The sequence below is a fragment of the Micromonospora luteifusca genome, assembly GCF_016907275.1.
In the GTDB taxonomy this organism is placed as follows: Bacteria; Actinomycetota; Actinomycetes; order Mycobacteriales; family Micromonosporaceae; genus Micromonospora; species Micromonospora luteifusca.
Window position 1 is genome coordinate 6465056 of record NZ_JAFBBP010000001.1, and the last position, 55448, is coordinate 6520503.

The following is a 55448-nucleotide window of genomic DNA, read 5'->3' on the forward strand; positions in this document are numbered from 1 at the left end:
CCGAGGCCAAGATGGTGGAGTTCCTCAAGGTCGCCCGTGGCATGCCGCACAAGCCGCTGGTGATCGCCCACCACGCGTCCCGCTCGGCGCCCGGCCTCGGCGTCTACGGCCAGGACACTCCGCGCGAGTTCCGCAACGGCAACAACGCGGCGCCGGACGTCTACATCGGCTTCGAGGGTGCCCCCGGCCACCAGGCCGGTCCGCTCAACGGTGGCGCGCGGGGTGGGTACGGCAACCACCCCACCTACGGCGGGTTCGACCAGATGACCGCTCGGGTCGGCGGGTTGTGGGATTCGCTGCTCGGCGAGGGCCGGCGCTGGTGGATCACCGCGACCTCGGACTCGCACGTGCACTGGACCCGCGGTGGCTCCGACTTCTGGCCGGGCGAGTACAGCAAGACGTACGTGCACGCCCGCCAGGACTACGGCGACATCATGGACGGCCTGCGCAACGGTCGGATCTTCGTCACCACCGGTGACCTGATCCGCAACCTCGACGTGACCGCCAAGTCCCAGGGCAAGACCGCCGAGGTGGGCGAGACCATCACCGTCAGCCGGCGTAGCCGCACCGATGTCGAGATCGAGATCAAGTTCCGTCCCCTGGGCGGCGTGAACGGCAACGGTGACCGGCCCGAGGTCCGCCGGGTCGACCTGATCGTCGGCCAGATCACCGGCCCGAGCGCCAACCTGGACGCCGACACCAACCCCACCACCAAGGTGGTTGCCCGGTTCGGCCCGCGTGACTGGCGTCGGCAGGGCGAGGACTACGTCATCCGGCACACCCTGCGCAATGTCGAGGCCGACACCTACGCGCGGGTGCGGGGCACCAGCACCGACGAGGCCGAGCCGCTCGCCGACGGGCTGGAGAGCCCGTGGGACGACCTGTGGTTCTACTCGAACCCGGTGTTCGTACACGTGGGCTGACCACCGCGGTAGCGGTACAGCGGGTCCGTCCGGCATCACTCGACGCGCGGCGTCGGGCGGAGCCGGGCGGGCCCGCGTCGCGTTTGCCCCGTGGTTGCGGCCGTCCCCGGGGTCAGTCGGTGCTGCTGCGCCGGCTGCGGCCTCGCGGGGTGGCGGTGCGCCCGCCCCGGACGGCCGCGGCGCTGGTCCGGCTCGCAGCGGGCGCCGTCGGTGCCGTTGCCGGCTGCACCTGTGCCACCACCTCGCAGAGGTCACGCAGTGGGTCCGCGGCCTGGGCCGAGCAGGCGACCCGCTGGAGCAGTGCCCGCAGCGTCGCCGACTCGGCTGGCGCGAGCGCCCCCAACAGGTGTGACTCGACCCGCCGCAGCGCCAGGCGCCGTTGCTCCCAGGAGGCGCGGCCGACGTCGGTGACGTCGACCAACCGGTTGCGTCGGTCGGCCGGGTCCGCCCGGCGGGCGACGAACCCGGGCCGTTCCAGGTCGTCGATCAGGTACGTGAGGACGGTGCGGTCGATGCCGAGCTCCTCGGCGATCGCGCCCTGGTTTCGGGCCGGCCCGTTGATCGCCGCGGTGAGCACCTGGTAGCCGCGAGGGCCACCGGGGAAGTCGGTGAGCGCGTGCTCGGCCGCCCGGACGTAGCCACGAAAGACGATCCCGAGCATCCAGCCCAGGTCGTCGTCGAGCGGATCGGGCCGGTCCGGCCGTCGGGTGGCATCCGTCATCCCCCAACAATAGCGCAGTGACGCAGACCTTGTTGGCAGAAGATGTTCTGTATGGCATAAGGTTTAGGTCATGACGCATCGCCCGACGCGTCGCGTGAAACGGGAGGCTCGCAGATGAGCGACTACGGCCATGACCTGGTCTTCGGATCGTTCGTCACCCCCAGCGGTGGCGATCCGGGCCGCACCGTCGGCGTCGCCGTCCTCGCCGAGCAGGTCGGGCTGGACCTGGTCACCTTCCAGGACCACCCCTACCAGCCAGCCTTCCTCGACACCTGGACGCTGCTGAGCTTCGTCGCGGCCCGGACCAGCCGCGTGCACGTGGCGGCGAACGTGACGAACCTGCCCCTACGCCCGCCGGCGGTGCTCGCCCGCAGCGTCGCCAGCCTGGACCTGCTCAGCGGCGGCCGGGTCAGCCTCGGCCTCGGCGCGGGAGCGTTCTGGGAGGCCATCGAGGCGATGGGCGGCCGACGGTTGACTCCCGGGCAGGGCGTACGAGCACTGGAGGAGGCCATCGAGGTCATCCGGCAGCTCTGGGACGCCGAGGCGCGCGGCGGAGTACGTGTCGACGGCGAGTTCTATCGGGTGCTGGGTGCCAAGCGTGGGCCGGCTCCGGCACACGCGGTGCCGATCTGGCTGGGCGCGTACAAGCCCCGGATGCTCCAGCTCACCGGTCGCCGGGCCGATGGCTGGCTGCCCTCGCTGGGCTACCTTCAGCCCGGTGACCTGGCCAAGGGCAACGCGATCATCGACGACGCCGCGCAGCAGGCCGGCCGAGCCCCGCAGGACGTGCGTCGGCTCCTCAACATCGCCGGCACGTTCTCGGCCAGAGGGCGGGGCGAGCTCAACGGGCCGGCCGAGCAGTGGGTGCAGGAGCTGGCCGAGCTGGCGCTGGGCGAGGGCGTCAGCACCTTCATCCTCGCCAGCGACGACCCTGACGACCTGCGCCGGTTCGCCGGCGAGGTGGCCCCCGCGGTGCGCGAGCTGGTCACGGCCGAGCGCGACCGCAGCGCGGAGCCGGAGCGTACGCCGGAGCCGGAGCGTACGCCGGAGCCGGAGCTGGCACCGCAGCCGACGGCCGCGCCCCCGGTGCGGCCGAGCCGCGCAACCGTCACCGGCGGTGCCTTCGCTGTGGTGCCCACCCCCGACGATGGCGTGCGGCGCAGCGACCAGCAGGTCTGGGACGAGTCGACCCGACCCACCGGTCCCGCGCCCGATCCGAACCGCACCTACACCCCACACGAGCAGGCCACCGGTGCGCACCTGGTGCAGATCCACGACGGCCTGCGCGGCGAGCTGGCCCAGATTCACGATCTGATCGAGCAGGTGGCGGCCGGCGAGATCGACGCGGGTGCGGCACGGTCCCACATCAACACGATGACGATGCGGCAGAACCGGTGGACGCTGGGCGTCTACTGCGAGTCGTACTGCCGCATCGTCACCACCCACCACACGATCGAGGACCAGTCGTTCTTCCCCCGGCTGCGGGCGCGTGACCCCCGGCTCGGTCCGGTCGTCGACCGGCTCGAGCAGGAACACCACGTCATCCACGACGTACTGGAGGGTGTCGACCGGGCCCTGGTCGCATACGTCGGATCCCCGGACGGCCTCGCCGAGTTGCGGGCGGCGGTGGACCTGCTGACCGACGCCCTGCTGTCGCACCTCAGCTACGAGGAGCGTGAGCTGGTCGAGCCGTTGGCCCGGCTGGGCATCGCCTGATCGTCGCGGTGCCCGGCGCGGTTCGGGGTTGCCCATACCAACGTGAGAGACTACTTTCGAAACATGTCTCTCAAGAATCCGTACGGGGATTTCGAGATCACCGAGCCGCAGGCGCTGCGGGCGCTGGCCCACCCGGTGCGGCTGGCCATCCTCGACCGCCTCCAGCGGCACGGCCCGGCCACCGCCACCGGGCTCTCGCCGCACGTCGGCGCCACGCCCTCGGTGGTCAGTTGGCACCTGCGGCACCTCGCGACGTTCGGCCTGGTCGCCGACGCGGAGGGCACCACCAGCAAGCGCGAACGCTGGTGGCAGGCAGCCGCCCGGGGCTTTCGCTTCACGCTGCCCGACGACGCCGAGGGGCAGGCCGCGGCGCGTCAGCTGCGCGGCGAGATGTTCGCCCGGACCGCCGAGGCGCCACAGCAGTGGCTCCTGCACGACGAGCCCCGGCTGGACGACGAGTGGCGCGGGCTGGCCGGGGTGGCCGACACCCGATTCGTGGCCACCCCGGAGGAACTGCGGCAGCTGGAGGCCGCGATCGAGGAGTTGCTCGCCCCCTACGTGCGGCGCAAGGAGGACGACGCCTCGCCGGCCGGCGCCCAACTCGTCCGGATGCTGCGCTACCTCCTGCCCGAGCCCGGCGACGACGATCCGGCCGCGTCGTGACCGCCACCGGCACCATCGCGCCCCCGCCGGCCCTGCACCGCGACCGGCGGTTCCGCACCTTCTGGCTCAGCGAGACGATCTCCCAGTTCGGTGATCGGATCAGCGAACTGGCCCTGCCGCTGATCGCCGTCACCCTGCTCGCCGCGACGCCCGTGCAGGTCAGCGTCCTCACCGCGTTGATCTGGCTGCCCAACCTGCTGGGCCTGTTCCTGGGTGCCTGGGTGGACCAACGCACCCACAAGCGACGACTCCTGATCATCGCGGACCTGGTCCGCGCCGCAGTGCTGCTCAGCGTGCCGGTGGCCTACCTGTTCGACGCGATCACCCTCAGCCAGCTCTACCTGGTGGCACTGCTCACCGGCGTCGGAGCGGTGCTGTTCGCCATGGCGCGTCAGGCGTTCTTCGTCGCCCTGGTGCCGCGATCGGCGTACGTGGACGCGACCAGCAAGCTCAGCATGAGCCGGTCACTGTCCTTCATCGCCGGTCCAGCCGTCGGCGGTGGGCTGGTCCAGGCGCTCAGCGCGCCGGTCGCGATGGTCGTCGACGCGGTGTCCTTCCTCGGCTCCGCGCTGCTCCTCAGCCGCATCCCGGTAACCGAGCCGCCGCCACCGCCGCGTCGGACGTCCACTCTCGGCCTCGTTCGCGAAGGGCTCGCGCTGGTGCTGCGGCACCCGGTGCTGCGGGCCGCGCTCGGCTGCACCAGCACGGTCAACTTCTTCACCTTCATCATCAGTGCGCTGCTGGTGCTCTACGCCAGCCGCGAGCTCGACCTGTCGGCCGGCGCGATCGGCGTCGCCTTCGGCTTCGGAGCACTCGGCGGGCTCGCCGGCGCGGCGCTCGCCCCACGGATCTCGCGCGCCATCGGGCTGGGCCGTACCGCCATGATCGGCGTGGTGCTCTTTCCCGCGCCGCTGGCGCTGACCGCGCTGGTGTCCGGACCCACATGGACGAAGGTGGCCATGCTGGCGGCCATCGAGCTGGTCTCCAGCGTGGGGGTGATGCTGATGGACGTGAACCTGAACGCCCTCCTCACCGCCGTGACACCTGACGACGCGCGAGGACGCCGGGCAGGCGCCTACAGCGCCGTCAACTACGGCATCCGACCGCTTGGCGCGCTGGTCGGTGGTGCGTTGGGCACCACCATCGGGCTGCGGCCCACCCTGGTCGTCGCCGGCCTGGGCGGCGTGCTCGCCGTGTTCTGGTTGCTCATGTCGCCGGTGCGCCACATCAGGACCCTCGACGAACCGGTCTCCTGACCCGCGCGGGCGCTCACCTGAATGAGCGACATACCTCAAAGTCATGAATATGCCACCGAGGTATGTCGCTCAGGACCGATCCAGTCGGCAACCGAGCGGAGCAGGCAGTCACCGAGCCGAACCGACTGCCACGCTCGGCCCGGATGGCATCCGATGCCCCGTCGAACCGGGCGCGCTGTCGAACCGGGGGCACCGACGCCCACCCGGCAACGCTCAGGCGGCTTCGGCCAAGAGCAACCGGGCCAGCTCGGTGGGCTGAGAGAACATCGGCCAGTGGCCGGTCGCCATCGTGACCAGCCGCCAGCGGTCGCTGGTCAGCAGCTTGGCCACGGTGTCGTTGGGCTCAGGCCCGTCGAGCAGGCACTTGATGTACGTCGCCGGGAGGTCACCCAGTGCGCCGGTCAACACGGCCGGCTCGGTCAGCGTGGCAGCCGGATGCCCAGTGGAGCCCTCGACGAGCCGTGTCACCTGCTCCTCGGTGAGCCCCTGACCGTCGAACTCGGCCGCACCGAGCGGCGGCCAGTAACCGTCGTCGGTAATCAGCGCCTCGAACGCCGCCTGACCCTGCCACCAACCCGACGCGAACGACTCGCCGTCGACCGGCACCTCCGAGTCGACGAATACCACCCTGGTCAAGCGGTCGCCGATCCGCTCGGCGGCCTGACCCACCGGGATGCCCGAATAGCTGTGCCCGACCAGCACCACGTCGCGCAGGTCCCGGCGCTCGATCTCGTCGACAATGTCCTGCACGTGGGTCTGCTGCCCAGCCGGCACGCCCCGTTTGTCGGCGAGGCCGGAGAGGGTCAGTGGGTGAGTGCCGTGGCCGGCAGCCCGAAGTGGCGACACCACGTCGGCCCATGCCCACGACCCGAGCCATGCCCCCGCCACCAACACGTAATCAGCCATGGCCGGAGCCTAACGCCGACCTGCGACAGGTCGGCGGGTCACGACCAGGTGCGGGCCTCGGCGGCGAACACCTCCGGTGGACTCTCCACCGGTAGCACGCAGAGCAGGTGACCACCGGGTGCCCGCAGGATCCGGCATTCGAGCCACTGCGACACCTCGGTGGCGCCCAGGGCCAGCAGACGCGCGGTCTCGGCTGGCACGTCGTCGGTTTCGATGTCCAGGTGGAAGCGCGGTGCGTCGTCGACCGCCTGAACCGCGGTGACCAGCCCCGGCAGCGCCTCATGCAGGCCGATGAACTGCGGTTCAGCCGGAACGGGCCGGGTGCTGACGCCGAGCGCCGCCGACCAGAACTCCGCCGCCCGGGCGGCCTCCGCCTCGGGAGTGTCGATCAGCAACGCGTACACGCGGCTTCTGTGCATGCACGGCAGAATATCGAGGATGCGGGGCCAGCGCTCAACCGATGGGCGGGGGTGGAGGGCCGACCAGGGCGGCGAGCCGCTTCGGGGCAAGCACGCAGTAGCTCTCGGTGAGCAGCTCGCCAGCCTCCTCCCAGTCGGTGTCCCCGTCCAGGATCATGCCCATCACGTTCGGGCCCCAATCCGGTTTGTAGAAGGGGTGCCCCGTGGCGAGGATGCCGGCGATCTCGTCGAGTGGCGACCGGAAGGTCAGCAGGCAGGCGGGCTGGTCGAGTGCGGCGGCCCGTGCGTGCACCGGCTGGCGATCGGGGTCGACGGTGTAAACGTGGGCGATGGTCCGCTTGCGGATCCGCCAGCGGGTGCCCACCCAGGCGGCCTCCTCGTAGGTCTCCGGCAGCCCGAGGCAGATCGGCCGCAACCGGTCGAGGATCTCGGGTGGAACGTCTCCGGGTGCGCTCACGGGCAGCGACGTTAGCCGGCGGGTGTGACAAGTTCCGCTCGTCCAAAGCGCCCCACGCCGGTGGTGCCCGCCGTGTCGATCCGCCAGGATGGGCCGTGGCGACCCTGGGCCGTCGTCCTGGCCCGACCACCCCCGTGCCCGCTGAGGAGTGCCGTGCCGTCCACCCTGCTCTCCCGCCGCGACCTCGACTTCCTGCTGCACGACTGGCTGCGGGTGTCTGAACTCGTCGAGCGTCCCCGCTACGCCGAGCACTCCCGGGAGACCTTCGACGACGCCCTGGACCTCGCCGAACGGGTGGCCACCGAGCAGTTCGCCCCACACAACCGCGCCGCCGACCTCGCCGAGCCCACCTTCGACGGGCAGCGGGTGCGGCTGATCCCGCAGGTCCGCGCCGCGCTGGACAGCTTCGCCGAGACGGGCCTGCTCACCGCTGGGCTGGACGCCTCAGTCGGCGGCCTGCAACTGCCGCACGCCGTCGCGGCGGCCTGCTTCACCTGGTTCCAGGCGGCCAACGTGGCCACCTCTGCGTACCCGTTCCTCACCCTGGGCAACGCCAACCTGCTGCTGGCGCACGGCAGCGCCGAGCAGGTGGACACCTATGTCCGGCCCATGCTGGACGGCCGGTTCTTCGGCACCATGTGCCTGTCCGAGCCGCACGCCGGCAGCTCGCTGGCCGACATCACCACCCGCGCTGAGCCCCAGGCGGACGGCACGTACCGGCTCTTCGGCACCAAGATGTGGATCTCCGGTGGCGACCACGAACTGGCCGAGAACATCGTCCACCTCGTACTGGCACGGATCCCCGGTGCGCCGCTCGGGGTGAAGGGCATCTCGTTGTTCATCGTGCCCAAGGTGCTGGTCGGCGCGGACGGGTCGCTCGGCGACCGCAACGACGTGGTGTTGGCCGGGCTCAACCACAAGATGGGTTTCCGGGGCACCACCAACACCCTGCTCAGCTTCGGCGACGGCGGGCACACCCCGGACGGCCGCGCCGGTGCGGTCGGCCACCTGGTCGGTGAGCCGCATCAGGGTCTGGCGCAGATGTTCCACATGATGAACGAGGCCCGGATCGGGGTCGGGGCGGGCGCCACCGCACTCGGTTACACCGGCTACCTCAAGAGCCTGGCGTACGCCAGGGAACGGCCGCAGGGCCGGCCGGTCGGTGCGAAGGACCCGGCGGCCGCGCAGGTGCCGATCATCGACCACCCCGACGTACGACGGATGCTGCTGGCACAGAAGAGCTACGTGGAGGGGGCGCTGGCGCTGGTGCTCTACTGCGCGCGGCTGCTCGACGAGCAGAGGACCGCCCCGGCCGAGGCGGACCGCGAGCGCGCGCACCTGCTGCTGGACGTGCTCACCCCGATCACCAAGAGCTGGCCGTCGCAGTGGTGCCTCACCGCCAACGACCTGGCGATCCAGGTGCTCGGGGGTGCCGGCTACACCCGCGATCACGACGTGGAGCAGCACTACCGGGACAACCGGCTCAACCCGATCCACGAGGGCACCCACGGAATCCAGGCTCTGGATCTGCTGGGGCGCAAGATGACCATGCAGGGCGGCGCTGGCCTTGCCCTGCTGACCGCGACGATCGGGGACACCGTCGAGCGGGCCCGGCAGGCCGGGGGAGAGGCGGCCGGTCTGGCGGACCGGCTGGCCGACGCGGTGGCCCGGGTAACGGAGGTCACCCGTCGACTGTGGGCCGGCGGTGACCCGGTGCTCGCGCTGGCCAACGCCAGCGCATACCTGGAGGCCGTCGGGCACGTGGTGATCGCGTGGATGTGGCTGGAGCAGGTGTTGGCCCTGCTGCCGGAGGGGGTCGGCGACGCGTTCCACGCCGGCAAGCGCCAGGCCGCCCGTTACTTCTTCCTGGTCGAGTTGCCACGTACCGGTCCGCAGTTCGACCTGCTGGAGAGCCGGGACCGGACGAGCCTCGACATGCGCCCGGACTGGTTCTGACCGGGCCGGCGGTCATCGTCGGCGGCTCTGGTGCTGCATCGCCTGCCGCCCCTTGACCACACCCAGGATGATCACGATCACCAGCGCGATCAGACCGATGATGATCAGCCAGCGGACCGCCTCGAGAATCAACCCGAGCAGGATCAGCACGCCGGCGACCACGCCGACGACCCAGAGCAGCGCACGCATGTCGACCTCCCGTAACCGGCCGCGCCTGGTGCGGCCGGCCCGGGTACACCTTCCCCGTCCGGCCGACACCATGCCGATTGATCGACTCGGGTTCCCTGCTGCCGGGCTGTCCGGGCGCGGGGATGCCCCGACGTCCTGACTCCCGAGTCGATCAAGGGCGAGGTCAGCCGCCGGCGCGCGCCACGTAGACGGTGTTGGCGGACTCGCCGCCGGTCAGCGGGTTGGCGAACGGCACGACGTGCGCCCGCACGCTCGCGAACACCTCGGTGAGCGCCGCGGTGAACTCGGCGTCCGGCGGGTCGTCCGACCAGAGCGCGAAGACCCCCTCCGGGCGGAGCAGGGCGGCCAGCCGGCGCAGCCCGGCCGGCGGGTAGAACGCCGCATGGCTGGGGTGCAGGACGTTGCGTGGGGAATGGTCGACGTCGAGCAGCACCGCGTCGAACCGCCGCCCGGGCACCTCGACGTCGAAGCCGACGTCACCGGCCACCGCCGCGAAGAAGTCGGCCTGCACGAACCGGGTCCGCGGGTCCTCCGCGAGGCCCGCCGCGAACGGCAGCAGTCCCTGCCGGTGCCAGTCGATCACGTCCTCGATGGCCTCCACCACCAGCAGTGAACGCACCCGGGGGTCGCCCAGTGCCGCGCAGGCGGTGTATCCCAGCCCGAGACCGCCGACCACCACGTCGAGCGAGTCACCGGGCACCTCGGCGAGACCGAGCCGGGCCAGCTCGATCTCCGCGACCGGGAAGAGGCTGGACATCAGGTACTCGTCGTCGAGCTTGACCTCGTACACCTCGACCTGGAGTGCCGGGTCCCGGCGTCGGCGCAGGCTGATCGCGCCGATCGGGGTCTCCCGCCAGGCCAGTTCCTCGAAACGCGCGCCCACGGGTGGCCCTCTCGCAGTCGGATTCGTCCCCGGATGGTACCGGTTGCCCCGTGCCGGCCACGCAGGGTCTACGGGACATCGACGCAACGCATATCCTGTGGCCGGCCGATCCGTCGGGAGGGACCTCATGCCGTCGCGGCAGGACCAGCTGCACTCCTACCAGTTCAGCGTCCAGCGGGCGGTCGCCGCCCTGGTCATGCGGGAGACCGACCCCGCACAGTCGCCGTTTCGGCGGCTGGCCGGCGCGGGTCTGGCCAGCGTCCTCGTCGCGGCCATCGGGCTCGGTGGCTCGGCGCTCTACGGCCTGTTCGCCGGTGGTGGCAAAGGGTGGCGCGATCAGGGCGCGGTGATCGTGGAGAAGGAGTCCGGCGCCCGGTTCGTCTATCGCGAGCAGAAGCTGCACCCGGTGCTCAACTACGCCTCGGCGCTGCTCATCGTCGGCGCGGACCGGTCGAAGACCGTGCTGGTGTCCCGGCGCACGATCGACGGCGTGCCGCGCGGGCTACCGCTGGGCATCGCCGACGCGCCTGACTCGCTTCCCGCCGCCGGCCGGCTGGCCACCGCGGCCTGGACCGTCTGCTCAACGGTCCCCGCAGGCGAGGCACCCCGCTCCGCGCTGCTGATCGGCACCGAGCCCGACGGTGGTCGACTGCTGGGCGACGAGGCGTTGCTGCTGCGGCACCCCGACGGCGGGCTGCATCTGGTCTGGCACCAGCGGCGCTATCTCGTCCGCGATCCGAGCAGGGTGTTGGCGGCGCTCGCCACCACCCGGGCACAGGCGGTGCCGGTGGCGCCCGCCCTGCTCAACTCGCTGCCCACCGGGACCGACCTCGCCCCGCTCGACCTACCCCGACTGGGTCAGCCCGCCACCCAGGTGCCGGGTGCCATGATCGGCACGGTCTATCTGGTCAGCAACTCCGGCGGCGGCCGGCAGTACGCGGTGGCCCTCGACGCCGGGTTGGCCGGCATCACCGAGCTGCAGGCGGGGTTGTTGCTGGCCCGCACCGGGCAGGGTGAGCCGCTGCCGATGACCTTGGGTCAGTTCGCCGCCCTGCCCACGGTGCCCGACCTCGCTCCGACCGGCCCGAACGCCCCACCGACCACCCCACCCCGGCTCGCGGCCGGCGGCGAGGGCGCGCTCTGCACCCGGGTCGCCGACGACGGTGGGGTGGGGGAGGTGCGCTGGGGCGTACCGCTGCGGGACCTGGCGGCCGCGCCACGGACCGTGCCGACCGGCGGCGCGGTGCTGGCCGATCATGTGGTGGTCGAGCCGGGTCGCGGCGCGGTGGTCGAGGCCGCCGCGGCGCCCGGCGCGACCGGCGGCGCGGTCTCCGTGGTCACCGACCTGGGCCGGCGGTACGTGCTGGCCGACCGGGAGGTCCTCGCGATGCTCGGCTACCGCGACGTGCGCCCGTTGCGACTGCCGGCCGGCCTGGTCAGCCTGGTGCCGGCCGGCGCCACCCTGGACCCGGCCGCAGCCCGGGCCGTTGCCGCCCCCAGCTGAGCGTGACGCCTGCCCGACCGGCGTCAGTCGGCCGGGCGGCGCAGGATGCTGACCGCGAACGGGGCGTCGTCGCGCCACGGGCGCAGGTCCCAGGTGGCGAAGCGCTGCTCCACTCGCAACCCGGCGGCCACCGCGTCGGCGTCGAACGCGGTCAGCGGGTAACCACGTTCGGTGCCGAAGCCCACGGCCAGCACGCCGTCGGGCCGCAGGTGCGCGGCGACCCGGCGCAGCACCTCCGGTTCGGTGCCGACGGCGACGAAGGCGAGGACGTTGCCGGCCAGCACCGCCGCGTCGAACGGCTCCGCCTCACCCAGCGCCGGTAGGTCCAGTTCGGCGAGGTCGGCGACCAGCCACGTCGGACCGGGATAGTCGGCGCGGGCGGCAGCCACCAGCGCGGGATCGGCGTCCACCCCGACCACGGTGTGCCCACGCTGGGCCAGCGCGGCACCAACGCGGCCGGTGCCGCTGCCGGCGTCGAGAATTCGGGAGCCGGGCGCGACCAGAGCGTCCACCAGTCGGGCCTCGCCGCCCAGGTCCGCGCCCTCGGCCGCGAGCTTCCGAAACCGGTCGATATACCACTGCGAGTGCTCGGGACCGGTGTCGGTCACCCAGCGGGTCGGGTTGGCCATGTGGCCACCGTAACCGGACCGCCGAGGGCGCGGCCGCAGACCTGGGGGAGACGCTCATCCCTTCTCCGCGCCGCTGGTCAGACCCTCGGTGAGCAGGCGCTCACTCGCGAAGAAGAGGATCACGATGGGCAGGGTGAGGACGACCGATCCGGCCATCAGCACCGTCTTGGGCACCTCCACCCCGTCGGCGAGCAGGGACAGCCCCAACGACACCGTCCACCGGTCGGGTTTGTCGACCAGGAACAGCAGGGCGAAGAGGAACTCGTTCCAGGCGATCATGAAGTCGTAGAGCGCGACCGCCATGATCGACGGCATGGCGAGGGGCAGGCTGACCCGCCGGATGATGCCGAGCCGCCCGGCGCCGTCGATGGCGGCGGACTCTTCCAGACTCACCGGGATGGTCTCGAAGTAGTTCCTCAGCATGTAGACCGACACCGGCAGGGTCTGCGAGATGTAGACCAGCACCAGGCCGAACAACGAACCGCGCAACTCGGCGAGGCTGAACACCACGAACAGCGGGATCGCGATGACGATCGACGGGAACAGGTAGACCGCCAGGAAGAGGAAGTCGACCTGCCGCCGCCCGAAGAACCGCAGGCGGGCCACCGCGTACGCGCCGGGGATCGCCACCGCCAGAGTGAGCACGGTCGCCGCGACCGCGACCACCCCACTGTTACGGATGAAGGTGAGGAACCCCTGGCCACCGTCGTCGGTGGCCTTGAGGACCTCGGCGTACGTGGCCACGGTCAGCTCACCGAAGCCGACCACCAGCGAGCCGGGGTCGAGCAGCAGCCGCTCGATGGGGCGTACCGAGAGCACCAGCATGTAGTAGAAGGGGAAGACGGTGACCACCAGGAAGGCGGCGATCACCAGGCGGCGCAGCCAACGCAGGCTCACCGTCTCGACGAGGTCCCGGTCCATCAACCCACCCTCCGTCCGAAGAAGCGCAGGTAGATCAACACGAACACGATGAGCACCACGGCCAGTACGACGGCCTGCGCGGAGGCCGCGCCGATGTCGGTACGGGCGGTGAGGAACTCGTACACCCGCACGCTCACCACCTCGGTGCCGGCCGCACCACCGGTGAGCAGGTAGACGTCGTCGAACTTGTTGAACGTCATGATGAAGCGCAGCACGCCCAGCAACGCGATCACCGGCAGCAGTTGCGGCAGCAGGATGTGCCGGAAGCGTTGGGTGGGGGTGGCGCCGTCGACCCGGGCGGCCTCCTCCAACTCCCCGGGCACGGCCTGGAGCCGGGCCAGCAGAAACAGGAACGCGAACGGGAAGTACCGCCATGCCTCGAACACGATCACCGTGGTCAGGGCGGTCGACTCCTGGGACAGGAACGGCACCGGGGCGTCCCAGCCGAGCAGCCGTTGACCCCACGCGTTGACGATGCCGAGCTGGGGGTCGAGCATCACCTGCCAGACGAACGTCACCGCGACCACCGGCGCCACGTACGGCAGCAGCATGGACGCCCGGACGAGGGTGCGGCCCCGGAACGGCCGGCGCACCACCAGGGCGGCCACCAGACCGAGCAGGATCGACCCGACGGTGCCGCCGACGCTGTAGACCAGTGTGACCCACAGCGTGTCGGCGAAGCCGGGGGTGTGCAGCACCCGGTCGATGTTGTCCATGGTGAAATCGCCGAACAGGCCGGTCTTTCGCAGCGTGGCGAGCCGGACCCGTTGGAAGGCCAGCACCACGGTCCACACGATCGGAATGCCGATGACGGCGATGGTGACGAGCAGGGTTGGTGCGACCAGCGCGAGCCCGGCGCGGGACTCACGGCGGCGCAGGGTCAGCGGGCCGCGTCGGCGGGCCCGCGCCGGCCGCTCCCCGGTGGGGGAGCGGCCGGTCTCGGGCGCGGTGGTGGTCAATTGACGCCCGCCTTGATGGCCTCGACGTCCTTCTTGGCCCGTCCGGCGGCTGCCGCGGCGTCGGACTTGCCGGAGTAGACGTCGGTCAACGCCTTGGGCACCGGTAGTTCGCCGAGCATGGCGCCAACCAGATTGCCCTGCCCCTGGGTGAGCCCCCAGCGCCCGAAGGTGTCCGGGCTGCGGCGCAGGGTAGCGAGCACCTCGTCGCCGTACACCTCGGCCAGTGGCTTCTTCACGTCCACCCCGGCCTGGCTGGTGTTCCACGCGGTGAGGAACTTCTCCGGCTCGCCGGCGGTGCCCTTGCGCACCGGGAAGCGGCCCTCCGGGGACATTCCGAACCAGCGGGGGTAGCCGTCGCCGAGCATGTACTCCACGAACGACTTCGCCGGGTCGGCCGCCGCGCCGTCCAGCACGGCCCACGAGCTGATCTCGCCGTACTGCGCCGGTTCGGTGCCGTTCGGGCCCTTGATGGCGGTGACGAACCCGCTGTTCTTCGCGAGGAACGTGGGATCGGCCTGGCACTGCGGGCAGGTCGGCTTGGCGTCGTTACGCAGCCCGGCCAGCTCGTCGAGGATGAATGGCGACCAGATCACCATGGCCGCCTTGCCGGCGAAGTAGGTGGCCCGGGTGGTGTCCACGTCCTGAGCGCCCTTCACCGAGCTGGTGCGGATCAGGTCACCGTAGAAGCGGAACGCCTCGACGCACTGGGGTGAATCCAGTGTCACCTTTCCGGAGTCGTCGGTGAGTTGGCAGCCGTTGGCCAGTGCCAGGTGCTCGAAGGTCTGCTGGGTGAACACGTCGCTGGGGGCGGTCGCCGCGGTGATCCCGGCGACGCCGCCGGTGTTCAGTTTCGCCGCCGCGGCAGTGATCCGCTCGTACGTGTCGGGGGCGGCCAGTCCGGCGGCGGCGAACAGATCCTTGCGGTAGACCAGCAGCTGCCCCCACCCGTCGCTGGGCACGGAGAGTTGCTTGCCGTCGTCGGAGGTGAGCTCCAGCGCCCGGGGAGAGAACGTCTGCTTGCCCAGCTTGTCGACGACCTCCGCGTTCGCCGAGGCGTGCAGCAGCTCGTTGCCGGCGAGCGTACGGATGCCGGCCAGCGAGACCGACCCGACCACGTCGGGCAGGTCGCCGGCGGCGGCGTTGGCGGCGATCAGGGAGGGGAACTGGTCCTCGTTGACGGTGACGAGGTCGACCTGGATCCCGGTCTGGGCGGTGAAGTCGGCGATGATCGCCTTGGTGGCGGTGACCCGGTCGGCGACGTCCTCCAGGCTCCAGACGGTGATCTTCTTGCTGTTGCTGTCCGGTTCGTCGTCTCCGCAGGCGAGCAGGGTGGACGCTGTCAGTGCCAGGATCAGGGTGGTGGCGAGTATCCGCCTCGGAGGTGCTGACATCGGTGGCACTCCTCTCGAAGGGTACATGCCGGATTCAACACCTTCGATTGATCAATAACAAGACATATTGCGATTTTGTGTCTATCCTGGAGCCCAGTGCTACCGGGATGTGACACATGGGCAACTGGGTTGTCTCCCTCGCCGGGCCTCGACGGATCAGCCTCGAGCCCTGCCCGCCGGATCCGCTCGGCCCCGGCCAGGTCCGGGTCCGCACCTGCTACTCGGGAATCTCCGCCGGCACCGAGCTGACCCTCTACCGGGGCAGCAATCCCCGGCTCAGCAAAGACTGGGACGACACCGCCCGGATGTTCGTCCCCCGGCAGACCCCGGTGCCCTACCCGCTGATCGGCTTCGGCTATGAGGAGGTCGGCGAGATCGTCGAGGTGGCGCCGGAGGTCACCGACCGGCAGCCGGGGCAGCTCGTCTGGGGCATCTGGGGGCACCGGGCCGAGGCCGTGCTCGCCGCCGACGCGGTCCGTCCACTCCCCACCGGGCTGGACCCCCTCGCCGCGGTCTTCGCCCGACCCGGCGCCATCGCCCTGACCGCCGTGCTCGCCGGAGACCTGCACCTCGGCGACTGGGTCGGTATCTTCGGGCAGGGCGTCATCGGGTTGCTCGCCACCCGACTCGCCGTGCTCTCCGGGGCCCGGGTGGTGGCCGTCGACCGGATGCCCGACCGGTTGGCGCACGCCGCCCGCTACGGCGCCCGTACCACTGTGGACGCCGGTGTCGAGTCCGCCGCCGTCGTGCTGCGCCGGGCCACCGGTGGTCGGGGCGCAGACGTCTGCCTGGAGTTGTCCGGCGCGTACCCGGCACTGCACGAGGCGATCCGATCCACCGCACACGCCGGCAGGGTCGTGGCCGCCGGTTTCTACCAGGGCCAGGCCGACGCGCTCGGCCTCGGCGAGGAGTTCCACCACAACCGCATCCAGATGGTGGCCGCGCAGGTCTCCGGGCCCACCCCCGCGCCGAGCATGGCCGGCCGGTGGACCGGAGACCGGGTGGCGCAGACCTTCATGGATCTGGTGGCTGAGCACAGCCTCGACCCGTTGCCTTTGGTCAGCCACATCGTCGACGCCAGCGCGGTCGCCGACGCCCTCGCGCTGCTCGACAGCGGCGCCGGTGACGTCCTCCAAGTGGTGTTGAGGTTCTAGATGACCACCATCGCGCTGGCCTGCCAGGAACAACTCCTGCCGGGCACCGACCTGATCCAGAAGTACGCCCTCGCGGCCGCCCTCGGCTACCAGGGCATCGAACTGCGCGGCCGAGGCGACCTGGCCTTCGCCCGCCGCCTGCCCGAGCTGCGCCGGGCCCGCGCCGCCGGGGTGGTGATGCCCACCGTCTGCGTCGAAATGGACCACTTCATCGGCGACTTCGACCCCGCCCGGTCCGCCGATGCCGTCCGCAACCTTCGCTCGCAGCTCTCGGTGATCGCCGAGCTGGGCGGCGTCGGGGTGATGACCCCTGCCGCCTGGGGAATGTTCTCCCGACGGCTACCGCCGTTCGAGCCGCCGCGCCCGCCGGCCGGCGACCGGCAGGTCCTCCTCGACGCCCTCGGCGACCTAGCCGAACACGCCAGGGCCGAGGGGGTCACCATCTTCCTGGAACCCCTCAACCGGTACGAGGACCACATGGTCAACCGCCTCGACGAGGCGGTGGCGCTCTGCGCCGCGCTCGGACTGCCCTCGGTCCGGGTGGTCGCTGACACCTTCCACATGAACATCGAGGAGGACGACATGCACCGCGCGCTGCACGCCGCCGCGCCGTACCTCGGGCACGTGCAGGTCAGCGACTCCAACCGGTTCCAACCCGGCGCCGGGCACCTGGACTGGCCCGCGCTGGTGCGTACCCTGCTGGACCTGCACTACCAGGGCTGGCTGGCCCTGGAGTGCCGGCTGCGCGGCGACCCGGTGCGTGCGCTGCAGCAGGCCGCCACGGTGTTGCGACACGCGCTGCCCCGCAAGGCCGCCGCGTGACCGCCGGTGGGGTGACCGCCGACGCCGACCCGGCTCGCACCGGTGGGCCGAGCGACGTGGCCGGGCTGCGCCGGCTCGCGGTCGACACGCTGGATGCCAACTGGGAGCACGACCACACCGTGCCGTCGCGCACGCTCTACCCGCACCAGTGGAGCTGGGACTCGGCGTTCATCGCGATCGGGCTGGCCCAGATCCGCCCCGAACGAGCGTGGCGGGAGCTGGCGAGCCTCTTCCGGGCGCAGTGGGCTGACGGACGGGTGCCGCACATCGTGTTCAACCCGGCGCTGCGCGTCGGCGCGTACTTCCCGGGGCCGGAGATGTGGCGCTCGGCGGACGCCGAGGGCGCTCCGACGGTCGCCACCTCCGGGCTGGTCCAGCCCCCGGTGCACGCGCTCGCCGCGTGGTTGGCGTACCGGCGGTCACCCGGCCAGGCCGGCCTGGCCGCGTTGCGTCGGCTCTATCCCGCCCTGGTTGCCCAGCAGCGCTACCTGGCCGACCGGCGGGACGTCGCGGCCGACGGGTTGGTCTGCATCGTGCATCCGTGGGAGTCCGGGTTGGACAACAGCCCCGCCTGGGACGAGCCGATGGCCGCGGTCGGAGCCGAGGCGGCCGTGATGCGCGCGTACCGTCGGCATGACACCACGCACGCCGATGCCGCGCACCGCCCCACGGACCTGGACTACGCGCGCTACCTGGCGATCGTCGCCGCCTACTCCGACCACGGCTACTCCGACCGCGACCTCGTCAACAGTCATCCGTTCCTGGTCGAGTGCCCGCTGTTCAACGCGGCGTTCGGGGCCGCCGAGCACGCCCTCGCCGAGATCGCCGCGCTCGTCGGCACCGACCCCGGGCCGCACCGGGTCCGCGCGGCCCGGGTCACCGAGGCACTCCTACGACGGCTGTACGACCCGAGCACCGGCACGTTCCAGCCCCGCGACCTGCGCACCGACCGGCTGGTCGGCGCCCGTACCGTGCTGGGGTTGACGCCGTTGATCCTGCCCGACCTGCCGGCGCGGCACGCCGCCGCGCTGGTCGTCGAGGCCCGGTCCGCGCGGTTCGGGGTGGCTCGGGGTATGGACCGGCCGTTGCCCACCTACGACCGCACCGCGCCCGACTTCGAGCCATTGCGCTACTGGCGCGGGCCGAGTTGGCTGAACATCGGCTGGCTGGTCCGGCGCGGGCTGCTCGCGCACGGGCACCCGGAGCTGGCCGCCGGGCTGCGCCGCTCGATGATCGGCTTGGTCGCCGGGGCAGGCTGCCACGAGTACTTCCACCCGGACACCGGCGCCGGGCTGGGCTCGCCGGCGTTCAGCTGGACCGCGGCGCTGCTGCTCGACCTGCTGGCGGAGTGAGCCTGCGCTCCGCGGGCATCGGGTGGTAGCGTGCCGCTCCCGGAGGCCAGAAGGAGCATCGTGCGCGAGATCGACAAGGTGGCCTGGATCCTCATCGAGGACGGGCGGGTGCTCAGCACCCGATCCTCGGGCAAGGACGTCTGGTACCTGCCGGGAGGCAAGCGCGAGCCGGGTGAGACCGACCTGGAGACCCTGCACCGGGAGATCGACGAGGAGTTGAGCGTCGAGGTGGACGTGCGCGGCGCGGAGCACCTGGGCACGTTCACCGCGCAGGCGCACGGGCACGCGTCCAGCGTCACCGTCCGCATGACCTGCTACCGGGCCGGATATCAGGGGCAGTTGCGCCCGGCCAGCGAGATCGCCGAGATGGCCTGGCTCGGGTACGCCGACCGGCACCGCACCTCCCCGGTCGACCAGCTCATCTTCGACCACCTGCGGTCGGTGGACCTGCTGCGCTGACCGCTCAACCGGTGGCGGCCGTGGTGCCGACGGTGGATCCCTGCGCTGGTGGGGCAGTTTGTCGGCGCCGGCCGCGGGTAACCGGCCGGGCGTGACCGACAGCGCGGGCGGCGACGGATTCCCGCACTTCATCGACGCGGTGTCCCGGCGGTCCGGCCTCCCGACCGAGCAGGCCGCCGCCCTTGCCCGCGCCGTCCTGCAGACGATGGCCGAACGCGTGACCGGCGGCCCACCAGATGCGCTGACCGGGCACCTTCCGAACAACGTGGGCGGCTACCTGACCGGCCCGACCTCGGATCCGGCCGGGGCGCCGTATGTGAGCGGTGGCCCGGAGCCCGGCGTGGGCGGGCTGGACAGTGGCGTGGGTCTGGAGGTCGGTGGCGCTGCTGAGCCCGGACCGCCGGCGGATGCCGGTCCGGCGGAGTTCCTACACCGGGTGGGACAGCGCGCCGGGGTGGATCCGGCGACCGCCCGGGCCGGTACCGGCGCCGTCTTCGCCACCTTGCGGGAGGCGATGACCGTCCGAGAGTTCCGGGAGATGGTGGCGCGACTACCGCGCGACGACGACGGCGGCGGCGGGGCTGCGTTCTGACTCGGCGCCGCACCGGCCTGATCAGCGGTCGGAAGCGTCGGCCTCGGGCAGGTCCTCGGGCTCGGCGACCCAGGCGGAGAAGACCGGCACCCCGTGCCACGGCCCGGTGGTGCGGTCGGCCCGGGTGTCGGTGGCGACGGCCACCACGGCGTACGGGTGGCCGAAGCGCAGCTCCGCGGTGCGGGCCACACCCTCTGGCGGCAGGCTGACCACCCCGAACATTCCGGTCACCGCCGCCGCCTCGAAGCCGTAACGGCCGTACCGGGCCATCGCCGCCTGCCGCGCCTCGAAGCCCAGCACCGGCTGGGACAGCGCCTTCGCCACCGCCACCGTGGCCGCCGGAAAGCCGAGCGCCGGAGCGGTCAGGTCGTGCTCGCTGCGGGCCGACCAGCAGGGGAGTATCGCGTGGTGCCGCTCCTCGCGGCCGTCGCGGGCCCGGGTCCGGACCCGCTCCTCGCTCAGTGTCCACAGCGGAGTTTCGCCGAGCGGCAGGTCGAACAGGGAGCGGCTGCCGGCCGGTTGCGCGCCGTCGGCCGCGCCGACACTGAGGTCGTACGCGACGTCCAGCACTTCGGCCGGCGGCACCTGCGGCGCGGCGGCCACCGAGAGGACCACCAGGCCCGCGCCGTCGTCGGCCTGGGCTGGCGCCGCATGCACGATCACGTCACCGACCCGCGTGTCGGACACGATGGCGCATCGGTGGCCGTGGCTCGGGCTGCGCAGCGCCCGGCGTAGGCCGTGCGCCCAGACGCTGCCGGCGCCGAACGCGCGGGCGTCGGCGACGTCGAACGGGGTCGCCCAGGAGATCTGGGTGGCCAGCGCGCTGGCCAGGGCGAAGACCACCTCCGGGCTGACCTTCAGGGGAAACGTGTCGATCAGGCCGCGGGTGTGCTCACGCGCCCAGGCGTCCAACCCGGCCTGATCGGGAAGCACACCGACGTCGGTCGTCGTCGGCAGCGCGGCTCGCCACCCGGTCGAACCGTCGCCGCCCTGGCCCGGCCGCCGGTGCCAGAGCGCGGTGGCAGACGCGACCAGCGGATGCGGCGCGTCCAGTAGCGTTCGGGCAACCTCGGCCGCGGTGGCCAGGTCGGTGCCCAGCGCGTGAGCCAGATCCTCGGCGGCCGGATCGGAGTCGGCCGCGGCGGCGCAGACGGCGAGCAGCAGCCAGGCGCCGAGCGGGGAGGCGACGTGGTGCCGGTCGCCGATCGTGGCGTGCAGCCGTGCGGCGTACGCGGAGAGCGGCCCGTGCAGATCGGTCGTCATGCCCCTACTCTGCCCGCCGGCCCGGCTCACGACCACAGCTCGAAGGGCTCGTCGATCTCCTCGCCGGCGAGGAAGGCGGTGATCAGCTGGGGGAGCTGCCCGGGGTAGAACCGTTCCGGGCTCGCGATCACCTCCGGCAGCGGCCACCAGCGGAAGGCGAAGTAGTCCTCCAACTCGTAGTCGAGCCGGTGCGCCTCGTCCACGTCGGGTCCCTCCCCGGCGAGCCGCACGCTGACGACGACCTCGTCCTGGACGTGCCGCACCTGGCGGTGCGGGAAGCTGGCCCGCCTGCGCCAGGTCGGTGCGCCCACCTGGTCGGCGGTGACCAGGATGCCGGTCTCCTCGTGTAGCTCCCGCACCGCCGTGTCGCAATAGGTCTCCCCGGCATCCATGCCACCGCCGGGCAGCTCCCACCAGGTGCCCAGCCGGGGATGGTCGGGGTCGCGGGTGTGGAACAGCAACACCCGATCCAAACTGTCGGTGACCACCACCCGCACCGCGCGTCGTTCCAGGATCGGCAGGTCGCGGGGCAGCTCGGTCATCGGCCCAGTCTGCCGCACTGCCCGCTCGGGCGGCGGGTAGGCTGCCCGCCGTGGCTGGTCTGTTGAGGAATGTCGCGGCTCGCATCTCCCGGGTAGGCGCGGTGATCCCGTCGCCCCGACGGACCGGGCCGGCCCCCGCGCAGGTGGCTCGCCGCCGTCAGGTGAGCGCCTTGCAGCGTCGGGAGCTGACCTACGCTCCGGAGCGGGACGGTCAGGCCGACCCGGGCGAGATCGTCTGGACGTGGGTGCCGTACGAGGACGACCCCCGCCAGGGCAAGGACCGGCCGGTGCTGGTCGTCGGGCGGCACAGCCGGACGCTGTTCGGGCTGATGCTGTCCAGCCAGAGCGAGCGGGACGGGCAGCGGCACTGGTTCGCGCTCGGGCCGGGCGAGTGGGATCGGGACAACCGGCCGAGCTGGGTCCGGTTGGACCGGGTGCTCACCATGCGTGAGGACAGCATCCGCCGCGAGGGCGCCGTGCTGGACCGGCCTCGGTTCGACCGGGTCGGGCAGGCGCTGCGCGCCGGCTACGGCTGGCGCTGACCCCGCACGCCGCTGCGGCTGCCCTGTTCGAGGTCTCCCAGGCTGCCCGGTCGAGGTGCTCGGTGCGTACCTGTAGAGCTGCCCCACAGATGGGGCATCCCGGTGGTGCGTGCGGTCCGGTGGTGCGTGCGGTCCGGTGGTGCGTGCGGTCCGGTGGTGCGTGCGGTCCGGTGGTGCGTGCGGTCCGGTGGTGCGTGCGGTCCGGTGGTGCGTGCGGCCCGTTGGTGCGCGCGGTCCGGTGGTGCGTGCGGTCCGGTGGTGCGTTGGCCGTCGTAGCTGCCCACGAGATGGGGCGTCCGGGGTGGCGCCGCGCGGCCCGATGGTCGCTGGGCCGCGTGCTGCCCCATTACCGGGGCAGCTCTACAGCGAGGCAGGCAGACGTCCTGGGGCCAGGAGCCGGCGCGGACCCGACCGACGTGGTCAGGCCGACTCGCGGCTCGGGCCGACCGCGGCACCCTTGGCGCCCGGCGGCGGGTACGGCCGGTCGGCGAGCAGCCGCGCCAGGTGTGCGGTGTTGAGCGCCAGGGCCTTCGTGGTGCGGCCGGTGGTGTCGGGCTTGGGGCCGGCGTCGCGGTAGTCCACAGTCTGCAGTGCCTCCCCGACCCAGTAGGTTGCCGCGGCGGCGGGGAGGGTGAACCCGACCTCGTTGAGTGCCTGCTGCACCTGGCCGATGGTGTGGTGCGCGCCGTCCTCGTTGCCGACGACGGCCACCCCGGCGACCTTGCCGTAGGTGAGGAGTCGGCCCTCGTCGTCGGTCTCGGAGAGTTCGGCGTCGAGACGTTCGAGGACCATCTTGCAGACGCTGGACGGCTGACCGAGCCAGATCGGTGTGGCGATGATGAGCACCTGCGCCGCCAGCAGCTTGGCGCGGATCGCCGGCCAGCCGTCACCGTTGCCCTCGTCGGTGGAGACGCCGAAGCGCACATCGTGGTCCACCACCCGGACCAGTTCGCCCTCCACGTCCTGAGCGGCCAACTCGTCGAGCACCTCCCGACCGAGCTGCTCAGAGCTGGAGGGGCCCGGTGACTGCTTGAGGGTGCAGTTGAGAACGAGGGCGCGGATGTTCGCCACGTCGAGTTCCTTTCGCCCGTCAGATGGATTTCTTGCCCATACCCGGAGGGTGTACGTATATGCCGAGTGGGTCGACCAGTACCGCCGGCTCTGGGACGACCGTTAGGACACCTTGGAGGACCACCTACGCGACCTGAAGGAGACCCGCCATGAACGAGCTCCCTGACCTCACGATCGACCTGCCGTCCGATCGGGAGGTCACCCTCACCCGGTCCTTCGACGCCCCACGTGAGCTGGTCTACGCCGCGCACACCCAGGCCGAGCACCTCAAGCACTGGTGGGGGCGGGGCAACCCGCTGGACGTCGAGATCGATTTCCGGGTGGGTGGGCACTACCGGTGCGTCGAGCACGCCCAGGACGGCAACGACTACGTCTTCCGCGGTGAATACCGGGAGATCGTCGTGCCGGAGCGGATCGTGCAGACCTTCGAGTTCGAGGGCATGCCCGGCCAGGTTGCGGTGGAGACGCTGGTTTTCACCGAGCAGGACGGGCGCACCACCATCGCGAGCAGCACCCGCTTCGACACCACCGCGCAACGCGACGGCATGATCGACTCCGGGATGGCCCAGGGTGCAGCCGAGTCGTACGCCGCGCTGGACCGGTACCTCACCACACTGCGCTGACTCCGCCACGCCACGGTTGAACGGTGGGCTGGTGGCCCGCCCGGTGGCTGAACGGTCAGTGCTCCGCGAGGAACGCGCTGTCGACCAGTTGCCGGGGAGATCGTGCGCCGCCGAGGCTCTTCGCCTGGTACATGGCCGCGTCGGCACGGCTGAGCGCGTCGGTGAGCTGGGCCGGGCCGGTCACCGGGGCGAGCCCGACGGAGGCGGTGACCCGGACGCTGCACCCGTTGAGCCGAATCGGCGCGGCGACGGTCTCACTGAGGCGGCGGGTGGCGTGCTCGATCCAGCGCCGGTCGACGGTGGGGCTGGAGAGCAGCCCGGCGAACTCGTCGCCGCCGAGGCGGGCGACGAGGTTGTCCCCGGCGAAACCGGCGAGGCGATCGGCCACACTGATCAGCACCTGGTCGCCGGCGGCGTGCCCGTACCGGTCGTTGATCTGCTTGAAGTCGTCCAGGTCGAGCACGACGGCGATCAGAGGCTCGCCGGCCGCGTCGGTGAGCAGGGTGGCCGCCAGGCGGTAGAAGGCGCGTCGATTGGGCAGACCGGTGAGCGGGTCGTGACTCGCAGCGTGCCGCTCGGCGGCCAGCTCGGCTTGGAGGTGCCCGATCTCGGCCTCGGCCTGCAGCGCTCGCCTGCGCAGTTGCCAGGAGGAGAGCAGCGCGCCGGCGGCACAGATGCCGGAGGCGACACTCATCGGATCCGGCACGAACCCTCCCATCGCCTCGACGGCCTCCAGCCTCCGATCGACGCGGCACGCCGCGTCGGGGCCACGTTTTGCCTGATGGTCGCCCCTGTGGGGGTAACTCAACGTGAACGGATGGCCACCGATCACGTGCGTTATCATGCTCGCCGTCCGATGCAGATGCAATAGCAGATGCACGTGCACGACGGTCCAATGTCGATACCGCACCCCTCGCCGTCACCGCTCCTCCCACGGCCACCGGCGGGCTCGTGAGCAGAAAGACGCCCTCATGCAACAGCCACCCAATGGCGTACCGATCCACCAGTTGCCTCCGCTGAGCTGGCAGAAGAGCCGCCGAAGCAACCCCAGCGGCAACTGCGTCGAACTCGCGGAACTGCCCGGGGGAACGGGCATCGCGGTCCGCAACTCACGACACCCGGAGGGGCCGGCGCTGATCTACACAGTGGACGAGATCGCCGCGTTCGTGCTCGGTGCACGGGACGGCGACTTCGACCATCTGATCAACTAGGCGTTCGGCGGCGGGGATCGTCCCACCGACGAGACCGAATCGCCGGACCGGAGGAGTTCATCTCACTGTCGGTCCATGGCATGCTTACACGTCGGCCGGGCCGGGTGTCCGGCCACCGTGGGTCGGTGTCCGGAGGTCCGCACGTGACGATGGTTCCCGCCGAGGGTGGCCCGACAACGGGGCCGACCGTGCTGCGCATTCTGCTCGGCGCCCAACTGCGCCGCCTGCGGGAGTCCAGCGGGGTGACCCGGGAGGGCGCCGGCTGGGAGATCCGCTCCTCCGAATCCAAGATCAGTCGGATGGAACTGGGCCGGGTCGGCTTCAAGGAACGCGACGTGTCCGACCTGCTGACCCTCTACGGCGTCACCGAGGACCACGAGCGCGAGGCGCTGCTCAAGCTCGCCCGCGACGCCAACAGTCCCGGCTGGTGGCACCGCTACGGCGACGTGTTGCCGACCTGGTTCCAGTCGTACCTGGGTCTGGAAGCCGCAGCCGCGCTGATCCGCAGCTACGAGGTGCAGTTCGTGCCGGGCCTGTTGCAGACCCGGGAGTACGCCCGGGCGGTCGTGCTGCTCGGGCACGGCGCGGCTGGCCCGGCCGAGATCGACCGACGCGTCGCCCTGCGGATGCAGCGTCAGCAGTTGCTCCGCCGGGAGAGCCCGCCGCAACTCTGGGCCGTGGTGGACGAGGCGGCGTTGCGCCGCCCGATCGGCGGCCCCATGGTCATGCGCGGCCAGCTCACCGCACTCATCGAGGCGACCAAGTCGCCCAACATCCGGCTCCAGGTCATCCCGTTCGCCGCCGGTGGCCACGCCGCCGCCGGGGGCGCCTTCACCATCCTGCGCTTCGGTGACCAGGAGTTGCCCGACATCGTCTACATTGAACAGCTCACCAGCGCCATCTACCTCGACAAGCGTGACGATCTCGATTACTACGCGGTGGCCATGGAACGGCTCTGTGTCGAGGCCGAGCCGCCGGAGCGTACGCCGGAGATCCTCGGCCGACTGCTGGACGAGCTCTACCCGGCGTGACCGGCGAGCGGGGGCCACGGCTGCAGCTCCGCCGCGTCAGTGCCCGAACCGTGCCGATCAACTTCTGACCAGGGGTTCACCTGCCCTGGACGTCCGTGTCGGGCCTGGCACGTTCATCCCGCCGGCGTGGGCCGGTCCTTTGTATTGACCGACGCCGACTAATCGAGCTAGTCTCTGTATCGATACAGACTGGATCGATACAGAGAGGCGCCGGTGAAGCCAACACTGCAAGCCGTAGCTGACGCCGTCGGCGTCTCCCGCAGCACCGTGTCCAACGCCTACAGCCGCCCCGACCAGCTCTCCGCCACCCTGCGCGAGCGGATCCTGGACGCCGCCCGCCAACTCGGTTACCCCGGCCCCAACCCCACGGCACGCTCCCTGCGCCGCGGCTTCGTCGGATCTATCGGGGTGCTCTTCACCTCGCAACTGTCGTACGCGTTCACCGACCCGTTCGCGGTCCGCTTCCTGGCCGGGGTCGGCGGGGCCGCCGAGCGGCACGCCACCAGCATGCTGCTGGTGCCGCTGCCCCCGGGGCAGACCGACGCCCGGCGGGCGGTGGAGAACGCCGCGGTCGACGGGTTCTGCGTCTACTGCGTGGCCGACGAGGAATGGGCGTTGGACGTGATTCGCGACCGCGGGCTGCCGTACGTGAGCACGGCGGCCCGCGACGACGCCGGCCCGGACGAGCGGTTCGTCGGCATCGACGAGCGGGCCGCCGCGCACAGCGCCGCCGCGCACGTCGCCGGACTCGGACACCGCCGGGTGGCCCTGCTCGCCGACTCCGTGCTGCCCGGTGCCCCAGCCGGCCCACTCAGCCTGTCCGGCGTGCACGAGGCGGGGCACCCGACGACTCGGGGCCGGCTCGCCGGATTCGCCGACGCGTTCGCCGAGGTCGGGGTCGGCTGGGGCGAGCTGACCCTGCTCAACGCGCCGGGCAACAGTCGCCAGGCGGCCATCGCCGCTGTGGCCGGGCTGTTCGACGGGCCGACAGCGCCGACCGCCGTGCTGGCCGGCTCCGACGTGCTTGCCCTCGGCGTACTGGATGCCCTGGCCGCGCGGCCAGACCGTGATCGCCCGCCGGTCTCGGTGACCGGTTTCGACGACGTCCCCGAGGCCGCCGCGGCCGGCCTCACCACCGTCCGGCAGCCGGCCGAAGAAAAGGGCCGGATCGCCGCCGAACTGCTGCTCGACCCGCCCGCGGACGCCGCGGCCGGTCATGTGTTGCTGCCCACCGCACTCGTCGTCCGGGGCTCCACCGGACCTGTCCCGAGGAGTTGACCATGGAACTTCCCACCGGATACCTCACCGCGCTCGACGCGATGAACCGCCACGTCAACTCGGCCCGACCGGACGCCCCGGTCCAGGTCGAACGGGCCCGCCCGGCCCTGCTCACCCCGAGCCGGCAGGCCGTGGCCGTCGCCCTGCGTCGGCTCGCCGACCGCATCCAGCCGCGACCGCTGCCCGCCGCGCCCCACTGCTCCTGACCCGGTCACAACCCATTCTGGTACGTACGGGACAAACAGTGTGGGCCCAGGCACGGAGGGTGGTCGAGTAGGGCACGGCCAGGCAGACTGGTGAAGCCATGTCGCCCTTCATGCCTACCCTCCGTCTCCACGACCGCTACGTACTGCACGAGCGGATCGGTCTCGGCGGCATGTCCGAGGTGTGGCGGGCCGACGACGACGTGCTCGGCCGGCCCGTCGCGATCAAGGTCCTCGCCGGGCAGCTCGCCACCGACCCGCAACTGCGGGCCACCATCCAACGCGAGGCCCGCGCGGCCGCCCGGCTGACCCACCCACACGTGACCCAGGTGTACGACTACGCCGAGGCGACCCTGGCCAGCGGCGTCGTCGTCCCCTACCTGGTGATGGAGCTCGTCGAGGGCCACAACCTGGCCGACCGGCTGCGGACCGGGCCGCTGCCCTGGCCGGAGGCGGTCCGAGTGGCCGGGCAGATCGCCGCCGCGCTTGCCGCCGCGCACCGTATCGGCGTCGTGCACCGCGACGTCAAGCCGGGCAACGTCATGCTCACCGACACCGGCGCCAAAGTGCTCGACTTCGGCATCGCCGCACTTGGCGGGCTCGACGGTCAGTCCGGCGAGCCGCTGATGGGCACACCCGCCTACTTCGCCCCGGAGCGGCTCACCGCCGGCCCACCCGACCCGGCCAGCGACGTGTACGCCCTCGGCGTGCTGCTCTATCGCACCCTCACCGGGCGGGCACCGCTGCCCGTGCAGAGCTGGGAGGACGCGCTGGAGGTGCACCGGCGCGGCACTCCGGTGCCGCCGCTGCGGGTGCCCGGCCTGCCCGCCGACATCGCCGAGCTGACCATCGCCTGCCTGGCCGCCGACCCGGCCGACCGGCCGAGCGCCGCGCAGTTGGCTCGCCGCTTCGGCGCCGGACAACCGGTCGAGCCGCCCACCGAGTTGCTGCGCATCCTGCCGGCGGCCCACCCTCCCACCTTGATCGACCGCTCGGCGGCGCGCCCCGTCCCGGTTGCCGCCGTGCCGGCCCGCCGCCGATCGCGCCGGCCCCTCGCCGTGCTGGTCGCGGCCGGTGTCGCCGTGCTGGTCGGCCTGGGCGCCCTACTGGAGGAGGGTCCGCTCGGCAACCCGGCCGCACCCAACCGGGCCGAGGTCGCCGGTCCGCCGTCGGCCTCCGCTCCGGCGCCCACGACGCAATCGCCGACGCCGGCAGCACCGTCGTCGCCACCGGCCACCAACACCGCACCTCCGACCGTGGGGCAGCAGATGCCCGTCAGCCTCCGGGAGGTGACCAGCGAGTTCGGGGCCGTCCTCGCGACGGCGGTCGCCCGCGGCGACGTCGAGCGAGAGACCGCCGAAGACCTGCGCGACGATCTCGCCGACCTGAGCCGCCGCACCAGGGACCGGGCAAAGCGCGTCGCCGACCTGCGTGAACACATCGCCGAACTGGTGGAACGCGACCGACTACCAGCGCAGACGGGCGCCCAGCTCGACGCGTTGCTGACCCAGGCCGGCAGCTTCTCCACCGGCCGTACGGACGACTGATAACTCTCTCTATGCCGCTGGCATGATGTCCCGATGCGGACACGTCTGATCTTCGTGCGACATGGCGAGTCGCTCCACCAGCTCGAAGGAATCGTGGGCGGGCCACGTGGTTGTCGGGGCCTCACCGCCGTTGGCCACGAGCAGGCACACGACCTGGCCAACCGGCTCACCGGTGACGTTGCTGCCGACGGACCGGTAGCGGTCTACTCGTCGGTCCTGCGCAGGGCTGTCGAGACGGCGCAACCGATCGGCGCGGCGTTCGGCGTCCGACCGGTTGCCGACTGTGGTCTGTGCACCTGGCACACACCCCCGTACGCCGACGGCCTGCCGACTGCCCGCTTCCGCGCGGAACACGCGGTGGCTGGTGGGGGAGTGTTCCGGCCGTTCGAGGAGGGCAACGAGAGCTGGGCCGAGTTGGTGGTCCGCGTCAGCCGCGCGATCATGGAGATCGCCCACCGGCACCGGGGCGCCACCGTCGTCCTGGTGGGCCACAGCGAGACTGTCGAGGGCGCTTTCCACGCGCTCGCCGCGCAGCCGATCTTTCGGGCGTTCGACCTGGACGTGCCCCCGGCCTCGATCACCGAGTGGACCACCGACCACGACCCCGGCGGTTGGCCGCCGGCCCGTTGGACGCTACGTCGATTCGGCGACACCGGCGGGTGGCCTAGAGCGTGATCCAGTACCGCCGCGCCGGACCGAGTTCGGTGTCCCGAATCTCCTCCAGGGCTCCGCAGTGGTGCTCGATCGTCTTCGCCGACCCGATGTTGTCCACCTCGCAGACGATCAGCACCCGATCCAGCCCGATCGCCCGCGCCTCATTGAGCATCCGGCCGAGTGCCCAGGTCGCCAGCCCGCGGCGGCGGGCCGTCGGGCGGATGCCATAGCCGATGTGGCCGGCGACCCGTAACAGATGGTCGTTGAGTTCGTGTCGCAGCGCGATCCCGCCGAGCACCCGGTCGTCCTCGACGATCCACCGGTACGTGCACGGCACCTGACCAGCATCCAACGGTTTCTCCGAATTCGGCCGGTCGACCAGCCGGGCCACCCAGGCTGCGAAGCCGTCGGGAGAGCGCACCTCATCGGTCGACCGCAGCCCGAAACCGTCCTCGTGGAGGCCGGGACCCCACTCGTCGTGCGCCTCCAGCCAGGCAGCGTGCAGTCCGACGGTGGGCGCGAGCAACTCGGGCATGTTGCGACGGTAGCGGCCCGGAGCCCGGGCAGCACCTCATGGATGTCGCCGGCACGGCGTGGGCATCCACCGGCGCTTGCCGGCCGTAGTCTCACCGGCATGACGACAACGCAGACACACACCCTCGCCATACCCGGCGTCGACCTGGTCTACGACGTCCGCGGCCCGCTACCCCCGTCCGACGGGCGCCCCGCGCTGCTCATGATCGGCCAACCGATGACGGCGGAAGGCTTCAACGCCCTTGCCCCGCACTTCACGGACCGCACGGTCGTCACCTACGACCCGCGCGGCCTGGGCCGTAGCGTCCGCAAGGACGGCCGTACCGACCACACACCGCAGCAGCAGGCAGCCGACCTGCACCTGCTGGTCGAGGCGCTCGGCGCCGGCCCGGTCGAGGTGTTGGGCAGCAGCGGCGGTGCGGTGACGGGACTCGAACTCGTCGCGACCTACCCGGGCGACGTCGTCACGTTGGTGGCGCACGAGCCACCGATCAACGCGGTGCTCCCCGACGCCAGCGCCGCCGAGCGCGCACGGGCCGACTTCTACGAGGCGTACCAGGCCAAGGGCACCGGTGCCGGCATGGCCGCGTTCATCGCGATGACGTCGTGGCAGGGCGAGTTCACCGATGCCTACTTCGGTCAGCCCGTTCCCGACCCGGCGACGTTCGGGCTGTCCACTAAGGACGATGGCACCCGCGACGACCCGCTGCTGTCGGACCTTTCATGGGCGATCAGCGACTACCGCCCCGACGCGAGCCGGCTCACCGCGGCGCCGACTCGAATCGTGATCGCGGTGGGCGAGGAGTCGGCGGGGACGTACACCGCGCGTACGGCCCTCGGCCTGGCGGCTCTGCTCCGCCAGGAGGCCGTGGTGTTCCCGAGTCACCACGGCGGTTTCATGGGTGGTGAGTTCGGTTATGCGGGCAAGCCGGAGGAGTTCGCGGCCCGGTTGCGGGAGGTGCTGGACGCCGGCTGACCGCGCGGGTGGGCGCCCGCGCTAGTCGTTCACGAGTTGCTCACGCAGGATCTCGGCGTGCCCGCAGTGCTGGGCGAATTCGCGCAGCACGTGCAGGTACACCCAGCGCAGGGGCAGTGGGCCGCGCCGGTTGCCACGAAGCACGTCGTCCAGGCTCAACGAGGACGTCGCGCGGCGGGAGGCTTCGCAGGCCTCCCGGTGCGCTTGCTGGATGGTGGCGATCGTGTCGGCGTCGTCGAGGATGAACGACTCGTCCGGCGTCGCGGGAATGCCGATTTCGGCACGGGACCGGCACGTGACGGCCTCGTCGAACCAGACCTTCTCCACGAACGCGGCATGCTTCACCAGACCCAGCAGCGTGGTCCGCGACGGCACCAACGACCGGCGCGCCTGCTCCTCGGTCAGCCCGTCCAGGCAACTGTTGAGGTCTCTGCGGTGCTCGTCGATGAACGCCTCGAACTGGGCCTTGGCCGGTTGGCCGATGACGTCGTCGGCGAAGGTCGGCGGAAAGGTGGTCATCCGCGAAGCATCCCAAGGTCGCCGCCGAGGAGCAAACAGCACACCTCAGCCGAAAGCGATGAGGGCGCCGCGCTCGTCGAAGCGGGCCGTGCCCGCCCACGCGACCTCCCAGCGGTTGCCCTCGGGGTCGGCAAAGTAGCCGGAGCGCCCACCCCAGGGTCGGTCGGTCGGCTCCGCCACCACCACCGCGCCCGCCGCGACAGCCGCGGCGAAGGCCGTGTCGACCTCCTCGCGGCTGTCGACGTTGCAGGCCAGGGTGACGCCGGACCACCCGCCGGCTGGATCGGGCACACCCGGCGCCGCCTCGGCGGCCAGCTCCGGCAGCGGGAAGAGCGCGAACAGGACGCCACCGAGCAGGAAGGCCGACCAGCTGTCGTCACTGGCCGGCAGCTCGGACCAACCCAGTGACCGATAGAACGACCGCAGCGCGCCGATGTCGCGTGCTCCCAGCGTGACCACGGACAGTCGAGAGGGGAGTGAACCCATGAGGATCATCCTGCCCTAGGCCTAGGACACTGTGCGACGCAACGCCGATGCTGCCTTCAGATGATCTCGACGCTGAGCAGCTCGTTCGGCTCCGTGCCCGCCCGCGCGTACACCTCGCCGGCCGGCGTCCACACCCCTGACCGCCCCGCCGCCTCGGTGTAGCCGCCGCCGGTCGAACCGGCGAAGCTCGCCATCGCCACCCAGACCCGGTGCGCGGCAACGATCCGCTGCGCCCGCTCGTCCACCACGGCGGCATCACCTGCCGATTCCAGAACGCCCGCCGCGTACACGTCGATCCCGAGCGCGGCGGTGAGTTCCGCGTGCGCGGCGACGCCGGTGTCCTTGCAGATCGCCAGCCCCACCCGCCATCCGTCCACATCGAGCACGGCGGGCGTGTCGCCCGGCCGGAACCGGCGGGACTCCGCGTCACCCAGCCACATCTTCCGGTACGCCACCGACACCCCGTCACCGGTCACCGCCAGCATCGCGATGTGGTCACCGGCGACGGGTGCACCGACCAGCGCCAGCGCTCCCGTCTCGGCGCAGGCGTCGACCAGCGGCGCCAACCGCAGGTCGTCGACCGACACGACCGCCGCGTCCAACTCGTACCCCGTCAGTGACAGCTCCGGAAAGAGCACCACCCGGGCACGCGCCGCGCGGACCGCGGCCGCGTGCGCGAGCGCGTTCGCCGCGACATCCAGGGGTACGCACAGCGGCTGCACCGCCGCGAGCCGCAGCGGGGTGCGGCTTTCCGCACCCCTGTCGGTGTGGTCATGCCGTGCGGTCGGGTGGTCAACTGCATGGTCGATTCCCAGGATCACTTCGTACGGTGAAGGCATGATTCGAACGTCCCACGTCGTGCTCGCCACCGGAACCCCCACCGCCGCAGCGGAACCACCACAGGGTGGGATCGTCGGATACGTCAGTGACCTGGTGGAACGGCTCGGCGGGCCGGGCGCCGGCCTGGCGGTGGCATTGGAGAACCTGTTCCCGCCGATCCCCAGCGAGGTGATCCTGCCGCTGGCCGGGTTCGTTGCGGCGCAAGGCCGAATCAGTCTGATCGGTGCGATCTTCTGGACCACGCTGGGTTCGGTGTTGGGCGCGCTGGCGCTCTACCTGATCGGCGCGTCGCTTGGTCGCGACCGGATGCGCGCCATCGTGGCCCGGCTGCCACTGGTCAAGCTCAGCGACGTCGACCGGACCGAGGCGTGGTTCCTCCGGCACGGAGTGAAGGCCGTCTTCTTCGGCCGGATGATTCCGATCTTCCGGAGCCTGATCTCCATTCCGGCCGGGGTGGAGCGCATGCCGGTGGCCACGTTTTTGCTCTACACCACGCTGGGCAGCCTGATCTGGAACACCACCTTCGTGCTCGCCGGCTACCTGCTCGGCGACAACTGGCACCTCGTCGAGGGGTACGTCGGCACGCTCCAGAAGGTGGTGATCGTGGTCTGCGTGGCGGCGGTCGCCTGGTTCGTCGGGTCCCGCGTGCTGCGAGCCCGCCGTGCCGCCCGCAACCCCGAGATGGCCGAATCGGGTGTCCACGGCTCCGGCGACCCCGCGCCCGGGGTGCCCGATCCCGGTGGGCGCGGCACGCTCTATCGGAGCGGCGCGTGGGCCTCTGACGACCGCTAGCCCCCGACTCGGACAGATGACCGCTTACTGCCGCCGAATCCTGGCCGTGTCGCGCTAGCTGGAAGCCTGACGCGCACAGGATCGGAGGCGGTGCGGTCGCGTGGCTCGCGGTGCGGGCGTGCCGTGGCGTGGCGTGGCGCGGGGCGGTCGAGGGGCGGTCGCGGGGTGGCACTGGGCGGTCGCGGGGCGGTCGCGGGGTGGCGCTGGGCGGTCGCGGGGTGGCGCGGGCAATCGCGGGGTGGCGCTGGGCGGTCGTGGGGGGCGCTGGGCGGCCGCGGTGGCATGATCGACACAACTTCGCCGAGGTTGGGGTGTTATCCGCCCCGGATACCGCAATGTCGGCGATCTGGAGTGGATCATGCGGGTGGCAGGCCATGCGAGGCCTACGCATGTCGCACGCTGGGTGGTTTGTCCGGTCTGGGATGTCGGGCCTGGCTGAGCCCGTCGCAAACGTGGGCGCTTTGTCCGGTCTGGGGCTCTCTGGCCTGTGACCGGTGGCATCCGGGGCCTGGAATCATGGCCGGGCCGGGGTCGTTACATACCCTGACGATCGCAGCACCACCGGCCGGCCCCGAGGGTTGGGGTGCTGGCCGCGGGGTTGGAATGCCGGCCCCGGCCCGGTCGTTACAGTCCCCACGAACGACCGCCCGGCCACGACCTCCAGTGGGTGCCGATGGACGGGCCACCCCGGAATGACCCCGGACCCCCGGTCGTTACACAGACCCGGTGCCGCAAGCCCCCGGCTCGTGGCCCACCCCGGGAATGACCCCGGACTCCGGGTCGTTACACACAGACCCGGCGCCCAAGCTCCCCGCTCGTGGGCCGCCCCCGGGAATGACCCCGCACCGCGGGTCGTTACACCCGGACCCGGCGCGACAAGCCCCCGCTTGTAGGCCGCCGACCCTTAAGACTTTCCCCCGCGTTTGTTGCAGCGCCGGACGAGGTGCTCGCACCCGGCACACCTTTCCCTTATGGGTGTGCGGGTGTTCCTACCCCCGAAGGAGCTACCCCCATGAACACGATCATGCGTAAGAGCGTCCTGTCCGTTGCCGGTCTCGCGTTCGCCGGTGGTGTCTTCGCCGGTCCGATCGCCGCCCACGCCAACCCGGCTGTGGATGCCAAGCCCGTCGCCGTGGCCGTGCAGGCCGACAAGCCCGACACCGCCAAGCTGATCCCGCACGGCACCCAGGGCGACCAGTCGCGCATCACCCTCAACGACGAGCAGACCGCCAACGCCAAGGCGATCATCGCCGCCACGAAGAAGGCCGGTCTCCCGGAGCGCGCCGCGGTCATCTCCATCGCCACCAGCCTGCAGGAGTCGAAGCTGGAGAACCTGGGCCACCTCGGCGACATGAACGACCACGACTCGCTGGGCCTGTTCCAGCAGCGCCCCAGCTCGGGTTGGGGCACCCCGGAACAGATCACCGACCCCGCCTACTCCACGACGGCGTTCCTGAAGGGTCTGCGGCAGATCGACGGGTGGCAGGACATGCCCCTGACCCAGGCCGCGCAGACCGTGCAGGTCTCCGCCTACCCGGACGCCTACGCCCAGTGGGAGCAGCAGGCCGCCGACCTGGTGGGCCAGTACTGGAACAGCTGACCCCCACACCACCCGAACGACACTGCTGATGGCCGGCACCCCGAACCCTGGGGTGCCGGCCATCGGCATACCCACACCCGGCACAGGCGTGGCGCTCCGGGGCGGCACCCGCAGTCCGCAGCCGACCCGGCCCCGCGCCAGCGCCGCCCTGCGCCAGCGCCGCCCTGCGCCAGCGCCGCCCTGCGCCAGCGCCGCCCTGCGCCAGCGCCGCCCTGCGCCAGCGCCGCCCTGCGCCAGCGCCGCCCTGCGCCAGCGCCGCCCTGCGCCAGCGCCGCCCTGCGCCAGCGCCGCCCTGCGCCAGCGCCGCCCTGCGCCAGCGCCGCCCTGCGCCAGCGCCGCCCTGCGCCAGCGCCGCCCTGCGCCAGCGCCGCCCTGCGCCAGCGCCGCCCTGCGCCAGCGCCGCCCTGCGCCAGCGCCGCCCTGCGCCAGCGCCGCCCTGCGCCAGCGCCGCCCTGCGCCAGCGCCGCCCTGCGCCAGCGCCGCCCTGCGCCAGCGCCGCCCTGCGCCAGCGCCGCCCTGCGCCAGCGCCGCCCTGCGCCAGCGCCGCCCTGCGCCAGCGCCGCCCCGCGCCAGCGCCGCCCCGCGCCCGTGTCCGGGCAGCCTCGGGCCTGCGTTGGTCATGGACTTGTGGTGTCCGGTCGGGAACATCGTGGGGGTCGGGCTGGTTGTGGACAGTGTCGGTGTGACTCAGTGTCCCCGGGCCTCACCTAATATTGCCTTCGCGGAATACCGTTCGGCTGGAGCCGCGTCGCGCCACTCGCCGAGAGGCGACCTGCACACCGACACCAGCGCCGCCCCCGACCGATGGCCGGGGGCGGCGCTGTCTGTGCCCACCGTCAGGCCAGCGGCGGCACAATGCTCGGGTGACTGATGCTCAGCCCTGGTCCGAGCAGCCGGGCGTACTCGTGCTCCCCGGTGGGGCGACGGTGCGCGGTCGCCGTATCGGCGCGGCTGCCTCGCCTGCCGACTTCGCCCTGCTGTTGGCGCCCGGTCCGGAGCCGGCCTGGCCGTATCGGCGGATCCGGTGGCCCGACTTCTGGGTGCCGGTCGATCGTGCCGATGCCCTCGATGCCCTGCGGTCGGCGCTGCGGCGGGCGCAGGACGGTGAGCGCGTCGAGGTTGCCTGTCGGGGTGGGGTTGGGCGTACCGGAACGGCGTTGGCCGCGTTGGCGATTCTTGACGGCCTGCCGGCCGAGCGGGCAGTGCCGTGGGTCCGGGCGGGCTACCACCCGAAGGCGGTGGAGACTCCGTGGCAGCGACGCTGGCTGCGCCGCGTCTCCTGAGAGCCGCCGTTCCGCACCGCTAGGCCTGGGAGGTCTGCGCCGGTTCGTTGACGTACTCGCGCAGGTGGTGGGCGGTGAGCGTGTCGCCGCGGGTGACCAGTTCGGCGGGGGTGCCGGTGAAGACGACCTGGCCGCCGTCGTGCCCGGCGCCCGGGCCGAGGTCGATGAGCCAGTCCGCGTGGGCCATGACCGCCTGGTGGTGCTCGATGACGATCACCGTGTTTCCGGTGTCGACCATCCGGTCGAGCAGGGCCAACAGTTGGTCCACGTCGGCCAGGTGCAGGCCGGTGGTCGGCTCGTCCAGCACGTACGTGGTGGTCTTCTCCGCAAGGTGGATGGCGAGCTTGAGTCGTTGCCGTTCACCGCCCGACAGGGTGGTCAGCGGCTGGCCGAGGCTGAGGTAGCCCAGCCCGACGTCGACCAGCCGACCGAGGATGAGGTGCGGAAAGAAGGCGTACGCCTCGGTGACCGACATGGCCAGAACTTCGCTGATGTTCTTGCCGCGCAGCGTGTACGTGAGCACCTCGTCGGTGAACCGCCGCCCCTCGCACCGCTCGCAGACGCTGGCGACGCCGGCCATCATCGCCAGGTCCGTGTAGATCAGCCCGATGCCCTTGCAGGCGGGGCAGGCGCCCTCGGAGTTGGCGCTGAACAGCGCCGCCTTGACGCCGTTGGCCTTGGCGAAGGCGGTACGGATCGGGTCGAGCAGCCCGCTGTAGGTTGCCGGGTTGCTCCGTCGTGACCCGCGGATCGGGGACTGGTCGACGATCACGACCCCGGAGCGGCCGCGCAGCGACCCGTGGATCAGTGAGCTCTTGCCGGAGCCGGCCACGCCGGTGACCACGGTGAGCACCCCGAGTGGGATGTCGACGTCCACGTCCCGCAGGTTGTGCAGGTCGGCCTGGCGGATGGCGAGCTGCCCGGTGGGTGGGCGTACCGCCTCGCGCAGGGTCACCCGGTGGTCGAGGTGCCGCCCGGTGAGCGTGTCGGAGCGGCGCAGGCTGGGCACGTCGCCGGTGAAGCAGATGCGGCCGCCGTCGGAGCCGGCCCCGGGTCCGAGGTCGACCACGTGGTCGGCGATCGCGATGGTTTCCGGTTTGTGCTCGACCACCAGCACGGTGTTGCCCTTGTCGCGCAGCCGCAGCAGCAGGTCGTTCATCCGGGCGATGTCGTGCGGGTGCAGGCCGACGGTGGGTTCGTCGAAGACGTACGTGACGTCGGAGAGGCTGGAGCCGAGGTGCCGGACCATCTTCACGCGTTGCGCCTCACCGCCGGACAGGGTCGCCGACTCACGGTCCAGGCTGAGGTAGCCCAGCCCGATCTCGACAAGCGACTCCAGCAGTTCGCGCAGGTTGGCGATCAGCGGTGCCACCGCCGGGTCGTCGACGCCCCGGACGAACGCGGCCAGGTCGCTGATCTGCATGGCCGAGCACTCGGCGATGTTTCGCCCGGCGATCCGTGCCGACAGGGCCGCCGCGTTGAGTCGGGTGCCGTGGCAGTCGCCGCAGGTGGTGAAGGTGACCGCCCGGTCGACGAAGGCGCGGATGTGCGGTTGCATCGACTCGCGGTCCTTGGCCAGGAGGAGCCGCTTGACCTTGACGGCCAGACCCTCGTACGTCCAGCTGTTGCCGCCCACCTTGATCTTGGTGGCCGGCTTGTGGAGGAAGTCCTCCCACTGTTGCGGGGTGAAGTCCTGGAGTTTGACGTCCGGGTCGAACAGGCCGGAGCCGACGATGGTCTGCCAGTACCAGGAGTCGACAGCGAAGTTGGGCACGGTGATCGCGCCGTCGTTGAGGGAGCGCTCGACGTCGACCAGCTCGTTGACGTCGAGGTCGGAGACCCGACCCAGCCCTTCGCAGGTGGGGCACATGCCCTCGGGCAGGTTGAAGCTGAACGCCCCGGCGCCGCCGATGGACGGCTGGCCGAGCCGGCTGAAGAGGATCCGCAGCATGGCGTACGCGTCGGTGGCGGTGCCGACGGTGGAGCGGGAGTTGGCTCCCATCCGCTCCTGGTCGACGACGATGGCCGCGCTGAGGTTGCGCAGCGAGTCGACGTCGGGCCGGTTGAGGTTCGGCATGAACGACTGGAGGAACGCGCTGTAGGTCTCGTTGATCATGCGTTGGGACTCTGCGGCGATGGTGCCGAAGACCAGTGACGACTTGCCCGACCCGGAGACACCGGTGAAGACGGTCAACCGGCGCTTGGGGATGTCGACCGAGACGTTGGCGAGATTGTTCTCCCGCGCCCCGCGTACCTCGATCATGTCGTGGCTGTCGGCGGCGGACCATGCTGGCTGCGACATGCGAACCCTTCACGGAGTCATGGCGGGAGTTTCTCCCGCCGGGCACTGGCGGGTTCCATTGTCTCATTCATGCCCATGTAGAGAGTTTTGACGAAATCCGAGCGCGGCCCTCAGCAGGACGCCCCGGAAAGTCTCAAATCACGTCGTAAGCGGTACGGTGGCTCGCGTGGACGTTGCCCCGGAGGATCGGCTGCGCGCCGTGGACCTGGCGGCCACCGTCGGGATCTCGGTGCAGCAGGTGCGCAACTACGTCGAGCTGGGTGTGCTGCCGCCGGTGCGGCGCACCGCGAGCGGGTACCGGATCTTCACGACCGAGCACGCACGGGCGCTGACCGTGGCGCGGCGGCTGGCCGAGGGGCACGGCTGGAGCCGTACCCGGGAGATCATGGCGGCGGTGCACCGGGGCGACCTGCCGGTGGCCCTCGCGGCGCTCGACGGCGGCCACGCGGAGCTGGACCGGGAACGCGCCGAGATCCGTCGGGTGCTCGGCGCCTTCGAGACCGTGTTGGCCAGCTCGCCGCAGGCCCGGCCGGCACCGCGCCGGGGCGCCCGCATCGGCGAGGTCGCCGCCCTGGTCGGGGTCCGCACCTCGCAGCTGCGGCTGTGGGAGGACCGCCAACTGCTGCGGCCGAGCCGCACCCCGGGCACCAACTACCGGGTGTACGACGAGGCGGAGCTACGCGCCGCGCAGGTCATCGCGCTGCTACGCCGAGGCGCGTACCCGTTCGAAATCATCGAGGCGGTGCTGGGCGAACTGCGGAGCACCGGCAGCGCGCAGCGGGTCCGAGCCGAGCTTGCCCGCCGCGAGCAGGAGCTGCACGTCCGCAGCCTGCGTCGGCTGCGGGGGAGCGCCGCGCTGCACGACTACCTGCGCGGTCGCGGCGACGTGGTGGACCGACCGGGGTATCCCGTCCCGCCGGCCGATCTTGTTGACTAGGGTCGGGCACATGAGAGCTGCGCTGCTGGCCGCCACGGCGTCCGTCATCCTGCTCGCTCCCGCGCCGGTCGCCGCCGCGAGAGCGCCTGCCGGGCCGACCGTGCGGTGCCCCCGGGTGCCGGCGCCGGCGATGTCCCGTCCGCCCCGGCCCTCGCCACCGCCCGCCGTGCCCGAGCAACGGGTGGTCGGCGGCGCGGCGCTGGACACGGCGGGCCTGGTCGTACCGGCCGACGCCGCCGCACCACCGGGGGTCACGGCCACGTCGTGGCTGGTCGCGGACCTGGACAGCGGCCAGGTGCTCGGCGGCTGCGGCCCACACGAGTACGGCACCCCCGCCAGCGTGCAGAAGCTGCTGCTGGCGGCCACGATGCTGCCCCGACTGGACCCGAAGCAGACGGTCACCGTCACCGCGGAGGACATGAACATCGAGCCCGGCTCCTCCGCCGTCGGCCTGGTCGAGGGCGGCCGCTACACCATCGAGACCATCTGGCTCGGGCTGCTGCTCAACTCCGGCAACGAGGCGGCCAACGCGCTGGCCCGGCTCGGCGGTGGCGGAAACGACGCGTCCAGCGGCGTACGGGCCATGAACGAGCAGGCGCACCGGCTCGGCGCGCTCCAGACGCACGCGGTCACCCCGTCGGGGCTGGACGGCAAGGGACAGTTCACCAGCGCCTACGACCTGGCGCTGATCGCCCGGGCCTGCTTCGCCGAGCCGGCCTTCCGCCGGTACGCGCTGACGAAGCAGACGGCGATTCCCGCCCAGCCGGCGCAGCGCACCAAGGGTTTCCAGATCCAGAACGAGAACCAGCTCATCTACAAGTACCCGGGTGCGCTCGGCGGCAAGACCGGCTTCACCGACCTGGCCCGGCACACCTACGTGGGGGCTGCCGAACGCAACGGGCGACGGCTGGTGGTGACCCTGTTGGGTGCCGAACCGGCTCCTCAGCGCGGCTGGGAACAGGGTGCGGCCCTGCTGGACTGGGGCTTCACGCTGCCCCGGGACGCGTCCGTCGGTCGGCTGGTCGAGCCCGGCGAGTTGACCGCCACGCCGTCGGCGGCGCCGTCCGCGCTGGCGGTGCCCGCAGGACCTCGGCCGGCGGCGGCCAGCGGACCAGCGCGTACCGGCTCGGGATGGTTGTGGTCGGTGGTCTCGGTCAGCGGCGCGGGGGTGCTGGTGCTGTTGGGCGGGCTGCTGTGGCGGCGTCGCGGTCGGCTGCCCTGACGGATCGACATCGGGCGCTGACGTCCATAGACTCCGGTCTTTCTGGCACCACGAGTCCAGGAGGATCCCAGTGTCGAGTGAACTCGAACCGCGCCCCGGTGTGGCGGCACCCCGCCGGCCGGTGCGCGCCCTGACCCGCCTCGCGGGGGTGAGCGTGCTCGCCGGTGCGCTGGTCGTGGGCGCGTCCGCCACCGCGCTCGCCGCGCCCGGCCCGTCGGCCGACGCGGTGACGGCGTCCGCCACCCCGGCCGCCGCCGTCGACACCGCCACCCGACCGCCGCGCACCACGCACGGCCCCTGCGCGTACACGCAGACGCCCGAGGAACCCGCGGCCCGGCCGGTGCCGCTGCCGCCCGACCCGCGACGCACCCCGGCCCGGGGCAGCGTCCGGGTGACCTTGGCGACCAACCACGGGCCGATCGGGCTGACCCTCGACCGGGCCGCCGCGCCGTGCACCGTGCAGAGCTTCCTGCACCTGGTCGGCAAGCGCTTCTACGACCGCACCTCGTGCCATCGGCTCACCGCGTACCCCACGCTGAGCGTGCTGCAGTGCGGTGACCCGTCGGGCACCGGCGAGGGCGGCCCGGGGTACCGGTACCGCGACGAACTGCCGACCGACCTGCCGCCGGCGCCGACCGACCCCACCGGGGAGCGTCGGGTGTACGCGCGAGGCGTGCTGGCCATGGCCAACGCCGGGCCGGACACCAACGGCAGCCAGTTCTTCCTGGTCTACGCGAACTCCGCGTTGCGCCCCAACTACACGATCTTCGGCGAGATCGACGGGGCCGGTCTGGCCACGCTGGACCGGATCGCCGCCGGGGGAGTGGCTCCGACCGCCGAGGACCCGGCACCGGTCGACGGCGCGCCCGCGCTGCCGGTCGACATCCGCAAGGCCGTCCGCTCGCACCACCACCACTGAGAACGCGGCGCGGTGGGCGGCCCTCGGTCGCTCACCGCGCCAACGGGTCCAGGAACACCCGCCGGACACGCCGGGCGCCCGGAACTTTCGGAAGCGGATCGGAACTGGTCCAACCGGTTACCGACCCAGTTCCGGCCGTCACGACGGGCCAGTCGACCCGGTCGGCGGGGCGGTGCTGTCGCGGACGACCATCTCCGTGGCGAGTTCCACCCGCGGCGAGTCGATGCCCTCACCCTGGGCCAGGCGCAGCACGGTCCGTGCCGCCAACCGTCCCATCTCGACCAACGGCTGACGCACCGTGGTCAGCGGTGGTGAAGCCCAGCGGGCCTCCGGCAGGTCGTCGAAGCCGACGACGCTCACGTCGTCCGGCACGCGTAGCCCTCGGCGTCGGATGGCCTCGTAGACGCCGAAGGCCATCTGGTCACTGGCGGCGAAGATGCCGGTCGGCGGATCGGCGAGGTCGAGCAGCGCCGTCCCGCCGGCGAACCCGGAGGCGTGGTAGAAGTCGCCCGTGTAGATCAGCACGTCGTCCACCGGCACCCCGGCGCTCTCCAGCCCGGCCCGGTAACCGTCGAGTCGCGCGCGGCTGCACAGCAGACTCGTCGGCCCGGCCACGAAGCCGATGCGCCGGTGCCCGATCGCGAGTAGATGCTCGGTCGCGGCGAGACCGCCAGCCCAGTTGGTGGCGCCGATCGTCGGCACGTCCATGGCCGGCACACCGGCCGGGTCGACGACCACCACCGGCACGTTGAGGCGGCGCAACTGCGCGTGCAGCGGCGGGCTCAGGTGCGAGGTCACGAAGATGACGCCATCGGTGGCCCGCGTGCGCAGGTTCTGCAACCACTGCCGGGCCGCGGTGGGCTGGCGGTGGATCGCGGAGACCACCGTGCCGACGCCCGCGCCGTGCCCGACGTCCTCCACGCCCCGGATGATTTCCACGGCCCAGGGGCTGTCCAGGTCGTTGAAGACCAGGTCGACGAGGCCGGCGCGACGGACGCTGCGGCTGGTGCGACGCCGGTAGCCGTGGTGACGCAGCAGCTCCTCGACTCGCTCCCGGGTGTCCGGGGCCACATCGGAGCGACCGTTGAGCACCCGTGACACGGTCGGCACCGACACCCCGGCCTCCCGTGCGATCGCGGTGATGGTCACCCTGCGTCCGTCGTCCGCGCCCACCCGCGTCTCCTTCACCGAGCCGGAAGAACGACCACAACACGTCGTCAACCGTGTGTCCCGAAACGGCGTGCCCGTCCCACGCGCCATCTTGCCCCACCGATGCGGGTTGACGACATGCCAGGTGAGTTCTAGCGTTCGCCGAAGTTACGGAAACCTTCCGGAAGTTCATCGGACTGAGGACGGCATGTACACCGATCTACCTGAGGAACAGCTGCGCGGCTACCGCGGGGTGGTCCGGGAGCCAGCGGACTTCGACGACTTCTGGGCCGGCACCCTGGCAGAGGCCCGGGATGCCGGCTGGCCGGTACGGGCCGAGCCGGTCGAGACCGGGCTGGCAAGCATCGACGTGTTCGATGTGACCTTCGCGGGTTTCGCAGGCCAGCCCGTGCGAGCCTGGCTGCGGGTGCCTCGCGGTGCCGACACGGCGCTGCCGACCGTGGTCCAGTTCGCCGGCTACGGCGGCGGGCGCGGGCACCCGTTGGAGAACCTGCTCTGGGTGTCGGCCGGGTTCGCGCACCTGCAGATGGACACCCGGGGGCAGGGCTCGGGATGGAGCCGGGGTGACACCCCGGACCTCGGCGCGGCGGGCCCGGAGGCGCCCGGGGTGACCACCCGGGGCATCGCCGACCCGAAGACCTACTACTACCGGCGACTGATCACCGACGCGGTCCGGGCGGTGGACGCCGTTCGGACCCTGCCGGTGGTCGACCCGACCAGGGTGGCGGTGCTCGGGCACAGCCAGGGCGGCGGGTTGGCGCTCGCGGCCGGCACGTTGGCACCCGGGGTGCGGGCGGTGGTCGCGTTCGTGCCGTTCCTCTGCGACATCCCGCGCGCGGTGGTGACCACCGACGCCCGGCCCTACCGGGAGATCCGCGACTACCTGGCGATCCACCGGAATGTCGAGGAGCAGGTGCTGACCACTCTGGCGTACATCGACGGGGTCAATTTCGCCCGACGCTGCCGTCGCCCGGCGCGGTACTCGGTGGCGTTGATGGACGACATCGTGCCGCCGTCGACGGTCTACGCGGCGGTCAACGCCCACGCCGGGCCGACCGAGTTGGCGGTGTGGCGGTACAACGGCCACGAGGCCGGCGGGATCGACGACGACGAGGCGGCGCTGGTCTTTCTGCGCGAACACCTGACCGACGCCTGATCGGGCACGCCGTGCCGGGCGCTCTGATCCGGCACGGGTGGCCGGGCGGGGCTGATAGACAGGACCGGTGCGCTACCGCCTCGCCGTCGTGCTCGCGCTCGCCGCGCTGCTCGGTGGCTGCTCGCGGCCGGAGCCCCGCCCCGCGCCGCAACCGACGCCGGTGAGCCCCACTCCCCGGCCGACCCCCGTCCCCAGTCCGACCTCCGCCTCGCCCGTCCCCGCCGCGGACCGGCTGCCGGGGTTCGTGGTGCTGACCGACGTCGACCCGCGCATCCACGCCGACATCCGGTACGCCACCGCGCACAACTTCGTCGGCCGCCCGATCACCGCGTATCGAGAACCGCTGTGCCTGCTCACCCGACAGGCCGCCGAGGCGCTGCGCCGGGTGCAGGACGCCGCGCTGGCCGGTGGGCACAGCCTCAAGGTGTACGACTGCTACCGCCCGCAGCCGGCGGTGGACGACTTCGTCGCCTGGTCCAAGCGTCCCGGCGAGCAGCAGACGAAGGCCGAGTTCTATCCGGACGTGGCCAAGAACCGGCTCTTCGCCGAGGGTTACATCGGGGCGCCCACCGCGCACAGTCGGGGCAGCACCATGGACCTGACCCTGGTCGACGAGCCCGCCGCCAGCCAATCCCCGTACCGGGTCGGGCAACCGCTGGTCGCCTGCACCGCGCCACGGGGGCAGCGCTTTGCCGACAACAGCATCGACATGGGGACGGGCTTCGACTGTTTCGACGCCCGCGCGCACACCGCCGACCCTCGCATCACTGGTACGGTCCGAGACAACCGTCGGTTGTTGCAGCGGCTGATGACCGACGCCGGATTCGTCAACTACGCGCGTGAATGGTGGCACTACAGCCTCCGCGACGAGCCGTACCCGGACACGTTCTTCACCGCGCCGGTCGCCCGCTCCTCGGTCGGCTGACGCGCGCCCCGGAACCGCCGCCGCCGGTGCTATCCGGCATGATCACTTCCATGACCACCGAACGGATCGGCCCCCCGGTCACCGGCGACGAGCGGGAGACGCTGCGCGCCTTCCTCGACTTCCATCGCGCGACGCTGGCCCTCAAGTGCGAGGGTCTCTCCGACGAGGAGCTGCGCCGGCAGTCCATGCCGCCCTCCACGCTGTCCCTGCTCGGCCTGGTGCGGCACATGGCGGAGGTGGAACGCGCCTGGTTCCGGCGGGTCATCGCCGGCGAGGACATCCCGTTGGTCTGGTCGGAGACCGGCGACTTCCAGCAGGCGTACGACGCCAGGTCGGCCACCCGCGCCGAGGCCTTCGACGCCTGGGAGCGCGAGGTCGAGCACGCCCGCCGAATCGAGCGGGCGGCGGCGTCGCTGGACGTGACGGGCCACAACGTCCGCTCCGGCGAGACCGTGTCGCTGCGTCTGGTGATGCTGCACCTGATCCATGAATACGCCCGGCACAACGGCCACGCCGACTTCCTGCGCGAGGGTGTCGACGGCACCGTCGGCGTCTGAGTCACCAACCGCTGGCCGCCGGTCAGGCGCCCGCTGTGGATCAGGTCCAGTAGAGGATCCGGCAGGCCGGCACGCGCGCCGCGAGCTCGCCGTGGAACCACTCGCGCAGCTCGGCCATGGTGTCGCGCGGGTAGACGTACTTCACCGCGCCGAACTTGCCGTGTTTGCGACTGCGGGACTCCTCGTCCATCTCCAGGCGGGTCCGTGGGTACCAGCCGAGCAGCACCTCCTTGCTGCCCGGGGTGAACCGGTGGGTGATGAGCTCGGCGGTCAGGTCCAGCGCCGGCACCCCGTCGACCGCCGCGCGGACCTGGTCGAGCAACTCGCCGTAGCGCTCCCGCCAGTCCGGCAGCGCGATGATCGGGGCGATGGTCAGCCCGACCGGGTAGCCGTCGAGCGCGAGCCGGCGCAGCGCGGCCAGTCGGTCCGGCACCCGGGCGGTGCCGCCCTCGAACCGAACGCTTACGGGGGCGCAGTTGACGCTGAACCGCACCCGGGTCCGACCGGCGTGCGGCAGCCCGACGAAGGTCTCCACGTCGGCGTACTTGGTGGTCCAGCGCAGTTGCACGGGCGCGTCCCAGTCGGCGAAGTGTTGCACCGCCCGCCGCCAGCTCCCGGTCAGATGCTCCAGCGCCAGCGGGTCCGTGTAGCAGGACGCCTCGAAGGTGGTGCCCTCGTCGGCGCGCCGCGCGTTGCGGCTCGTCACCGTTCCGCGCCCGGCGTACGCGGCCAGCCCGTCCAGGATGTCGTCGAGGTCCGCGTACACCCGGGTCACCGGCGGGCCGGACAGTGATCCGGCGAGGTAGCAGTACTGGCAGTGTGCCGGGCAGCCTTCGGCCAGGTCGACTCGCCAGTCGGCGCTCGGCGCGATGGGTTGCAGGACGCGTCGCGAGGGTGGGCTCACCACGATCGCCATGGTCGCCTTGGCCCGGGCGTACGTCTCCCGGTCGGTCTGCCCGCGTACCCCGGTCAGTCGGTTGGCGCGCAGGTGTTCCACCTCGATGCCCTGTGCCTGCACCCGCTCGACGATTCGCTGGCCGTGCGGGTGCTCGAGCGCGGCCGGGGTGGCCACCACCCGGCTCGGGGTCCACCGGCGCGCCGATCTGGCCGGCGGCGCGAGGCTGGCCAGGTCGCGGGTCGGCACGCATTCGCCGCTGGCGTCGTGCGGCGCGGCGGGCATGTCCACCGCGAGCGGCTGGTCGACGTTCACGACGTCCGGGCTGGTCACCGGCGCGGAGTACCCGTTGTCGCAGGAATCCCACCGGATCGACCGGCCGACGATTGACGTCAACCGGCCCGAGGCATAACCTTTCGTCTATCTGTAAACATTGTGAACAGATGATTCAGGTCGACGCGGCGGCGCGCGCCCCACCGAAGGGACGATCAGGTGATCGCACAACTCTCCTCCCGGACCAGACAAATCCTGTCGTTGTTCGTCGCCCTGATCGTCGCGCTGAGCGCCGGCCTCGCGGTCAACGCCTCGCGGCAGGCGCAGGCCGCGCCGACGTTCAAGGTCCTGGCCTTCTACAACGGCACCTGGGACGCCGCGCACATCGACTTCGTCAAGGACGCCCGCGCCTGGTTCCCGCAGGCCGCCGCCCAGTACGGCTTCTCCTGGGAGGCCACCACCAACTGGGGTCTGCTGAACAGCGCCAACCTGGCCCAGTACAAGGTCGTCATGTTCCTGGACGACGCGCCGCCCACCGCGCAGCGGGCCGCGTTCCAGCAGTACATGCAGAACGGCGGGGCGTGGCTGGGCTTCCACGTCAGCGCGTGGACCGACAACCCGTCGAGCTGGAGCTGGTACTACAACACCTTCCTCGGCACCGGCGCGTTCCAGACGAACACCTGGGGACCCACCCGGGTCACGATGCGCGCCGACAACCGGACCCACGCGGTCACCCGGAACCTCCCCGCGACGTTCCCCTCGTCGATCAGCGAGTGGTACTCCTGGAGCAACGACCTTCGGCAGAACCCGAACATCGACATCCTCGCCTCGGTCGACCCGTCCAGTTTCCCGGTCGGCACCGACCCCAACCAGTCCTGGTACGGCGGCTACTACCCGCTGGTGTGGAGCAACCGGCAGTACAAGATGCTCTACGCCAACTTCGGCCACAACGCCATGAACTACAGCACCAACACCGGGCTGTCGTCGACGTTCGACAGCGCGCAGCAGAACCAGCTGCTGATCGACGGACTGCACTGGCTCGCCGGCGCCGGCGCCGGCCCCACCCCGACGCCCACGCCGACCCCCACGGCCGGCCCGATCTCGCCGACCGCCTGGCACACCGTGGTCAACCGGGGCAGCGGCAAGTGCGTGGACGCGCGGGCCGCCGCCAGTGCGAACGGCACCGTCATCCAGCAGTACGCGTGCAACAGCAGCGCCGCCCAGCAGTACCAGTTCGCGCCGACCAGCGGCGGCTACCTGCGGGTCAACAACCGCAACAACAGCGCCCAGGTGCTCGACGTGACCAACGTGTCGACCGCCGACTCGGCGCCGATCCAGCTCTGGTCCTACAGCGGCGGCAACAACCAGCAGTGGCGGGCGGAGTCGGAGGGCGGCGGCTACTACCGCCTGGTCAACCGCCTCAGCGGCAAGTGTCTCGACGTGCCGGGGGCGTCCACCGCGGACAGCGTCCAGCTCGTCCAATACACCTGCAACGGCACTGCGGCGCAGTCCTTCCGGCTGGTGCCGCAACCCTAGAAGGGCAGTATCGCCTCGCCACCTCCCGACCGCGGGTCGTTCGTTCCCTCGCGGGAGGGAGGTGGCCCGGCCCGCTCGTTCCTAGCGTGAGTGGCATGAGAACACGTGATCGGGGCGGCGGCGCCACGCCGTCGCTCCCGGTGGTCGCCGGCAGAGAATCGCGGCTCCGTACGGCGTGGCGCACCGCCCACGCCCCAGTGGCCGGAGTTCCCCGGTGGGCGCGAATCGCCGCCTGTGTCATCCCGTTCACCGTGCTGCCGTCGGGTCTCTGGCGGCTTCCGGTCGCGTTCCGCGACGGCGTCGGGCTCGACGGTCGGATATACATCGTCTCCCTCTCGATCCTGGCGGAGGTGGTGGCGTTCACCGCCGTCGGACTCATCGCCGCCTGGGGAGAGCGGTTCCCGCGTTGGGTTCCCGGGCTGGGTGGACGCCGAGTGCCGACGCGAGTCGCCCTCGTCCCGGCGACGCTCGGCGCGGCGGTCCTGACCGTCGTGTGGACCGGCGCGTTCGCCCGAATATTCGCCGGGGTCACCATGGGAGGCGAGCCGCTCCCCGCGGACTTCCCCACCCAGGGCGGCCGGTGGGAGGCCGCGATCTTCTATGCCTGCTATCTCCCGCTGCTGCTGTGGGGGCCATTGCTCGCCGCGGTCGCCTACGCCTACCACCGACGCCGCCGAAGCCCGGGTGGAGGTGACGGCACCGACGACAGGAAGGGCGACCACCCTAGGGTGCCGAGGAAGGCGGCCGCTCCAGGAGGCTGATGCTCAGCAGCGGGTACTGCCAGCGTTGCACGACCCGGTAACTGTCGCTGATCCGCCGTCGTTTGCCGGGCGCCATGTCCCGCAGCGGATCGGCCACGGGGTCGGCCCCGACGACCCAGACGCGCGGTGGTGTGCCGAGACAGTTGGCGTCCGGGCACTCGGTGGCCAGGAACCTGCCGTCGGAGCGCTGCGGGGCGACGCGCAGCACGTCCGGTGGTCGCGGGGCGGGCAGATAGCGCTCGTAGATGTCCCGCGGTGACCAGGGAATGCTCGGGTGGCTGTCCGGAAACACCACGACGTCGCCGGGTTGGTAGCGAGGGCCGATGACCGACGCGATGCGGTAGGAATCCTGGCTGTGACCGGCGTGGGCCCGAATGGTGACGTGTGCGGGAACAGCCAGGACGACCGCCAGGCAGAACGCGACGACGGCCGATGATCGCCCCACGTGGGCCAGGGCGGACGCGGCGAGGACGGCCAGCGCCGGCAGCACGACCAGCACGTAGCGGGCCACCCAGACGTGCAGGTGGGTGCCGGCGAGCAACAGCAGCGCCATCGGAACGAACGCCGCACCGGCCAGGCAGACGTACGCCGGGGCGCGGCGCACGCCGAGAACCGCGAGAACGAGGACGAGCCCGCCGACGGCCGCGGAGTGGAAGAGCCGCTCGGGGAACGCCTGCAGGGCACTGAGGTTGACCAGCGCGATCCAGGACACCTGGGCGGTCTGACCGGCACCCCAGACGGCCAGCGCCAACGCCGGCAGCACTCCCACGCCGGCCGCCGCCACCCACCGTCGGGCGGTCCGCCAGCCCTCGGCACGTCGGGGAAGCTGCCACCAGCCGACCGCGACGGCGTGACCCGTGAGCATGAGCAGACCGTTGAGCGGATGCAGCAGCCCAACGAACCCGACGGCCGCGGCGTACCCGGTCAGTAAACGGCGGGAGGGCTCCTCCAGCAGTCGGACCAGGCACAGCACGGCGACAGCGGCTCCGAGGATCACCAGGGCGTAGGACCGGGCTTCCTGCGCGTACCGCGAGGTCACCGGCAGGATCGCGAAGAGCAGCCCGGCCAGCAGACCCATCCGGGTGCCGCCGAGCCGACGCCCGAGCGCGGTCACCACCACCGTGGCGACGGTGCTGGCGGCGACCGAGGGCAGCCGCAACGCGGCCGTGGACGTGCCGGCCACCGTCGCGTACGCCTTCATCAGGACGTAGTAGGGCGTCAGGACCGCGTCCACCGAACCGGCGAGGTGCCACAGCTGCGACCAGCTCAACCGGACCGCGCCCCAGGTGGCCAGCTCATCGGCCCAGAGCGCCGGACCCGTGAGCCGCCACAGGCCCAGCGCCAGCGCGACCAGCGCGGGGACCACCCAGCTCGCCACCGCCCACCCGGGCCGGGTGTCGCTCGCCTCCCGATCCGCATCCGCTGGATGGAGGTCCGGTGGGGTGGCGATGGTGCCGGCGCGGCGCAACGGCCAGGTGGCGGTGATGGTGGTTCTCCCTGAGCAGGGGCGGAAAGTGCCCGCGCGAATCTAGCCGCGTCAGGTGAGCGAACGACGTCGCGGAGTCGGCCAGACGGTGAACGTGAACGCGGGTTATTCGGTTGCCAGGCCTGCGGCGACCTGCTGAGCTACCCGAAACCACCACCCAACCTCCAGGGAGTACCAATGCGCGCTGCGTCGATGTCCGGCCAGAAGGGATCTGTCGCCTACCTGAAGGACCTGACGCTGCGTGAAAACCCTGAATCTCGGCATCCTGGCTCACGTCGATGCCGGTAAGACCAGCCTGACCGAGCGGCTGTTGCACGATGTCGGTGTGACCGACCAGCTCGGCAGTGTCGACGCGGGCAGCACCCGCACGGACACCCTGGCATTGGAACGGCAACGCGGGATCACCATCCGCTCGGCCGTCGTCTCCTTCGTGCTGGACGACGTGACCGTCAACCTGATCGACACGCCCGGCCATCCGGACTTCATCGCCGAGGTCGAGCGGGTGCTCGGCGTGCTCGACGGCGCGGTGCTGGTGATCTCCGCGGTGGAGGGGGTGCAGCCGCAGACCCGGGTGCTGATGCGGACACTGCGCCGGCTGCGCATCCCGACGCTGATCTTCATCAACAAGGTCGACCGGGCCGGCGCAGACCCCGAACGGGTCGTACGGGCCGTCGCGGAGAAGCTCACCGAGACCGTCGTGGCGATGGGCTCGGTGGCGGCGGCGGGGACCCGCGGTGTCCACTGCACGCCGTACGGCCCGGCCGACGTCGCCTTCACCGAACGCCTGCTCGACCTGCTCGCCGGGCAGGACGACGTGCTGCTCGCCGACTGGGTGGCGGACACGTCGTCGCTGTCGTACCCGCGGCTGCGCCGTGCGTTGGCGACGCGGACCGGCCGCGCGGTGGTCCAGCCGGTGTTCGCCGGTTCGGCGATCACCGGGGCCGGCGTGGACGCGCTGATCGCCGGGATCACCGAACTGTTGCCCACCGTCCAGGGTGACGCCGACGCCCCGGTCTCCGGGACCGTGTTCGCCATCGAACGGGGCCCGGCGGGGGAGAAGATCGCCCTGGTCCGGCTCTTCGCCGGCACGATCCGGGTCCGTGACCGGGTGCGTGTCGGCGCTGCCGACCCTGTGCTGGTCACCGCGGTACGCGTCGTCGCCCACGGGACCGACGTCGTGGCGTCGGCAGTCGAAGCCGGCCACATCGTCCGGTTGTGGGGTCTCACGGACGCGCGGATCGGCGACCCGGTGGGCGTACCCCCGGAACGTGCCGGCGCGGACCGCCACTTCGCGCCACCCACGCTGGAGACCGTGGTGGAGCCGGCGCGTTCCGCCGACCGGGTCGCGCTGCACGCCGCGTTGATCCAACTCGCCGAGCAGGACCCGCTGATCAACCTGCGGCAGGACGACCGGCAGCACGAGATCAGCGTGTCGCTCTACGGCGAGGTGCAGAAGGAGGTCATCCAGGCCACCCTGGCCGACGACTTCGGCGTGCGGGTGACGTTCCGGGAGACCAGCACGGTGCACGTGGAGCGGGTGTGCGGCGTCGGCGCGGCGGTCGAGGTGATCGCGGTGGCGCCCAACCCCTTCCTGGCCACTGTCGGGCTGCGGGTCGCGCCGGCGTCGGCCGGCGCCGGCGTGAGTTTCCGGCTCGGCGTCGAGCTGGGCTCGATGCCACCGGCCTTCTTCGCCGCCGTGGAGGACACCGTGCGCCGAACCCTGCGCCAGGGCCTGCACGGATGGGAGATCCCCGACTGCGAGGTGACGATGACCCACGCCGGCTACTGGGCGCGGCAGAGCCATTCCCACGGCACCTTCGACAAGAGCATGTCCAGCACGGCGGGGGACTTTCGCAATCTCACCCCGCTCGTGCTGATGACCGCGCTCGCCCGGGCCGGCACGCGGGTCCACGAGCCGGTGCACCGCTTCCGGTTGGAGGTGCCGGGTGACGTCCTCGGCACCCTGCTGCCCGCGCTCACCCGACTGGACGCGGTGCCGACCGACACCACCGGGCAGGGAACCTCGTACCTGGTGTCGGGCGAGATCCCGGCGGGTCTGGTGCACGCGTTGGAGCGTCGCCTGCCCGCGCTGACCCGGGGCGAGGGCGTGTTGGAGACCCAGTTCGACAGCTACCGGCCGGTGCGTGGTCCCGCCCCGGTCCGGGCCCGCTGGGACAACAATCCGCTGGATCGCAAGGAATATCTGCTGGCGGTCGCCCGCCGGGTCGGCGGCCGGTAACGGCGATATCCATTGCGGACGCGTCCCGGCACTCCTACTCTCGTCCTTGCAAGGTCGACCGATCAACACCCCGAGGGAGTACGCCGTGCCGCGACGCGTCCGCACCGACGCCGCCTTGCGCCTGCTCCCTGTCGGCGCACCTGTGCCCACCAGTGCCAAAACCCGTGCCTGCCGCCCGGAGCGGAGCCTCGAGCCGGGGTGGCGCGACTGACGCCGACGCTGACGCGTCCGCCGGCCGCCCATCCCCACGGGGATCGGGCGGCCGTTTCGTATCCGCCTACCGCCGCCGGATCCCGGACGGCCGGCACCTGATCATTAACGGTCACCGTTCAGCGGTGACCACGGCACTTCACGAGGAGACCACGATGGGATTCACCCCTCTCGCCGGTACCCGGGCGCCGGTCCGGGTCTGGACCGACCCGTACGCCATCGAGCCGCAGGCCGCCCGGCAGCTGCGCAACATCGGTGCGCTGCCCTGGGTGCAGGGCGTCGCCGTCATGCCCGACGTGCACTTCGGCAAGGGCGCCACGGTCGGTTCGGTAATCGCCATGCGGCAGGCCGTTTCGCCGGCCGCGGTCGGTGTCGACATCGGCTGCGGAATGTCGGCGGTACGCACGTCGCTGACCGCCGCCGACCTGCCGGACGACCTGGCCCGGCTGCGCTCGGCGATCGAGTCCACCATCCCGGTCGGCTTCGCCCAGCGGCAGGACTCGGTCGACACGCGTCGGATCCGTGGCCTGGAGCAGGCCGGCTGGGACGACTTCTGGGGACGGTTCGCCGGTCTGGACCGGCGGGTGGCGCAGCTGGAGACGCGGGCGCGGCGGCAGCTCGGGACCCTCGGCGGGGGCAACCACTTCATCGAGGTCTGCCTGGAGCAGGGTGGCGCCGAATCGGGCCGGGTCTGGCTGATGCTGCACTCCGGGTCCCGCAACATCGGCAAGGAGTTGGCCGAGCGGCACATCGGCATAGCTCGGAAGCTGCCGCACAACACCGATCTGCCCGACCGGGATCTGGCGGTGTTCCTCACCGGCACGCCGGAGATGGACGCGTACCGGCGGGACCTCTGGTGGGCGCAGGAGTACGCGCGGCGCAACCGGGCCGTCATGCTGGCCCTGCTCTGCGGTGTGGTGCGCGAACACTTCCCGCAGGTCGGCTACGACGAGCCGATCTCCTGCCACCACAACTACGTCTCCGAGGAGAGCTACGACGGGGTGGACGTGCTGGTCACCCGCAAGGGCGCGATCCGGGCCGGCCGGGGCGACCTGGGCATCATTCCCGGGTCGATGGGCACCGGTTCGTACATCGTGCGGGGTCGGGGTAATCCGGACGCCTACTGCTCGGCCTCGCACGGGGCCGGGCGGCGGATGTCGCGGGCACAGGCCAAGCGGACCTTCAGCACGGAGGACCTGGCCACGCAGACCGCCGGGGTGGAGTGCCGCAAGGACGCCGGGGTGGTCGACGAGATTCCCGGCGCGTACAAGGACATCACCGAGGTGATGGCCCAGCAGGAGGACCTGGTCGAGGTGGTGGCGCACCTCAAGCAGGTGGTCTGCGTGAAGGGCTGACGTGCCGCGCGGGCCGGGCTGACCGGCCCGCGCGGTACGGCTCAGAAGCCGACGAAGACCCGGCGCAGGTCGTCCAGCGTCAGCGGGCCGGTCACGCGCACCCCGTCGGGGGTGTGCTGAGGGCCCAACCGTCCGGTGGCCAGCCGCAGCCACGCCTCGGCCGGAGCCACCAGCTCACCGTCGGCCTGCTCCGGCACGTCGACCAGCTCGACCTTCTCGCCCAGCCGCAGCCCGAACGTCCGCTCGGGCGCGTGCAGCCGAACCAGCAGCGTGGCCTTCTGACCGGCCAGCTCCTGCGGCCGGCTGGTCCAGCCCAACATGCCGCCGACCTGGTCGAGCAGCAGCGACACCGCCCCCGGCGTCACCGCCGCGAACGGGTTGAACGCCACCTCGGCATCCCACTGGTGCAGGGCGAACTCGCTGAGCCGGAACCGGCCAGCGGTGGCCACGTCGACCGGTTCCGGCAGGAACCCGAGGTCGATCCGCAGCGAGGCTCGGGTCTCGGCGTCCAACGCCTCGTACGCCTCGACCAGCCGCTCGTTGGCGGCGAGGAACCCGGCGGCGTGCTCGGCCGGGGACATCGCGTCCCAACGCGCCCAGACGCCGCGGTTGAAGTCCCCGTCGGGGCCGGGCGCGCC

General features: G+C 71.7%; 56 protein-coding genes (2 of these 56 running past the window's edge). 33 read left to right on the forward strand and 23 right to left on the reverse strand.

The genetic code is table 11. The features are described 5' to 3' along the window. Nucleotides 1–923, forward strand: partial view of a CehA/McbA family metallohydrolase domain-containing protein gene (locus JOD64_RS29105; protein ID WP_239559711.1) — the 3' portion only. Its footprint begins 577 nt before the window's first position; 923 of the gene's 1500 nt are visible here — the last part of the coding sequence; the start codon falls outside the window, past its left edge; its stop codon occupies nucleotides 921–923. A 112-nt stretch (nucleotides 924–1035) separates the two neighbouring features. Here JOD64_RS29105 and JOD64_RS29110 read toward each other — a convergent pair whose 3' ends face one another. Further along, entirely contained in the window at nucleotides 1036–1644 is a 609-nt protein-coding gene (locus JOD64_RS29110) for a MarR family winged helix-turn-helix transcriptional regulator (RefSeq protein ID WP_204945187.1), read from the reverse strand. A gap of 114 nt (nucleotides 1645–1758) precedes the next feature. Between JOD64_RS29110 and JOD64_RS29115 the strand changes: the two genes are divergently transcribed. The 3 genes from JOD64_RS29115 to JOD64_RS29125 all read left to right on the forward strand — a co-directional run bounded on the left by JOD64_RS29115 (nucleotide 1759) and on the right by JOD64_RS29125 (nucleotide 5279). After that, nucleotides 1759–3360, forward strand: coding sequence for an LLM class flavin-dependent oxidoreductase (locus JOD64_RS29115; protein ID WP_204945188.1), 1602 nt, complete (start codon nucleotides 1759–1761; stop codon nucleotides 3358–3360). Nucleotides 3361–3423: 63 nt separating this feature from the next. Further along, nucleotides 3424–4023 (forward strand): ArsR/SmtB family transcription factor, encoded by a 600-nt coding sequence (locus JOD64_RS29120; protein ID WP_204945189.1) that lies wholly within the window; start codon nucleotides 3424–3426, stop codon nucleotides 4021–4023. Further along, nucleotides 4020–5279: an MFS transporter gene (locus JOD64_RS29125; RefSeq protein WP_307813777.1), complete on the forward strand. Its 1260-nt coding sequence runs from the start codon at nucleotides 4020–4022 to the stop codon at nucleotides 5277–5279. Before JOD64_RS29120 ends, JOD64_RS29125 begins: the two co-directional genes overlap by 4 nt. Nucleotides 5280–5492: 213 nt before the next feature. On the opposite strand, the gene JOD64_RS29130 is transcribed toward JOD64_RS29125, so the two are convergent. From JOD64_RS29130 to JOD64_RS29140, 3 genes are read right to left on the reverse strand one after another with little or no spacing between them, the layout of a single operon-like run. Further along, on the reverse strand, nucleotides 5493–6185 hold the full coding sequence (locus JOD64_RS29130) for an alpha/beta fold hydrolase (protein WP_204945190.1): 693 nt from the start codon (nucleotides 6183–6185) through the stop codon (nucleotides 5493–5495). A gap of 38 nt (nucleotides 6186–6223) precedes the next feature. Further along, entirely contained in the window at nucleotides 6224–6604 is a 381-nt protein-coding gene (locus tag JOD64_RS29135) for a VOC family protein (RefSeq protein WP_204945191.1), read from the reverse strand. Nucleotides 6605–6638: 34 nt separating this feature from the next. Next, nucleotides 6639–7061: an MmcQ/YjbR family DNA-binding protein gene (locus JOD64_RS29140; RefSeq protein ID WP_204945192.1), complete on the reverse strand. Its 423-nt coding sequence runs from the start codon at nucleotides 7059–7061 to the stop codon at nucleotides 6639–6641. A gap of 153 nt (nucleotides 7062–7214) precedes the next feature. Between JOD64_RS29140 and JOD64_RS29145 the strand changes: the two genes are divergently transcribed. Beyond that, complete coding sequence (locus JOD64_RS29145) at nucleotides 7215–9017, forward strand: acyl-CoA dehydrogenase (RefSeq protein WP_204945193.1); 1803 nt, start codon at nucleotides 7215–7217, stop codon at nucleotides 9015–9017. A 12-nt stretch (nucleotides 9018–9029) separates the two neighbouring features. Here the strand turns inward: JOD64_RS29145 and JOD64_RS29150 are convergent, their stop codons facing one another. Next, nucleotides 9030–9206 carry a hypothetical protein gene (locus JOD64_RS29150; RefSeq protein ID WP_204945194.1) on the reverse strand — a complete coding sequence of 59 codons (177 nt, stop codon included), beginning with the start codon at nucleotides 9204–9206 and terminating at the stop codon, nucleotides 9030–9032. 163 nt (nucleotides 9207–9369) lie between these two features. Next, nucleotides 9370–10089, reverse strand: coding sequence for a polyamine aminopropyltransferase (locus JOD64_RS29155; RefSeq protein ID WP_204945195.1), 720 nt, complete (start codon nucleotides 10087–10089; stop codon nucleotides 9370–9372). Nucleotides 10090–10216: 127 nt separating this feature from the next. Between JOD64_RS29155 and eccB the strand changes: the two genes are divergently transcribed. Further along, nucleotides 10217–11593 (forward strand): type VII secretion protein EccB, encoded by a 1377-nt coding sequence (gene eccB / locus JOD64_RS29160; protein WP_204945196.1) that lies wholly within the window; start codon nucleotides 10217–10219, stop codon nucleotides 11591–11593. A gap of 23 nt (nucleotides 11594–11616) precedes the next feature. Here the strand turns inward: eccB and JOD64_RS29165 are convergent, their stop codons facing one another. The 4 genes from JOD64_RS29165 to JOD64_RS29180 are packed head-to-tail and all read right to left on the reverse strand — an operon-like array spanning nucleotide 11617 to nucleotide 15493. Further along, nucleotides 11617–12222 (reverse strand): class I SAM-dependent methyltransferase, encoded by a 606-nt coding sequence (locus JOD64_RS29165; RefSeq protein ID WP_204945197.1) that lies wholly within the window; start codon nucleotides 12220–12222, stop codon nucleotides 11617–11619. A gap of 54 nt (nucleotides 12223–12276) precedes the next feature. After that, complete coding sequence (locus tag JOD64_RS29170; protein WP_204945198.1) at nucleotides 12277–13143, reverse strand: carbohydrate ABC transporter permease; 867 nt, start codon at nucleotides 13141–13143, stop codon at nucleotides 12277–12279. Beyond that, nucleotides 13143–14102 (reverse strand): carbohydrate ABC transporter permease, encoded by a 960-nt coding sequence (locus JOD64_RS29175; RefSeq protein ID WP_204945199.1) that lies wholly within the window; start codon nucleotides 14100–14102, stop codon nucleotides 13143–13145. The genes JOD64_RS29170 and JOD64_RS29175 overlap by 1 nt, the downstream gene beginning before the upstream one ends. Next, nucleotides 14099–15493 (reverse strand): ABC transporter substrate-binding protein, encoded by a 1395-nt coding sequence (locus JOD64_RS29180; protein ID WP_204945200.1) that lies wholly within the window; start codon nucleotides 15491–15493, stop codon nucleotides 14099–14101. The genes JOD64_RS29175 and JOD64_RS29180 overlap by 4 nt, the downstream gene beginning before the upstream one ends. A 116-nt stretch (nucleotides 15494–15609) precedes the next feature. On the opposite strand from JOD64_RS29180, the gene JOD64_RS29185 reads away from it, so the two are divergent. From JOD64_RS29185 to JOD64_RS29205, 5 genes are all read left to right on the forward strand, one after another. Then, nucleotides 15610–16647 carry a zinc-binding dehydrogenase gene (locus tag JOD64_RS29185; protein ID WP_204945201.1) on the forward strand — a complete coding sequence of 346 codons (1038 nt, stop codon included), beginning with the start codon at nucleotides 15610–15612 and terminating at the stop codon, nucleotides 16645–16647. After that, the gene (locus tag JOD64_RS29190; protein ID WP_204945202.1) at nucleotides 16648–17469 is read left to right on the forward strand and encodes a sugar phosphate isomerase/epimerase family protein; all 822 of its coding nucleotides are present in this window, start codon (nucleotides 16648–16650) and stop codon (nucleotides 17467–17469) included. After that, the gene (locus tag JOD64_RS29195) at nucleotides 17466–18821 is read left to right on the forward strand and encodes an MGH1-like glycoside hydrolase domain-containing protein (protein WP_372434210.1); all 1356 of its coding nucleotides are present in this window, start codon (nucleotides 17466–17468) and stop codon (nucleotides 18819–18821) included. Before JOD64_RS29190 ends, JOD64_RS29195 begins: the two co-directional genes overlap by 4 nt. A 60-nt stretch (nucleotides 18822–18881) precedes the next feature. After that, on the forward strand, nucleotides 18882–19280 hold the full coding sequence (locus JOD64_RS29200) for an NUDIX hydrolase (RefSeq protein WP_204945203.1): 399 nt from the start codon (nucleotides 18882–18884) through the stop codon (nucleotides 19278–19280). 91 nt (nucleotides 19281–19371) lie between these two features. Beyond that, the gene (locus tag JOD64_RS29205; RefSeq protein ID WP_204945204.1) at nucleotides 19372–19872 is read left to right on the forward strand and encodes a DUF2267 domain-containing protein; all 501 of its coding nucleotides are present in this window, start codon (nucleotides 19372–19374) and stop codon (nucleotides 19870–19872) included. A gap of 21 nt (nucleotides 19873–19893) precedes the next feature. Here the strand turns inward: JOD64_RS29205 and JOD64_RS29210 are convergent, their stop codons facing one another. Continuing rightward, nucleotides 19894–21135: a hypothetical protein gene (locus tag JOD64_RS29210; RefSeq protein WP_204945205.1), complete on the reverse strand. Its 1242-nt coding sequence runs from the start codon at nucleotides 21133–21135 to the stop codon at nucleotides 19894–19896. Nucleotides 21136–21161: 26 nt separating this feature from the next. Next, complete coding sequence (locus JOD64_RS29215; protein ID WP_204945206.1) at nucleotides 21162–21677, reverse strand: NUDIX hydrolase; 516 nt, start codon at nucleotides 21675–21677, stop codon at nucleotides 21162–21164. 50 nt (nucleotides 21678–21727) lie between these two features. Here JOD64_RS29215 and JOD64_RS29220 point away from each other — a divergent pair, with 50 nt between their 5' ends. Beyond that, nucleotides 21728–22219, forward strand: a complete 492-nt coding sequence (locus tag JOD64_RS29220; RefSeq protein WP_030336385.1) for a type II toxin-antitoxin system PemK/MazF family toxin — start codon at nucleotides 21728–21730, stop codon at nucleotides 22217–22219. A gap of 420 nt (nucleotides 22220–22639) precedes the next feature. Here the strand turns inward: JOD64_RS29220 and JOD64_RS29225 are convergent, their stop codons facing one another. Further along, nucleotides 22640–23290 (reverse strand): flavodoxin family protein, encoded by a 651-nt coding sequence (locus tag JOD64_RS29225; RefSeq protein WP_204945207.1) that lies wholly within the window; start codon nucleotides 23288–23290, stop codon nucleotides 22640–22642. Nucleotides 23291–23439: 149 nt separating this feature from the next. Here JOD64_RS29225 and JOD64_RS29230 point away from each other — a divergent pair, with 149 nt between their 5' ends. Next, a complete protein-coding gene (locus JOD64_RS29230; protein WP_204945208.1) occupies nucleotides 23440–23913 on the forward strand; it encodes an SRPBCC family protein in 474 nt (157 codons plus the stop codon). A gap of 55 nt (nucleotides 23914–23968) precedes the next feature. Here JOD64_RS29230 and JOD64_RS29235 read toward each other — a convergent pair whose 3' ends face one another. Continuing rightward, entirely contained in the window at nucleotides 23969–24619 is a 651-nt protein-coding gene (locus JOD64_RS29235; RefSeq protein WP_204945209.1) for a GGDEF domain-containing protein, read from the reverse strand. A 265-nt stretch (nucleotides 24620–24884) separates the two neighbouring features. Here JOD64_RS29235 and JOD64_RS29240 point away from each other — a divergent pair, with 265 nt between their 5' ends. The 6 genes from JOD64_RS29240 to JOD64_RS29265 all read left to right on the forward strand — a co-directional run bounded on the left by JOD64_RS29240 (nucleotide 24885) and on the right by JOD64_RS29265 (nucleotide 29858). Then, entirely contained in the window at nucleotides 24885–25124 is a 240-nt protein-coding gene (locus JOD64_RS29240) for a DUF397 domain-containing protein (RefSeq protein ID WP_204945210.1), read from the forward strand. A gap of 149 nt (nucleotides 25125–25273) precedes the next feature. After that, nucleotides 25274–26155 (forward strand): Sco1979 family transcriptional regulator, encoded by an 882-nt coding sequence (locus tag JOD64_RS29245; RefSeq protein WP_239561872.1) that lies wholly within the window; start codon nucleotides 25274–25276, stop codon nucleotides 26153–26155. A 213-nt stretch (nucleotides 26156–26368) separates the two neighbouring features. Beyond that, nucleotides 26369–27433, forward strand: a complete 1065-nt coding sequence (locus tag JOD64_RS29250; protein WP_204945212.1) for a LacI family DNA-binding transcriptional regulator — start codon at nucleotides 26369–26371, stop codon at nucleotides 27431–27433. A 2-nt stretch (nucleotides 27434–27435) separates the two neighbouring features. Beyond that, the gene (locus JOD64_RS29255; RefSeq protein WP_239559714.1) at nucleotides 27436–27639 is read left to right on the forward strand and encodes a hypothetical protein; all 204 of its coding nucleotides are present in this window, start codon (nucleotides 27436–27438) and stop codon (nucleotides 27637–27639) included. A 110-nt stretch (nucleotides 27640–27749) separates the two neighbouring features. Next, nucleotides 27750–29183: a serine/threonine-protein kinase gene (locus JOD64_RS29260; RefSeq protein WP_239559715.1), complete on the forward strand. Its 1434-nt coding sequence runs from the start codon at nucleotides 27750–27752 to the stop codon at nucleotides 29181–29183. Nucleotides 29184–29216: 33 nt separating this feature from the next. Continuing rightward, nucleotides 29217–29858: a histidine phosphatase family protein gene (locus JOD64_RS29265; protein WP_204945215.1), complete on the forward strand. Its 642-nt coding sequence runs from the start codon at nucleotides 29217–29219 to the stop codon at nucleotides 29856–29858. Here the strand turns inward: JOD64_RS29265 and JOD64_RS29270 are convergent. Then, entirely contained in the window at nucleotides 29848–30372 is a 525-nt protein-coding gene (locus tag JOD64_RS29270) for a GNAT family N-acetyltransferase (protein ID WP_204945216.1), read from the reverse strand. The two genes, JOD64_RS29265 and JOD64_RS29270, sit on opposite strands and share 11 nt — an antisense overlap. A gap of 99 nt (nucleotides 30373–30471) precedes the next feature. Between JOD64_RS29270 and JOD64_RS29275 the strand changes: the two genes are divergently transcribed. Further along, on the forward strand, nucleotides 30472–31347 hold the full coding sequence (locus JOD64_RS29275) for an alpha/beta fold hydrolase (protein WP_204945217.1): 876 nt from the start codon (nucleotides 30472–30474) through the stop codon (nucleotides 31345–31347). Nucleotides 31348–31368: 21 nt separating this feature from the next. Here JOD64_RS29275 and JOD64_RS29280 read toward each other — a convergent pair whose 3' ends face one another. Genes JOD64_RS29280 through JOD64_RS29290 form a run of 3 tightly spaced genes read right to left on the reverse strand, consistent with a single transcriptional unit; the run spans nucleotide 31369 to nucleotide 33191 of the window. Beyond that, complete coding sequence (locus tag JOD64_RS29280) at nucleotides 31369–31866, reverse strand: DinB family protein (RefSeq protein WP_204945218.1); 498 nt, start codon at nucleotides 31864–31866, stop codon at nucleotides 31369–31371. A 45-nt stretch (nucleotides 31867–31911) separates the two neighbouring features. Then, complete coding sequence (locus JOD64_RS29285; RefSeq protein WP_204945219.1) at nucleotides 31912–32352, reverse strand: VOC family protein; 441 nt, start codon at nucleotides 32350–32352, stop codon at nucleotides 31912–31914. A gap of 56 nt (nucleotides 32353–32408) precedes the next feature. Next, complete coding sequence (locus tag JOD64_RS29290) at nucleotides 32409–33191, reverse strand: carbon-nitrogen hydrolase family protein (protein WP_204945220.1); 783 nt, start codon at nucleotides 33189–33191, stop codon at nucleotides 32409–32411. On the opposite strand from JOD64_RS29290, the gene JOD64_RS29295 reads away from it, so the two are divergent. From JOD64_RS29295 to JOD64_RS29305, 3 genes are all read left to right on the forward strand, one after another. Next, complete coding sequence (locus tag JOD64_RS29295) at nucleotides 33190–33984, forward strand: DedA family protein (RefSeq protein WP_204945221.1); 795 nt, start codon at nucleotides 33190–33192, stop codon at nucleotides 33982–33984. The two genes, JOD64_RS29290 and JOD64_RS29295, sit on opposite strands and share 2 nt — an antisense overlap. A gap of 1012 nt (nucleotides 33985–34996) precedes the next feature. Then, nucleotides 34997–35584 carry a hypothetical protein gene (locus JOD64_RS29300; protein WP_204945222.1) on the forward strand — a complete coding sequence of 196 codons (588 nt, stop codon included), beginning with the start codon at nucleotides 34997–34999 and terminating at the stop codon, nucleotides 35582–35584. A gap of 863 nt (nucleotides 35585–36447) precedes the next feature. Continuing rightward, complete coding sequence (locus tag JOD64_RS29305; protein WP_204945223.1) at nucleotides 36448–36867, forward strand: protein-tyrosine phosphatase family protein; 420 nt, start codon at nucleotides 36448–36450, stop codon at nucleotides 36865–36867. Nucleotides 36868–36886: 19 nt separating this feature from the next. Here the strand turns inward: JOD64_RS29305 and JOD64_RS29310 are convergent, their stop codons facing one another. Then, on the reverse strand, nucleotides 36887–39169 hold the full coding sequence (locus JOD64_RS29310; RefSeq protein WP_204945224.1) for an ATP-binding cassette domain-containing protein: 2283 nt from the start codon (nucleotides 39167–39169) through the stop codon (nucleotides 36887–36889). 166 nt (nucleotides 39170–39335) lie between these two features. On the opposite strand from JOD64_RS29310, the gene JOD64_RS29315 reads away from it, so the two are divergent. The 3 genes from JOD64_RS29315 (at nucleotide 39336) to JOD64_RS29325 (ending at nucleotide 42247) form a co-directional block, all read left to right on the forward strand. Further along, nucleotides 39336–40106 (forward strand): MerR family transcriptional regulator, encoded by a 771-nt coding sequence (locus JOD64_RS29315; protein ID WP_204945225.1) that lies wholly within the window; start codon nucleotides 39336–39338, stop codon nucleotides 40104–40106. Between the two features lie 10 nt (nucleotides 40107–40116). After that, nucleotides 40117–41328 carry a D-alanyl-D-alanine carboxypeptidase family protein gene (locus JOD64_RS29320; RefSeq protein ID WP_204945226.1) on the forward strand — a complete coding sequence of 404 codons (1212 nt, stop codon included), beginning with the start codon at nucleotides 40117–40119 and terminating at the stop codon, nucleotides 41326–41328. Nucleotides 41329–41398: 70 nt separating this feature from the next. After that, a complete protein-coding gene (locus JOD64_RS29325; protein ID WP_307813781.1) occupies nucleotides 41399–42247 on the forward strand; it encodes a peptidylprolyl isomerase in 849 nt (282 codons plus the stop codon). A gap of 138 nt (nucleotides 42248–42385) precedes the next feature. Here JOD64_RS29325 and JOD64_RS29330 read toward each other — a convergent pair whose 3' ends face one another. After that, the gene (locus tag JOD64_RS29330; protein WP_204945227.1) at nucleotides 42386–43420 is read right to left on the reverse strand and encodes a LacI family DNA-binding transcriptional regulator; all 1035 of its coding nucleotides are present in this window, start codon (nucleotides 43418–43420) and stop codon (nucleotides 42386–42388) included. A gap of 184 nt (nucleotides 43421–43604) precedes the next feature. On the opposite strand from JOD64_RS29330, the gene JOD64_RS29335 reads away from it, so the two are divergent. The 3 genes from JOD64_RS29335 (at nucleotide 43605) to JOD64_RS29345 (ending at nucleotide 46055) form a co-directional block, all read left to right on the forward strand. Next, on the forward strand, nucleotides 43605–44573 hold the full coding sequence (locus JOD64_RS29335; RefSeq protein ID WP_204945228.1) for an acetylxylan esterase: 969 nt from the start codon (nucleotides 43605–43607) through the stop codon (nucleotides 44571–44573). A 67-nt stretch (nucleotides 44574–44640) separates the two neighbouring features. Further along, nucleotides 44641–45498, forward strand: coding sequence for a M15 family metallopeptidase (locus tag JOD64_RS29340; RefSeq protein ID WP_307813784.1), 858 nt, complete (start codon nucleotides 44641–44643; stop codon nucleotides 45496–45498). 50 nt (nucleotides 45499–45548) lie between these two features. Then, nucleotides 45549–46055 carry a DinB family protein gene (locus JOD64_RS29345; protein WP_204945229.1) on the forward strand — a complete coding sequence of 169 codons (507 nt, stop codon included), beginning with the start codon at nucleotides 45549–45551 and terminating at the stop codon, nucleotides 46053–46055. A gap of 40 nt (nucleotides 46056–46095) precedes the next feature. Here the strand turns inward: JOD64_RS29345 and JOD64_RS29350 are convergent, their stop codons facing one another. Further along, nucleotides 46096–47346: a spore photoproduct lyase family protein gene (locus tag JOD64_RS29350; protein ID WP_239559716.1), complete on the reverse strand. Its 1251-nt coding sequence runs from the start codon at nucleotides 47344–47346 to the stop codon at nucleotides 46096–46098. Between the two features lie 96 nt (nucleotides 47347–47442). Between JOD64_RS29350 and JOD64_RS29355 the strand changes: the two genes are divergently transcribed. Together JOD64_RS29355 and JOD64_RS29360 are read left to right on the forward strand one after the other, a co-directional pair. Then, nucleotides 47443–48759 (forward strand): RICIN domain-containing protein, encoded by a 1317-nt coding sequence (locus JOD64_RS29355; protein WP_307813785.1) that lies wholly within the window; start codon nucleotides 47443–47445, stop codon nucleotides 48757–48759. A gap of 95 nt (nucleotides 48760–48854) precedes the next feature. Beyond that, nucleotides 48855–49520, forward strand: coding sequence for a hypothetical protein (locus JOD64_RS29360; protein WP_204945230.1), 666 nt, complete (start codon nucleotides 48855–48857; stop codon nucleotides 49518–49520). Here JOD64_RS29360 and JOD64_RS29365 read toward each other — a convergent pair. Continuing rightward, nucleotides 49483–50898 carry a glycosyltransferase family 39 protein gene (locus tag JOD64_RS29365; protein ID WP_204945231.1) on the reverse strand — a complete coding sequence of 472 codons (1416 nt, stop codon included), beginning with the start codon at nucleotides 50896–50898 and terminating at the stop codon, nucleotides 49483–49485. The two genes, JOD64_RS29360 and JOD64_RS29365, sit on opposite strands and share 38 nt — an antisense overlap. Nucleotides 50899–51247: 349 nt before the next feature. Here JOD64_RS29365 and JOD64_RS29370 point away from each other — a divergent pair, with 349 nt between their 5' ends. After that, nucleotides 51248–53245 carry an elongation factor G gene (locus JOD64_RS29370; RefSeq protein ID WP_204945232.1) on the forward strand — a complete coding sequence of 666 codons (1998 nt, stop codon included), beginning with the start codon at nucleotides 51248–51250 and terminating at the stop codon, nucleotides 53243–53245. Nucleotides 53246–53610: 365 nt separating this feature from the next. Beyond that, the gene (locus JOD64_RS29375) at nucleotides 53611–54810 is read left to right on the forward strand and encodes an RtcB family protein (protein ID WP_204946316.1); all 1200 of its coding nucleotides are present in this window, start codon (nucleotides 53611–53613) and stop codon (nucleotides 54808–54810) included. A gap of 41 nt (nucleotides 54811–54851) precedes the next feature. Here JOD64_RS29375 and JOD64_RS29380 read toward each other — a convergent pair whose 3' ends face one another. Continuing rightward, nucleotides 54852–55448, reverse strand: partial view of a maleylpyruvate isomerase family mycothiol-dependent enzyme gene (locus JOD64_RS29380; protein ID WP_204945233.1) — the 3' portion only. 195 nt of this gene lie beyond the right edge of the window; 597 of the gene's 792 nt are visible here — the last part of the coding sequence; its start codon lies off the right edge, out of view; it ends in the stop codon at nucleotides 54852–54854.

Excerpts from the sequence above, each read along its gene's own strand:
- JOD64_RS29110 (WP_204945187.1), bottom strand. The coding sequence starts at position 1,644 with ATGACGGATGCCACCCGACGGCCGGACCGGCCCGATCCGCTCGACGAC.
- JOD64_RS29115 (WP_204945188.1), top strand. The coding sequence starts at position 1,759 with ATGAGCGACTACGGCCATGACCTGGTCTTCGGATCGTTCGTCACCCCC.
- JOD64_RS29120 (WP_204945189.1), top strand. The coding sequence starts at position 3,424 with ATGTCTCTCAAGAATCCGTACGGGGATTTCGAGATCACCGAGCCGCAG.
- JOD64_RS29130 (WP_204945190.1), bottom strand. The coding sequence starts at position 6,185 with ATGGCTGATTACGTGTTGGTGGCGGGGGCATGGCTCGGGTCGTGGGCA.
- JOD64_RS29135 (WP_204945191.1), bottom strand. The coding sequence starts at position 6,604 with ATGCACAGAAGCCGCGTGTACGCGTTGCTGATCGACACTCCCGAGGCG.
- JOD64_RS29150 (WP_204945194.1), bottom strand. The coding sequence starts at position 9,206 with ATGCGTGCGCTGCTCTGGGTCGTCGGCGTGGTCGCCGGCGTGCTGATC.
- eccB (WP_204945196.1), top strand. The coding sequence starts at position 10,217 with ATGCCGTCGCGGCAGGACCAGCTGCACTCCTACCAGTTCAGCGTCCAG.
- JOD64_RS29165 (WP_204945197.1), bottom strand. The coding sequence starts at position 12,222 with ATGGCCAACCCGACCCGCTGGGTGACCGACACCGGTCCCGAGCACTCG.
- JOD64_RS29170 (WP_204945198.1), bottom strand. The coding sequence starts at position 13,143 with ATGGACCGGGACCTCGTCGAGACGGTGAGCCTGCGTTGGCTGCGCCGC.
- JOD64_RS29180 (WP_204945200.1), bottom strand. The coding sequence starts at position 15,493 with ATGTCAGCACCTCCGAGGCGGATACTCGCCACCACCCTGATCCTGGCA.
- JOD64_RS29185 (WP_204945201.1), top strand. The coding sequence starts at position 15,610 with ATGGGCAACTGGGTTGTCTCCCTCGCCGGGCCTCGACGGATCAGCCTC.
- JOD64_RS29190 (WP_204945202.1), top strand. The coding sequence starts at position 16,648 with ATGACCACCATCGCGCTGGCCTGCCAGGAACAACTCCTGCCGGGCACC.
- JOD64_RS29210 (WP_204945205.1), bottom strand. The coding sequence starts at position 21,135 with ATGACGACCGATCTGCACGGGCCGCTCTCCGCGTACGCCGCACGGCTG.
- JOD64_RS29215 (WP_204945206.1), bottom strand. The coding sequence starts at position 21,677 with ATGACCGAGCTGCCCCGCGACCTGCCGATCCTGGAACGACGCGCGGTG.
- JOD64_RS29230 (WP_204945208.1), top strand. The coding sequence starts at position 23,440 with ATGAACGAGCTCCCTGACCTCACGATCGACCTGCCGTCCGATCGGGAG.
- JOD64_RS29240 (WP_204945210.1), top strand. The coding sequence starts at position 24,885 with ATGCAACAGCCACCCAATGGCGTACCGATCCACCAGTTGCCTCCGCTG.
- JOD64_RS29245 (WP_239561872.1), top strand. The coding sequence starts at position 25,274 with ATGGTTCCCGCCGAGGGTGGCCCGACAACGGGGCCGACCGTGCTGCGC.
- JOD64_RS29255 (WP_239559714.1), top strand. The coding sequence starts at position 27,436 with ATGGAACTTCCCACCGGATACCTCACCGCGCTCGACGCGATGAACCGC.
- JOD64_RS29260 (WP_239559715.1), top strand. The coding sequence starts at position 27,750 with ATGCCTACCCTCCGTCTCCACGACCGCTACGTACTGCACGAGCGGATC.
- JOD64_RS29265 (WP_204945215.1), top strand. The coding sequence starts at position 29,217 with ATGCGGACACGTCTGATCTTCGTGCGACATGGCGAGTCGCTCCACCAG.
- JOD64_RS29270 (WP_204945216.1), bottom strand. The coding sequence starts at position 30,372 with ATGCCCGAGTTGCTCGCGCCCACCGTCGGACTGCACGCTGCCTGGCTG.
- JOD64_RS29275 (WP_204945217.1), top strand. The coding sequence starts at position 30,472 with ATGACGACAACGCAGACACACACCCTCGCCATACCCGGCGTCGACCTG.
- JOD64_RS29280 (WP_204945218.1), bottom strand. The coding sequence starts at position 31,866 with ATGACCACCTTTCCGCCGACCTTCGCCGACGACGTCATCGGCCAACCG.
- JOD64_RS29285 (WP_204945219.1), bottom strand. The coding sequence starts at position 32,352 with ATGGGTTCACTCCCCTCTCGACTGTCCGTGGTCACGCTGGGAGCACGC.
- JOD64_RS29295 (WP_204945221.1), top strand. The coding sequence starts at position 33,190 with ATGATTCGAACGTCCCACGTCGTGCTCGCCACCGGAACCCCCACCGCC.
- JOD64_RS29290 (WP_204945220.1), bottom strand. The coding sequence starts at position 33,191 with ATGCCTTCACCGTACGAAGTGATCCTGGGAATCGACCATGCAGTTGAC.
- JOD64_RS29300 (WP_204945222.1), top strand. The coding sequence starts at position 34,997 with ATGAACACGATCATGCGTAAGAGCGTCCTGTCCGTTGCCGGTCTCGCG.
- JOD64_RS29310 (WP_204945224.1), bottom strand. The coding sequence starts at position 39,169 with ATGTCGCAGCCAGCATGGTCCGCCGCCGACAGCCACGACATGATCGAG.
- JOD64_RS29320 (WP_204945226.1), top strand. The coding sequence starts at position 40,117 with ATGAGAGCTGCGCTGCTGGCCGCCACGGCGTCCGTCATCCTGCTCGCT.
- JOD64_RS29335 (WP_204945228.1), top strand. The coding sequence starts at position 43,605 with ATGTACACCGATCTACCTGAGGAACAGCTGCGCGGCTACCGCGGGGTG.
- JOD64_RS29345 (WP_204945229.1), top strand. The coding sequence starts at position 45,549 with ATGACCACCGAACGGATCGGCCCCCCGGTCACCGGCGACGAGCGGGAG.
- JOD64_RS29360 (WP_204945230.1), top strand. The coding sequence starts at position 48,855 with ATGAGAACACGTGATCGGGGCGGCGGCGCCACGCCGTCGCTCCCGGTG.
- JOD64_RS29375 (WP_204946316.1), top strand. The coding sequence starts at position 53,611 with ATGGGATTCACCCCTCTCGCCGGTACCCGGGCGCCGGTCCGGGTCTGG.